The following is a 51,276-nucleotide window of genomic DNA, read 5'->3' on the forward strand; positions in this document are numbered from 1 at the left end:
ATCGCATCCCCCTTGGGAAGCCGCTGGCTTCCTCGAAGGCGTTCAAGTGGTCTCACCCGCGTCCACTTGGGCGTGTCTCGCGAGCAGCAGCAGCTTCTCTCGGGGGAACAGCAGCGCTTAAGGCCCATGTGATTACCCAACGTGGGTAATCTGGCGGAGCGTTGATTTTCTGCAACGCTGTGCCAAGCGCCCTCGGAGGGAGGGAAGCCGGCCATGCCCAGCTCAAAGGGGCCACACGAACTACCCGTCGCACTCCTGCGCGATCCAGAGATGGTGCGCGCTTGCCGGGCCCGTGACTTTTCGCTGATCTTCCGCCTGGTCCAGCGGCGTGCGGGGATCTACCCCTCCCGGATTGCCGCACTATGCGGGATGACGCCGAGCCGCGTCGGCGAGATCATCAGTGGTCGGCGCAAGCTGGCGCACATCGAGGTCATCGAGCGGGTCGCCGACGGTCTGAGGATCCCGGGCGCCATGCTCGGCCTCGCCCACCGCGCCTGGGAAATCCCACCCCGTGCCGTGGTCGCTGAGCCGGAGCGATCCGCCATCGCACCAGCAAACCGGGCGCAGCCGTCAAGCCAGTCTGAACGTCCCCGGCAGGACGACGTGCTGGCCCTTGTCGACGAAGGCCGCGTCACCCGATCAACCTTGGCCGCGCTCCAGTCATCCATCGAGGACTACTGGAAGCGCGATGACCAACACGGCGGTGCCGGCCTTCGCCCGGCCGTCGTTGGTCAGTTCCGGCACGCCCAGCTACTCATCGGCACCACCACAGAGGGCAGTCTCAAGCGTGGCCTGCAGTCCCTGGCTGCCGAACTGGCCCGGCTCGCGGGCTGGGCCTACTTCGACGCCCGCCAGTACAGCACCGCCCGCTCCTACTTCTCCCAAGCCCTCCGCCTGGCCAAAGACGTCAGCGACCGGCAGTTCATCGCCAACGTCCTGTCCTGCATGAGCCTGCAAGCCACCTACGACGGCGACCCGAACGACGCCGCTGCCCTCGCCTGCGCCGCCCAGGACACTGCCCGCGACACCGCGCCCTCTGCCCTGGTCATGTCGATGCTCCACATGCGCGAGGCGTTCGCACATGCGTCGTTGCGCGACCCGGCCGCCTGCCACAAGGCCATCGCCAAGGCCCACAGCAAGTTTGAACAGGCCGCCGGAGAAGGCCCAGCGCCTCAGTGGGTGCGCTACTTCGACGAGACCAAACTCATCGTCGACACCGGCATCGCCCTCGCCCAGCTCGGCGAAGCCCAGCGGGCCGAACCCCTCATCGCCGAAGGCCTCCGGCGAGAGAAGGGCACCCAGCGGCGCGGCCGTGCCTTCCACGCGCTGTGGCTCGCCACCACCCAACTCCAGCAAGGCGCCCTGGACCAGGCCTGCGACACCGCCAGCATCGCCCTGGACCTGGCCACCCACGTCGACTCGCCCCGCGTCGCAGGCCACGTCCGCGAATTCCACACCCGGCTCCAACCGCATGCCCGCGAAACACCCGTCATCGCCTTCGAAGCCCGCATGCGCGAAGCCTTCGCCTAAACCGCTGTGGCCTCGTCCAATAGCAGGTACAGAAGCCCGATCAGCGACCCGCTGCTAACGATCTCCCGCCGGTCGATCATGCCCCGGATGTCAGCGAGCGGGATCCACTCGATCCGGTCCGACTCGTTCTTCTCCGTCGGCGGCCCCGCGTACGTGGCCGCGTCCGCACGAAAAACGTAGTGCTCGGAGTCAGTAATGCCGTTGGCCGGCTGCCCGTAGATCAACGGCTTAACGCCCTCGACCCGCCAACCGGTCTCCTCCTCGACCTCACGGCCCGCTGCCTGCTCAGGCGTCTCGTCGGCCTCGATCAGACCCATGGGCAGCTCCCACGCCCAGGTGTCCGTGATGAACCGGTGCCGCCACATCATCAGCACCCGCTTCTGCTCATCCACCACCGCCGTGACCGCCAGGTGCCGCATCCGTACGACATGGTGCTCCCAGCGCCGCCCATCGGGCTGCTGGACATCTACCAGCCACAGGTTGACCCAGGGATTGCTGTAGATCTGCCGCTCACCGTGGATCTCCCACTGCATGTGTCCAGCCCCTCTCAGCCCGAGGACTCCAGCATCTCAGCTCCGCCGCTCGCATAAGCTCCCGAAACCGCGCCCATCACCCGCCGCAGTCACGAAGGGCTGATCGTGCGAGGCACTCATGCCGCAAGCGACCAGTTCTCGCGGCCCAAGACCACGATCTGCGGTTGGCGTCGCCTGCTGGAAAACAGCCGCCCGCTCCGTCCAGCGCCGGTTCCACCCCCCCCGCACCGGATTGGTCACCTCTCCGTAATTCCTGACACGATGTCACCCCTCCGGGCTAACATCACATCCGTAGCTAATCGGCTCATCTACCCCACCCTTCTCAGGCATCACTGGACTCTCAGGACACTCCGACTCATGAAGATCAAGCGCGTACGCATCGAGAACTTCCGCTGCCTGCACAAGGTGGACATCGGCCTGGAAGTCATCACGTCTTTCCTGGGACCTACCGGGGCCGGAAAGTCCACCGTGCTGCGCGCCCTCGATTGGTTCTTCAACGGCGAGAAGTCGGTTGGCCTGAGCGACGAAGACTTGCACTCGGCACGGGATGGCCGCCGCATCACCGTGGAAGTGGAGTTCGACGACTTGACGGACCACGACCGTGAGACGCTCGGCCACTACGCGCCTCCAGGGGCCGACAGCGTGATCGTCTGGCGCACGTGGGAGGAAGGCGAAGACAAGATCACCGGCAAGGGCCTCGCCTACCCGCCCTTCGAGACGGTCCGCCAGGAGACGTCGGCGATGGACAAACGTCGGGCTTACGCCCGGCTCCGGGAGGAACAAACTGACCTTGGCCTGCCGTCGGCCGGTTCTGCTGCGGCCGTCGAGGATGCAATGCGCACCTGGGAGCTGGACAACCGGGACCAGCTCACCGAGACGGAGATCGCGGGAACGCACTTCTTCGGCTTCACGGGGCAGAACAAGCTGGCCGAGCTGATCGACTTCGTGTTCGTCTCCGCCGATCTGCGCGCTTATGAGGAGGCCGACGACAACAAAGCCACGTTGCTCGGCCGGATCCTCGACCACGCAGTCGACCGCAGCAAGGCAGCCGAGCAGCTCAGGTCGGTCGAGGAGGGCCTGGCGCAGGAGCGGGAGGAGATTCACTCCAAGGTCTACGGGGAGGTACTGGACAACGTCTCGGCGGAGCTGTCGCGGGAGGTCGCCCAACTCACCACCGGGCGGACCGTGCGCGTCTCGCCCAAGGTACAGATGCCGAAGCCTGTGAGGACCCTCTTCCGGGTTCGCATTCAGGACGGTGCGGCCGATACGTCTGTATACCGTCAAGGGCACGGCTTCCAGAGGGCCCTGATCGTCGCGGCGCTGAAACTTCTCGCCGAGCGCAGGGACCCAGAGGGCGGAACCCGGACGCTATGTCTCGCCATCGAGGAGCCCGAACTGTTCCAGCACCCGGCCCGAGCACGGACCTTCGCCGAGGTGCTGCGCGGGCTGGTGACGACCTCGAACGGCCGCACGCAGGTAATGTACGCGACCCACAACCCCGTGTTCATCGACCACCGCAGTTATCACGAGGTTCGCCGCCTCAGTCATGACCTCACCGATGGTCACCCGACCACGAGGGTGAATCAGGTCTTCGAGGCGGAGCTATGCCGGGCGCTGGAACCGTACGGGGTGAAGGCCGACTCCGTCAGGAAGCATGCCGGCCTCAGGTGCGTGGACACCCTGGCGGAGGCATTCTTCTCTGATGTCGCCGTGCTGGTTGAGGGGGACACCGACGCCGCCATCGTCCTCGGCTGCGCCGAGCGGCAAAACATCGGTCTCGGCTCCCGCGGAATTACCGTCGTCAGCGCCGGAAGCAAGAGCAAGCTAATGCTCTGCCACGCAATTCTGCGTGCGCTGAACGTGCGCTGCTACGCCGTCTTCGACGGTGACGCCGGGATGGGGGAGCGCAGGCGACAAGGGCTGCAGCCCTCCATGGCAGAGGGGGACCGGATCGAGGCACTGCGGAAGATCGACGACGCCGTGCGGAAAAACGTGCAGGACAACACCAATCTGCTTGGCTACCTCGGCGGCCCGCGCAGGGGGGAGCCCGCCGCCGAGTCCACCCCCGAGTACACGGTCTTCCACGACAATTTGGAGGAGCACCTGACGTCCCACTGGCCGGCGTGGGACGCGCGGAAGCGGGAGCTGATCAGAGACGGGGAGGGCTTTGCTGGCAAGAACGCCGCGACGTACCGTGAAGCGGCGCGCACCGCCGATGCCGAGCCGCCGTATTTGCTCCAGGCTCTGTTGGAGAACACGGGAGCGCTCGCTAGGCGTTAGAGCGGCACTGCGAAGCCGGGGCTCACCAGTTCCGCCAGCGTTGGAGGACGGCCCAGGGCACATCCAGGGCACATGAGGGCCGAAAACGCCGGTGACCAGCGTCAACTACTGAAGGTAGTTTTGGCTGGTCACCGGGCAGATCGCGGCAAATCCACAGGTCAGCGCCCCGCCCACACCACTTGCTGGTGGAATGGCAGGGCTTCGCCCAGCGGTGCCAGGAGGCAGGACACCAGCTGTACTGCTTGGTGTGGCCGTGAGCCGGTGCCCGGACGTCCGTGGATGAGCGGGTCGAGCGGGTCGACGAACAGGACCGGGTCCTGGGCATCGTCGACCGTACCGAGGCCATCCAGCGCGGCTGGCTCCACCGCATAGCCACCACGGTCTGCCACGACCCCGCCGGCCGCGTCCTGGTCCACCAGCGACCCGCCGGCGCCTCCCGCTTCCCCGGCCAATACAACATGTTGCTCGGCGGCGCGGTGAACGTGGGCGAGTCCTACGAGGCGGCTGCGGCTCGCGAACTCGCCGAAGAGACCGGGGTGCACGCATCTGTGCGCTTCCGAGTCAAATACCTCTTGCCATGGCGCGATCAGCCCGTACTGGCTCGTCGTGCACGAAGCCGTCATCACGGCTGACATCCACCCCGACCCGGCAGAGATCGCCCGGCACCGCTGGATGACCGAGACCGAACTACGAAACGCCGTCCAGCACTGGCCCTTCGTCCCGGACGGCCTCGACGCGTACGCCCGTTACCTCGCCGCACCCTGCTGAGCGCCGGGTTCAGCGGGTCAGCGGCCCGCCGGTGAACGTAGTGCTTCGAGTCGGTGCTGCCGTTGGCCGGCTGCCCCCGTCTCGTCAACCTCGATCAACCCATCAGGCCCATCAGGCCCATCAGGCCCATCAGGCCCACGGTTGACCCTCGACATGGTCGAGGCCTCACAGTTCTGGGTGTGGAGAGCGAGATGCGCAGTATCGGTGAGGTGGCCCGCGACAGCGGTCTGAGTGTGAGCGCCCTGCGGTTCTACGACCGTGCCGGCGTGCTCATTCCGGCGTGGGTCGACCCGGTGAGCGGCTACCGCTGGTACAGCCCCGAACAGCTTGCGGAGTCGCGGCTACTGGCCCGACTGCGGCGGGTCGGAATGCCGTTGGCGGACATCCGGCTGGTGCTGGCCAGCTGGTCCAGTGCGGACGCCGACCTGGTGCGGAAGCTGCTGGAGGCGCATCTGCGCCGTCTCGAACTCGGGCTGTCCGACGCCCGCCATGAGCTCTCCACGGTCCGAGCGCTACTCGAACGCAGGGAGAACCCCATGACTTTGGTCCGCACCGCCACCGCCCAACTGACCGTCTCCGCCGCTGAGCTGGCCGCCGCGCTGGACGCGGTCCGCTTCGCCGCCAGTACCGACCCTGAGCTGCCGATGCTCGGCGGCGTGCTCTTCGACCTGGAGAGCGAGGCGCTCCACGTCGTGGCCACAGACCGATACCGGATGGCCGTCGCACAAGCCGGTACCACCGGTCACGACGGGACCCGTGTCCAGGTCATCGTGCCCGCTCCGCTCGCGGACGCGATGCGGGCACTGCTCACTGACGACGCGTCCGCCCAGCTCACGGTGGACGGTGACCGCGTGGTTCTGGAGACGGGGGACCGTCAGACGGCCGGCCGGCGCCTCCGCCACGAGTTCCCCGACTACCGTCGCCTCGTCCGCCTACCGGCGGGGCGACGCGTCCTCGTCGATGTGCCGGTCCTCCGCGAGGCGGTGGGAACGGGCCCAGTCCGCGCAAGCAAGGTGCGCGAGCAGGACGGCGTGTCCGTCAGCATCAGCGTGCTCACAGTGACTGCGGACGGTGCGGTGACGGTTTCCGAAGACTTCGAGGAGGGCCAGGACCACGTCGCGGTCAACCGCGACTTTCTGTTGCACGCCCTCGCCGCGGGAGCCCGGGACCAACTCATTGTGGAGTTCGGTGGCCCTACGGCACCCCTGGCGATCCGTCGGCCCGACGCCGAGGACACCTTCTCGATGCTGATGCCGGTTCGCCTGGAAGACCAGCCAGGCGGAAGGGGGTAAAGGACCCACCCTGCCGGCTCGTTGCGCCGGGCTCAGCGGAAGGCGGTGGCGTTCTCCGAAGCCCACTGCTGGAACGATCTCGCCGGGGAGCCGGTGACCCGCGATACCGTATCGCGCACCTGCAGCAGCTCGTCGTTGACATCCCCGCCCATGAGGTCGAGCACCGCGTCCGCGCTCTGGTCTCCCATGAAGGAAGCCATCTGCCGCCGGGCCTCGTCCCGGCTGATCTCGACGAAGGGCACTTCTTGCCCCAGAACAGCCGCGATGGCCTCGACCTGCTGCCGGGGCGGGATCCGTTCCGGCCCGGTCAGTGCGTACGTCCGGCTTTGGTGGCCCGGCTCGGTCAGCGCCACTCGGGCCTGAGCGGCGGATCCGGCAGCCGGCACCTCACCAGCAGACAGCTCCAGCCTTCAAAAGCGCCTGTTTCCCGGGCCTCGTCCCACGGGAAGGAAGCGTCCGAGCGCGCCACTGCGCTGGCGTGCGACCCCGCTCCGCCGACGAATGGATCACTGTGATTCAGCCGCACTCCGGCGTCCGACCGCACGCCTTGGAACCCGCGAACGAGTCGATGACCCTGCTCGTCGCCGCCGTGATCGTCCACGACCAGGACAACCACCGCGTCGTTCTCCTCCAACGCGGCCCCAAGGCCAAATTCGCCCAAGGCCTGTGGGACCTGCCCACCGGCAAGAACGACCCCGGCGAACCCATCACCGAAACGGCGGTCCGCGAACTCCGCGAGGAGACCGGCCTCCTGGTGGACCCGACGTCCCTGCATCTCGCTCACGTCATCCATGGCGCCTGGGGCGTCGAATCCCCCAACGGCTTCCTCACCGTCGTCTTCGCCACCCATGAATGGACCGGCGAGCTCATCAACCCGGAGCCCGACAAGCACTCCGAAGTCCGCTGGGTCGACACCACCGCGATCCCGCAGGAATTCGTACCGTCCACTCGCAACGCGCTCGCCCACTATTTGAACGGCGATGTGCAGGTGACCCTGCGCGGCTGGAATGAGACCGACGGTAGGCGAACGTAGCCGGTCTCCGTTCTCAGACGGCTTGGCCCCGGGGCGGGGGAAGTGGGCGGGGGCCCGGTGGCTGCCCTCCCGGCCAGTGGGTGGGGGGCTTGGGTCAGGTCGGCGACCTCCGCCTCGAACGGGCGTACGCAGGCATGTGTGGGAACATGGAAAGTGCGCTACGAGGGCGTCTGCGCAGGGCTTGGACGGGGGCCAAGCACATCCGGTTCGACTGAGCGGCGGCCGTTGGTTTCGGTGGCGGCACTGGTTCTTCCGTGCCCGGCCGCCTCCGGTACTTCCGTGCCCAGCCTGTCCGGAATTGCCAGGTGCATGTACAAAATATCAAGCGTTTCCTCGCAACCCCGGACGGCTGATCCTCCGCGCAAGGCAACCTCGGACGCGTCACTTCCCTCCTACAGCGCGTAGGAGCTTGGCGCGTCGCCCCGCCACCTGCGGCCCGACCATCAGCGCAGATAGGACGCACTGGACATGTCGATCCGGGAGATGACCACAATCAAGACGGTCGACACTCCGAGAGTCCCACTACCCTCGCAGCGAGTGCGTGCGGCGCTGCGAGACGCGGCACCCGCTCTGCTGGGCTACGCCGCCGTACGCGCCGTCGGCGTGGTGGTGCTCATCTACTGGGGTCACGCGCGAGGCCAGTCGTGGCTCCGCAAGCTATCGACGATATGGGACGCGAACTGGTACGCGAACGTCGCCGTTCACGGCTACGGCCACTCGCTGCCCGCGATGAGCAACGGCCACGGCCCCACCGTGCACAGCAACATGGCGTTCTTCCCGCTGTACCCGGCGGCCATCCGGGTGGTGCGGGCGATCACGCCATTCGACACGCACTCCTCCGCGCTGGCGATCGCCTGGGTGGCCTCGCTGGCGGCGGCGTGGGGCATCTTCGCCGTCGGCTCCTGGTGCTACGGCCGTCAAGTGGGAATCGCGGCCACGTTGCTCTGGGGCGTGCTGCCGCAGGCAGTGATAGAGAGCCTGGCGTACACCGAGCCGCTGTTCACCGCGCTGGCCGCCTGGTCGCTGTACGCCGTACTGACCCGCCGGTGGCTGTGGGCGGGGGTGCTGTGCGCCCTGGCCGGACTGACCCGGCCGAGCGGTGCCGCGGTGTTGGCGGCAGTCGGCTTCGCAGTGGGCGCGGAACTGCTGCGACTCCGGCGGCTCGGGCAGCCGGCCAAGGCGTGGCGCCCCTGCCTCGGATTGCTCATCGGCGCGGCCGGCCTGTTCGGATACGTCGGCTGGGTCGACCTCCGGCTCGGCCGTTGGGACGGCTATCTGGCCGTCCAGCACCAGTGGAACTCGAACTTCGACTTTGGGCACTCCACAGCACGCCACATCGCCGCGCTCCTGCTGCACTCCACGCCGTCGCCGCTCGGCGGGATCGTCGTGACGCTGATCCTGTGCGCGGCAGCGGTACTTTTCGCCCTGTCGTCCGCGAACCGCCAGCCGCTGCCGCTGCTCGTCTACAGCGCGATGCTCATGGTGATGGCCGTGGGGGACACGGGATTCTTCAATTCCCGCTCGCGCTTCCTGCTCCCCGCCTTCCCGCTGCTGCTGCCCCTGGCGACGGGCCTGACCCGGGTGCGCTCCCGGGCCAGCCGAGTCGTCCTGCTGTCTTCGGCGACCATCGCGTCCGCGCTCTACGGCGGCTTCCTGGTCTACGTCTACAACCACGCCCTCTAGGGGGCCGCTGGGCCGCCCAGGTATCTGCCGCTGGGGCTGTACGGCCAGGCGTTGGCCACGCAGCCGTGGAGTCCGTCGATCTGCTGCATCATCGCCGGTGCGGGCTTGCCCTTTCCGGGGCAGCCCTCGTGGCCGTGGCCGATGCGGTGGCCGACCTCATGGTTGATGATCAGCGCCCGGTACTCGTGGATCGGCCCTAGGAACTGCGGTGGGCCGGTGTTCCAGCGCTTCAGGTTGACCATCACCTGACTGCCGACGGAGCAGTTGACCTCGCTGATTGGAACCGGTCGGGGCGCCCTCCGCGTTGCCCCATCTTTCGTAGGTCACTGGTTATACGTCTTATACGTCGCTGCGGGCCGCAGAACTCACGGGCGGTTCACTGGGGCGCCGGCGGAGCGACCACGGGGAAGGGGATCTGGTCGGTGTCGAATCCGCCCTCGATGATCTGGCGGGCGAAGTCCGAGAGGCGCAGGTGCTGCGAGCGGGCGTATTTACGGAAGGCGACAAAGGCCTCGTCGACGGTGGTCTGCCAGCGTTCGGCCAGGACGCCCTTCGCCTGTTCGACCAGGATGCGGCTGGTCAGCGCGGCTTGGAGCTGGCCCTTTTCGACGTATGTCTGTTCAAGGGTCCGCTGTTGCAGGATCGCGATGGTGGCGACGTCGCCCAGTGCCTGGGCCAGCGCGACGCCCTCGATGCCGAGTGGGGGCGCGGGTGCGGCCTGGAAAAGGCTGAGGGCCCCTACGATCCGCGTGCGCAGCCGCAGGGGCAGGGCGTGGGTGACGGTGAAGCCGGATGCCCGGGCGCGGGAGGCGAACTGGGGCCATGCTGCGGTGGCGGTCAGATCGGTGAGGTTGATGTTGGTCCTGGCGGAACCGGAGCGGTAGCACTCCACGCAGGGGCCCTGGGCGTGCTGGAGGGCGAAGAGTTCGAGCAGCCGGGTGTGCTCGTCCGAGGCGGCGATGATCTGCAGGTCTCCGTACTGGTCGGCGAGCAGGATCCCTGCGGCGGACACGCCCAGCAACTCCACACAGCGCGTGGAGAGATTCTGGAGGAAGTCGATGACGTCGAACTCGTCGATCAGTGAGTCGGCCACCTCCACGAAGATCTCTGCCAGACGTTGTTCACGGGCCACTCTGATCATCCCCTTGGGTTTCCGGGCGGATTCGGCCCGTTCATTGCGACGTGAAAACGCAATCGCCTGGCCACCACATCGTGGGCAACATCGTTGATGGGACGTCCGCTGCTGTACGCCGAGGCCCGCAGGCGCAGCAACGCTTCGGGGAAGGGAACATCGAGCTGGACAGTTATCATGCCGGTCGCCTGGTGCACCACAGCTCGTTGAAGCACCCGGGTGGACTCCGCGGGCGCCCAGGAATCCAGCAGGCGTCCGTCGCCGCCGAGGAAGAGCGCGGTCAACACCGCGGACAGCGCGAGGGCGTCCGTGGCCTGCTGCTCGGACATCGGCCCGGAGGAGCGGCGCAGCGCCGTCAGGACACCCACCCGGATGGCCCCGAGCCCCAGGGGAAAGCAGAAGACCGCGCGTACGGGCAGGCCTTCGAGCGTCTGGGCCAGGACCGGCCACCGATCAGGGCGGATCCTGGCCAGGTCAGGCGCCGCCACCAGTTCGCCCGAACGGAGCGCGTCGGGGCCGGGCCCCTCACCGAGCGTGAATTGCGCGTCCTCGAAGCGAACGCTGAGATCTCCGGAACACCAGACCAGCTCCGAGGCGCTTCCCGAGACCGCCAGGGATGCCGCGATGCTGTCCACGCCGAGGGCGGCGGCGCTCGCCACGGCGGTATGTGAGCGGTCCCGCCGGTGCAGCAGGGCCAGGATCTCGGCCATGCGGTCGCTGATCACTTGAGTCCGCCCCGCAGACGCAGGAAAGTGCGGAAAAGCCTTTCGACGGTGTGCCTTCCACTCGCGTGCGTACTCTACCGCCGTGACGGGCCGGGCCCGCGTGTCCGACCGTTCGCGTCACAGAGGCGCCATGTAGGCCCGACCACACTGGGCTTCGTGAACGCTGATGTAACGCGGGAACAGTGCGTTGAGGCGGGCCGCGCGGAAGAGCAGCTCGATGCTGGGGTGCGTGTAGACCACCCGCGTCCATCCCCCGCGCTTCTCGTTCCGGTCCCGCACGGCACACAGCTCGCCCAGAGCGCTGCAGTCCATGAAGGACACCTCGCTGAGGTCAACGACCAGCCAGGGCAACGGGTTTGCGTCTCCCGGGCCTCGCAGGTCGGCGGCGAACGCCGGCGCCGTCATCAGATCGAGTTCTCCGATGGCCCGGACCACCCGACAGGGCTGCATGAGGACCGGGTCCAAGGCACCCATCCGATTCATCTCCTTCTCCTGCTCTTCCTGAATGAGGAATGAGGTTGCGAAGGAAGCCGGGTTCACGGGCGCCGCAATATCCAAATGGTAGCCCATGCACGGCCGTACACGGAGTAAATGTCATATTTCACAATCTAATGACCACTTGTGATCAGTTGCGCTGCCCCGGACCGCGTCGCTCGAGGGCGCGGGAGGCTCGGCGTACGCCATGCGCGGACGTACGCCGAGCAGCTCCACCCGGCCTCTAAGTTGTCGCCGGCCCGACGGCGGCGCAGGGCGAGGAAACCGCCGGCGATGGCCAGCATGCCGGTGGCGGCGACGGCCGCGATGTCGCCGGCGCCGGTCTCGGCCAGGTTGCCACTGGTGCCGCCCTGCGGCTTGGTGCCGTCGGCGCTTGCGGCGGTCGTGGAGGGGGACTCGGTGGCGGTGCCGATCTCGGACGTGGACGCGGACGCAGAGGCGGAAGGGGAAGGGGAAGGGGAAGGGGAAGGGGCGGAGGAAGAGGCCGAGGAGGAGGCGGTAGCGGCCGGGGCCTTCATGGCGGCGGCGGTTGCCGCGGCACGGGTGAAGGCCAGGGTGCCGAAGCCGAGATGGTCGAGGCCGCCGCCGGTTCCGTAGTCCCCGCCGCCGCCCTCGGGCCTGACCTTGGCGGCCATTTCGCTCGCCTTGGCCGGGGCGGCGAACGCGGGAGCGGTACCGGCGCCGATCACAGCGGCCCCGATCCCGGTCGCTCCGGCGATCCGCAGCAGGCTGCGGCGGCTCATCATGCCCCGGCTGATGTCCTGACCCACTGACTGACCCACTGATTGGCTCCTGTGTCGGATTCGGTCCGTACGTCACAGGAGACGGGCGTGCGGACCGGGGATAACAGAAATCGCTGCGGTTCCGCCGAATCGTGGTTACCGGCCTGGACGTGAGACTGTGGGGCTACGGCTCCATTCGCCTTCCACTTGTTGAGGCATGATGCGTGTCACCATCGCCCGTCGGCACTTCTACCTCCACCCGATCGAGGTGGAGCAGGCGATGAGCGGAGTCAAGCCCGAGTCCGCCTCGGGTGCATCGGTCAAGATCGGTGGCATCGCGTATCCGGTGATGCAGGTGGGCGCGGCCATCACACACCAGGACCGGCGGGACTTCAGCGCCCGTGAGGTGTACCTGGCGATGAAGACCCTGGGTTTCTCCTGCCGCACGGCGCCCTCCTGAGCCCTTCCAGGCGCTGCTGCCGGGTGCCGGGCCGCCGCCCGCGGCCTCTTGGCGCCCAGGCGTAGCGCTTACGTCGGTACGTTCCACACCCGCACCGTGCGGTCGTCGCTGGCGGTGGCGAGCAGACGGCCGGTCGCGTCGAACGCCATGGCGTTGACCCGGCCGGTGTGCCCGGTGAGCGTAATGAATCCGTCGTGGGCGTCGGTACGCCACAGCCGCACGGCGCCGCCCGCGCCTGCCAGGGCGACGGTGGGATCGGCGGGGCTGAACGCGAGGGGGCCGTCCCAGCGCAGCCGGGAGGCCAGGGTTTCCTGAGCGGTGCCGGTGTCCCACCACCGCACCAGGCCGTTTCCGCTGACGGCGGCGAGAAGGCCGCCGTGCCTGCTGAACGCGACGGCGCCGTTGAGCCCGGGTGTCGAGCTCTTTTCGGAGGGCAGGGCGGCGAAGGCGGCTCCTTTGCGGAGGGGACTCACCGTGTACAGCTGGACGCCGCCGGCGCTGTTGACCGCGGCCAGGGTGCCGTCGGAGGGGTTGAACGCCACACTCCTGACGGATTCCCCGACAACGTACTGGATCTGTTGGTAGGAGTCCCCGGCCCACAGATAGATGCCGCCCTGGCTGTCGAGGACGGCGAGGATACGGCCTCCGGGATGGAAGGCCAGCGTCCGGATGAAGGCCGACTTCGCAATGGTGAGGCTTTTCAGCCGCCGCCGGCCCTTGACGTCCCACAGTTCAACAGCGCCGTAACCGGTGGCGATGGCGAGTCCGCGGCCGTCCGGCCGGAAGGCGAGCACGGGGGCAGCCACGAATCCGGTGCCGCTCACGGGCCATCGCTGGAGGATGCTGTTCGCCCGGTTGCCCCAAAGCCGTACGGTGCCGTCCGCACCCGCGCTGGCGAGCAGTTGGCCGCCCGGCTGGAACGCCACCGCGAGCACCGCGGATTCGTGTCCGGCCAGGGCGGTCCGGGACATGTCCTTGGGCCAGGGGCCGGTGAAGGCGGTCACCGCGGCGACGGAGGAGGCGGCCCCGGCGGTGAGGACCAGGCGTCGTCCGACGGGACGGCCCGCCGGCCCGGCCGGCGGCCCGGCGACTGCGGGCCCGGCGCCCCATTGGGCGGCCAGCGTCTCCTGGAGGCGGATGTGCCGGAACTGATACATCCCGCCGGACTGCCGCAGCAGCTCCCGTTCCCGGGCGTCGGCGAGAAAACTCATCAGCCGCCAGGGCAGCCGGCCACGTACCGCCAGAAGCAGCCGGACCAGGACGAAGCGGGGCCACGCCCGGGTCAGCAGCACCAGGAGAGCGAAGACGGTGGCGGGGAGCAGCACGGCAAGCCCGAGGACCAGCGGGAGGCGGTGCCCGAAGTGCCCCAGCATGAGGTCCCAGTGGTACTCCGCGAGGAGGCTGAGGTCGGGGTCGCCGGGCCAGCCGGGCCAGTCGGTGAGCGCCCCGCTGATCAGGCTTCCGGAGAGGGTCCCGGCGGTCCATCCCAGCAGCCCGGTGGCGGCGATGACGGTCCCGGCCACCAGCGCTCCCACAAGGGAGGAGCGTCGGTCCTGGATGACGGACCACCCCGGGCCGGCCTGGCCCGCGCGGGTCGGTGGGGCGTCGAGCCAGTTGTGGGCCGCGAGGGCGAGGCCGACCACGGCGGCCATGGCGGCGGAGACCATGAGCATCTCGCAGTAGAGCTCGATGGAGGAGAAGGACCAGAGGCCGCCGACCGCGGAGAAGGAGTAGATGACGGCGAAGCCGATCAGCACGGGTACGACGGAGACCGAGGTCAGCGCCAGGCCGGTCCTGAATCCGCGCCGCAGCCTGCGCCAGGAGCCGCGGGCCGCCAGGGACACCCGGCCGGGGGCGGGGTCCGCGGAGCCGTAGCAGACGACCGTGGCGAGGACCGCGAAGCCGCCGCCCACCAGGGAGGGCCAGCACATTCTGGAATTGGTAGTCGCCGGTCGCGCCGTTGACGAACACCGCCCAGACCGCCGAGACGATCATCAGGACCAGCCCCACACCGATGCCGATGCACGGGGCGACCCACAGGGACAGCAGCCGCTGGCTCATCCGCCACCACGCCAGTTCGCGCTCGCGGTGATCGTGGAGGTATACGGCCAGAAAGGTGAGCCACTGCCGGGCCTGCACGGCCGTCCATCTCCCCCGGAAGGCCCAGAGCCCGTCGTCGGGCTGGCCCGGGAAGAGCGGCACCGGGGCGTAGGCCGCGTCGACCAGCCGGTCGGTGAGGTGGTCCTCCACCGCGTACCGGCAGTCGAACCTGGCGGTGTCCAGCAGCTCCGCCGGCTCGGCCCCGCTGCGCTGGTAGACGATCTGGGCCGCCGACATCATCAGGGGGGTGGACAGCGCGGTGGCCACCGGGCTGCCGGGCTCGGACCGCAGATGGTCGAAGACGGCGTCCCAGCCGATGCCCGCCGGCCATTCCATGTCCCCGAGATACGCGATGACGTCCTCCGGCAGCACCGGCGAGACCTCGATGACCGGCGCCCGGCGCAGCACCGGTGCGCCGCCCCGGATGAGGTCCTCGTATTCCGCGGCCCGGCAGGTGACCGCGATGGGGCGTTCGGCGCCGATCACGTGGTTGATGGCCCGGACCGCGCTGCGGCGCGCCGGCTCGGGGATCTCGTCGAGCCCGTCGAGTACGGGCAGCAGCAGCCCGTGTCCCATCAGCGTACGTGGGATCTCCTCGCGGCCGTTGTAGTACGGGACGGCCAGCGTCCTGACGATCCAGTCGTCCAGCGACTCACGCACCGGGTCCCAGGACGACACCGGCAGCAGCACCGGCACAGGGCCGCCCGCCTCGCGCACCGCCAGCATGCCGAGGGTGAGCAGGATCGCGAGCGCGGTCTTGCCGGCCCCAGGTTCGCCGAGGACCACCAGCCGCCGGTTCGGCAACTGCTCGTACCCCTGGGCCAGTTGCCGGATCACTGTCTCGAACCTGCCCTCGAGCCGGCCGTTCAGGCGCATCCGCAGCACCCTGGCGGCCGTCCCCGGCGGTCCGGCGGAGTCCGGATCCGGCAGGTCGGTGACATTCCGGGTGGTCGCCGACCAGGCCAGGGGCAACACCCGGGGGCTGCGCAGCCTGAGGATCTTCGCCTCGTCCAGCCACTGCTCGTTGAGCGTCAGCGCCAGGTCGTCGGCGAGCGCGGCCGGATCGGGCGGGGTCCGCTCCTGCCGCAAGGGGCCACCCAGGACGGGGGCCAGCGACAGAAATCCCAGAAAAAGACTCGCCACGCTGGCAATTGAGTTGTTGGTGTCCGCATTACCGGTCGTCATCATCCATACGGCAAGGCCGGTAAACGAGGACGCCGCGGCGGCAAAAACGCAGCGGCGGATGAGCCGATACCGTCGTTGTCGCGAAGAGTCCCAGGTCACGGCACCATGGTGGGCGTTGTCAGGCCTCCGGCGAAGCCCCTTGGCAAAAAGGTCACTCCAAAGCCTGAATGCCCCGCTCCGGATTCCGCTGCCGCCCGGGGCGTACGTCAGCGGTAGGCGGCCGGGCCGTGTCCGGCCGATATCGGGCGGCCCTTTCGCCGCCGCCGTGCCCATGATCGTCCGGGGCCGGCCCGGGGGCCGGCGGCGGCCCGCACCTACCAGCGCCCTACCGGCTGTTGTCAAGAGGGAGGGGGTCGGGCTGTTCGCGACGGGATTCATATGGCAGTCTCACTTTCCACCGTCTTTCGCTTGCTTTCCCGTCGTCCTTCCCGTCGCCCCCCTACGGCCTTCGGCCGTACGACCGAAGAGTTGACCGCCATGCGTTCTCTGCCCGTGGTCCTGGCCGCCCGCCTGCTGCCGGTAGTGGTGCTGGCCGTGGCCGGCTGGTCGATGACATCCCCCGCCGGGTCCGTACCGGTGGCGGCCCCGCAGACCGGGGCGTCCTCGTCGCCGCCCCCCTCCTCCAGCGCCGCTTCGGGCGGTGCCTCGGCCGGGACCGGGGCCTCGACAGGCACCGCAACAGGGAGCAGCGCCGTCTCCTTCAGCAAGCCGCCCGCTCCCTGCACGACGGTCCCGGTCGCGACGGTGAAGTCCCTGGTGCCGAGTGCGAAGACCGCCGGGACCGAACTCAAGGTCAGCGATCCGACCCGTCGTTCGGGCTGCTCGTGGAACGCGCTGAAGGGCTTCGCCTACCGCTGGCTCGACGTCTCGTTCGAGATATCGGGCACGACGCAGGAGGCCCACTCCTTGTACGGCAAGCAGGCGCAGAGCACGGCAGCCGTACTGGGCCTGGGAGCGGACGAGGCCTCGGTCGGCGAGAGCCTCACCACCCAGGACAGCCAGCAGACCCGCGAGTCGGTGGTCGTCGTCCGAAAGGGCAACGCGCTGATCACGGTGACGTACAACGGCAGCGACTTCGACACGAAGAAGGCCCCCGCCGCCGACGTGATCCGCCAAGGTACGATCACCGCCGCAAAGGCCGTACTGACGAAGCTAACCTGACGCCTCGCTCGACACCTGCTCACGCGGCCACGGCCGGCCGTCCATCTTCTCGACGCTCACATTGAACCGGGTGAGCAGCCGCACCAGATCGCGGACATCGTCCTCCGGCCAGTCCTCCACGGCCCGTCCCATGCTCTGCCGGCCCCACTCGCGGTCGGCCGCCACCCGCTCCGCGCCCTCCCGCGTGACGCTGAACTTCCGGGCGATGCCGCCGTCGGGGTCGGGAATGCGCTCGGCCAGGCCGTGCTGGAGTACGGCGGCGGTCTGCCGGTTGACGGTCGAGGCGTCCAGGCCGAGCGCGTCGGCAAGCTGGCCGATCGACATCGGGCCCTCGGTCTGGAGCCGGCTGAGCAGCAGATAGGCGGAACGTTCCAGCAGCTTCGGATTCTGCTTGCGCGCATTCGCCAGGTGATGGCGCAAGAGCAGGATGAGTTCACGTTCGAGATCACACAGTTCCTCGCCCATCACCGGCCTCCTCCTGCCTTCCTCCGTCGTCACCCCCCTGATGGCGAGGCTACCCGCCAAAAAGGAAATGTGCATGATACACACTGCATGTACAGTGCACATCATGTCCACCGCACACCAGCCGCGAACCGGCCCCGTGGTCGGCGTACTCGCCTTCGCCGGCATCGTCGTCGCCCTCATGCAGACCCTCGTCGTGCCGCTGATACCCCAGCTGCCGACGCTCCTCCACGCCTCCGCCTCAAACGCCTCCTGGGCCATCACCGCGACCCTCCTCGCCGGCGCCATCGCCACCCCGGTCCTCGGCCGCCTCGGCGACATGTACGGCAAGCGCCGCATGCTTCTGGTCAGCCTCGCACTGCTGGTCGCCGGCTCGGTGGTCTGCGCCCTCGCCGACTCCCTCACCCCGATGGTCATCGGCCGCGTCCTCCAGGGCTGCGCCATGGGCGTCATCCCGCTCGGCATCAGCATCATGCGCGACGAGCTCCCGCCGGAGAAGCTCGGCTCCTCCATGGCCCTCATGAGTTCCTCCCTCGGCGTCGGCGGCGCGTTCGGCCTGCCCGGCGCCGCCGCCATCGCCGAACACGCCAGCTGGCACGTCCTGTTCTGGGTCTCGGGCGGCGTGGGCGCCGTCGCGATCGGGCTCGTCCTGCTCGTCGTACCCGAGTCCCCGCTGCGCGGCGGCGGCCACTTCGACCTCCCCGGTGCCGCCGGGCTCTCGGCCGGGCTGCTCTCCCTCCTCCTCGCCATCTCCAAGGGCGCCGACTGGGGCTGGGGCAGCGGCACGACCCTCGGCTTCTTCGGCGCGGCAGTGGTCATCCTGCTGGTCTGGGGACGCTGGGAGCTGAGTACGGCGGAGCCGCTGGTCGACCTGCGCACCACCGCCAAGCGGCCGGTCCTGCTGACCAACCTCGCCTCGATCGTCGTCGGCTTCGCCCTGTACTCGATGTCGCTGGTGCTGCCGCAGCTGCTGGAGCTTCCGAAAGCCACCGGTTACGGACTCGGCCAGTCGATGCTCGCCGCCGGCCTGGTGATGGGCCCGTCCGGGCTGGTGATGATGGCCGTCTCGCCGATCTCGGCACGCGTCTCGGCGGCGCGCGGCCCCAAGGTCTCGCTCATGATCGGCGCCGTCATCATGGGCGCCGGATACGGCTTCGGCGTCCTCCTGATGGACGCCGTCTGGCAGCTGCTCGTCGTCTCATCGGTCATCGGCGCCGGAATCGCCTTCGCCTACGCCTCCATGCCCGCCCTCATCATGTCCTCGGTGCCCCCCTCCGAGACCGCCGCCGCGAACGGGCTCAACGCCCTCATGCGCTCCATCGGCACGTCCTCGTCGAGCGCGGTGGTCGGTGTCGTACTGGCCCACATGACCACCACCTTCGGCACCACCACCCTCCCCTCGGAGAGCGGCTTCCGTACGGCACTCATCATCGGCGGCGCCGCGGCGGTCATGGCCCTCGCCATCACCGCCTTCATCCCCGGGCGCCGGCAGCCCACCCTCTCGGCGGCCGGCGACCCCGCGGCCACCGCCCAGGTCCCGGACCACACCCCGGCGACGTAACCAGCCCCCGCCTATGCTGCTGGTGGAACCTCTAAACCGCCGAACCCGTACGCGAAAGGCGCCACCGCCATGACCACCCGTACCGCCGTCGTCACCGGTGCCAGCAGCGGCATCGGCGCCGCCACCGCCCGCAAGCTCGCCGCCGCCGGCTACCACGTCGTCCTCACCGCCCGCCGCGCCGACCGGCTGGATGTCCTGGAGAAGGAGATCGCGGCGGCGGGCGGCTCGGCAGCGGCATACGCCCTCGATGTGACGGACCGCGACGCCGTGGACGCCTTCGCCCAATCGCTGGACGGCGTCGACGTCCTCTTCGCCAACGCGGGCGCCGCGTTCGGCGCGGACCCGGTCGCCACCGCCGACCCGGCCGACTGGCGGGCGATGTACGAGGTCAATGTGCTGGGCGTGCTGAATTCCGTCCAGGCCCTGCTGCCCAAGCTCATCGCCAGCGGGGACGGGACGATCGCCATCCTGTCCTCCACGGCGGGCCTCGTGGTGTACGAGGGCGGCGGCGGCTACGCCGCCGCCAAGCACGGCACACACGCCATCGCCGGGACGCTGCGCCTGGAGCTCTCCGGCCAGCCCGTCCGGGTCATCGAGATCGCGCCGGGGATGGTGAAGACGGACGAGTTCGCCGTCAACCGCTTCCGGGGCGACCAGGACGCCGCCGCCTCCGTGTACGAGGGCGTCGCGGAGCCGCTGACGGCGGACGACGTGGCGGACACGGTGGCCTGGGCGATCACCCGCCCTTCGCATGTGAACGTCGACCTTCTGGTGCTGCGCCCGCGTGCGCAGGCGGCGCAGCACAAGGTGCACCGGGAGGGATGAGCTAGCGCTCCGCGTTGTGGCGGCCTGGGCTGCTTCGGCGGTGGCCCCGGCCTGGGTGGCGGTGTCGGCGGCCTGGGCCCAGGCCGCCGACGCCCACACCCGAGCCGGCGCCCCCGGCAAAGCCGCCGCCCGCAGCCACCTGCCGTAGCACCCCTCACCGCACCAGCGCCATCCGCCAGAACCGGTGAATCACCTCCCGGTACCCGCGATGCGACGGGTTCCGCCCCACGTGCGCGAAGGCCCACCCCCGCGCCGCCTCGAAGTCCTCGTCCGGCGGCCCGGCCGCACCGCACGCCGTGCAACGGAACGCGAACACGATCGGGGGCGCCTCCTCCCCCGCGTCCGGGCGGATCGTCCAGTCGGCGAAGCGGATGACGGTGTGGGGCCCTTGCCCGCTCAACGCCCCCACCCCCGCACAGCGTTGGCGTTGACCTCCGCCACTTTCGCGCTGAGCTGTTCCGCCGCCGTGGCGGGGCGGACGTCCTCGGGCCGGGCGTCCCATTCCCGGCCGCCGCCCAGTGGCCGGAGCTGTACGTACGGGCCCTCCCGGCCCATGACGACGCAGACCCGGCCCAGCGCGACATCCATCGCCAGCTCCCCGACAATCACGCCGCCCACTCCCTCAGCGGGTCGATCAGCCGGGCCGCCACATCCGCGCGCACCGGCGCGATGGACACGTACGCCCGCCCGCCCATCGGGGCGGCGCCGCTCGCGGCGATCCAGAACCCGGCCCCGGCAAAGCCGAGTTGAAGCTCCGCCGCGACCTGATCGCCGATGCGCCGGGCGTCGGCGTCCTGTGTTGCCCTGTCCATTACGATTGCACCTCTCCGTGAGCGAGTAATGACGTTCCGTATGCTCAGCCTGCCCATCCGGACTTACGCTGACGAGGGTTTACGGCTCCACAGCCGCCCTGTGGAAATGGGTGCGCCAAGGTGCGACAAGGGAGTTGCCAGGTGAGCGAGCCACACGGAGGACCGGAGTACTTCGGGTCGGAGGTACGCCACGCCCGCCTGCACGCCAGCCTGAAGCAGAAGGATCTGGCGACCAGCACCTGCTACGCATCGTCGTACGTCGGCATGGTGGAGAACGGCGAACGACTCGGCAGCGCCGAGTTCGCGCGCGGCTGCGACGAGGTGTTCAACACCAGCGGGTTCTTCGCCCGCCTGCGGGAGCGGCTGAGCCAGCGCGGCCACCCGGAGTGGTTCGTGCCGTACGTGCGGCTCGAGGCGACCGCGACCTCGATCCTGGACTACAGCGCGACCCTCATCATGGGCATGCTGCAGACCCCGGAGTACGCGGATGCGCTGTTCCGCGCCGTGAATCCACGGGACGACGTGGAAGTGACCAAGGAAAAGATCCAGGCGCGCATGGAACGCCATGCCGTGATGGCTGGCGAAAGTCCCCCACTGCTCTGGGTGATCCTCAACGAGGCCTGCCTTCGGCGCGTGGTCGGCGGCCCCGAGATCCTGCGCGAGCAGCTCGGGCATCTGCTGCAGGAGGCGGAGTCACCGCACATCACCTTGCAGGTGCTGCCCTTCAGTACCGGCGCGCCGCCGTCCACGAGCAGCTTCACGCTGCTGACGTTCGAAGACGACCCGACTGTCGTGTACGCGGAGACCACGCTTGGAGGCCAGGTGGTCGACTCCCCCAAGGACGTGGCGAGCACCGTGGAAAAGTATGACCGCTTGCGCGCGGATGCTCTGTCGCCGGAGGATTCAATCGCTCTTGTCCGCAAGGCGATTGAGGAGCTGTCCAGATGAGCCATATCACCTTCGAACGCTCCCGTGCACGGTGGGAAAGGTCCAGCTACAGCGGCGGCGAAGGCGGCCAGTGCGTCGAGTTCGCTCGTGACTTCGCCGCCTCCGGCATCGTCCCCGTCCGGGACAGCAAGGACCCGGAAGGTCCGGCGATCGTCACCTCCCCCGGCAGCTGGACATCATTCGTCTCCGCCGTCCGGAGCGGCGGGTTGGCCGACCTCTAATCCCGGCTCAGCCAGCCCGTCCACGTACGGATCTCGGCGGGCTCGTTGGCGAATTCCACAGCCGGCACCCGGATCAATTGGTGGAGCAGCGCTGCCGCGCGGTGATGAGGTTCCGCATCCCTTTCGGACGACCTACGGCTGTTCGTGCCGGCGGCCGAGCGTGGACTGGCCGGACGGCCGCCCGGTGATCACCCGTGATCCGGGGGACTACAAGGGCATGGCCGGGGTCCGCACCATCCCGCTGCGCTGACACGCGAGGGGGCGGCGCCCCGCGGACACCGCCCTCCAGCATGTCTCTCAACCCTTGACGCAGACGACCTGCTTGAGCTTCGCGACGACCTCGACCAGATCCTGCTGCTGGTGGATGACCTTCTCGATCGACTTGTACGCACCCGGAATCTCATCCACCACGCCCGAGTCCTTCCGGCATTCCACGCCCCGGGTCTGCTCCTCCAGATCACGCGTCGAGAACCGCTTCTTCGCCGCGTTGCGGCTCATCTTCCGTCCCGCGCCGTGCGAGGCGGAATTGAAGGCGTCCGCATTGCCGAGGCCCTTCACGATGTATGAACCGGTGCCCATCGAGCCCGGGATGATGCCGTAGTCACCGCTGCCGGCCCGGATCGCACCCTTTCTGGTGACGAGCAGGTCCATACCGTCGTAGCGCTCCTCGGCCACGTAATTGTGGTGGCAGGAAATGACGGGCTCGAAGGCCACCTTGGCCTTCTTGAATTCCTTGCGTACGACATCCTGGAACAGCGCCATCATGATGGCCCGGTTCCGCTTCGCGTAATCCTGGGCCCAGAACAGATCGCGCCGGTACGCCGCCATCTGCGGGGTGTCCGAGATGAAGACGGCGAGGTCGCGGTCGACGAGGCCCTGATTGTGCGGGAGCTTCTGTGCCTGGCCGATGTGATACTCGGCGAGTTCCTTGCCGATGTTCCGGGAGCCGGAGTGCAGCATCAGCCAGACGATTCCGTCCGAATCGAGCGTGACTTCGCAGAAGTGGTTGCCTCCGCCAAGCGTTCCCATCTGCTTGACGGCCCGCTCCTCACGGAATTTGACCGCTTCCGCCAGCCCGTCGAACCCCGCCCAGAACCCGTCCCAGTCCCCCGTCGGGAAGCCGTGCAGCCGGCGCGGGTCGACCGCCTCGGCGTGCATCCCCCGGCCCACCGGAATCGCCTCCTCGATCTTCGACCGGAGCCGCGACAGATCTTCCGGAAGGTCATCGGCGGTGAGCGAGGTCTTGACGGCGCTCATGCCGCAGCCGATGTCGACCCCGACGGCCGCCGGGCAGACAGCGCCCTGCATGGCGATGACGGAGCCGACTGTCGCGCCCTTGCCGTAGTGGACGTCGGGCATGACGGCAAGCCCCTTGATCCACGGGAGTGACGAGACGTTACGGAGCTGCTGCATGGCGACGCTCTCGACCGTGGCCGGGTCGGCCCACATGCGGATGGGTACCCGGACGCCAGGCACTTCGGTGTAGGACATCTCGGTCCCCCTGTAGCAGTGAGCAAAGCGGTACGACAAAGCAATTATCGGCGAAAACGGAAATCAAGCACGAAGACGGAGATACCGCCATCCGGACCGGCGAGCGCATCAGCGCGTGCGGTAGACATTGTCTCCACTGGCCGCGCACGCGCGCCAAGGATTAAACGGGTTCGCCTGCGGAAGGGGCCAGGTCAGTGCAGCGATCGGGAGGTAGCACCGCAAGGGGGCTGCTGGCCGCGGCGTGCTCCGCAGTGCTCGCGGTAGCGGCGCTCGCGGGATGCAGCGGCGGCAGCGGGACGAACAACGCCGGGGCGGACTCGAAGCAGGCGGGGAGCACGGCTTCGGTGTCGGCGGCGCCGCCGGGAAAGTACCGGGTGCTGCCGGAGCCGTGCGGGTCGGTCGGGCAGAACACCCTCAAGGCGCTGTTGCCCGAGTCGAGCGACTACGCGGGGCAGGCGACGCTGACGTACGACACGGACCGCCGGGTGGGCTGCAACTGGTCCGGGAAGACGGACCGGGGCACCCGGAATCTGAGCATCGACATCGAGCGGGCAGTGTCGTACGACCCGACCGTGAGCGACGAGGACGAGGCGCGGCAGCTATACGACAAGGAGGCGGTCGCGGCAGGCCTTCCTGCGTCCTCACCCTCTGCCTCGTCGTCCGCCACTGCGTCCCCCACGGCATCGGCATCGGCGTCCGCGTCGCTGTCCGCCGCCGCCACCGCATCCACCTCCGCATCCACCTCCGCATCCGATTCCGCATCCGATTCCGCATCCGATTCCGCAGCGCCGGCGCCCCGGGTGCTCAGCGGGCTCGGGAACAGCGCGTTTCTGAACGACGTGCTGACGACCAAGGACTCGGGGGTGCACCGGGACGTGACGGTCGTGTTCCGGAAGGCGAATGTGCTGGTCACGCTGGTGTTCTCACAGTGGTCGACGGACAACTCGGTGACGCCGGGAAGCCAGGAGTTGCAGGACGGAGCACGGAAGGCCGCGGGCGAAATCGCCGGGCAATTCAGCTAGCAGGGACATACCACGGACGCAGGCAGAATTGGGGTGCCCGCGAGGCCGCCGCGTAGTCTGTGTGGCTATGCAACGATCAGCGCCCCGTCTCGCCCGTCTGCTCGCGAGCGCAGCCGTGCCGGTGATGCTCATCGCCGGCTGCTCCTCGGGATCGGATTCCAGCTCGTCGAAGAAGGCCTCGGACGGCAATCCGTCCGTCTCCGGTTCCGCCTCCCCGTCGCCGTCCCCGACACTCGCGGCAGCCAAGTACGCGAAGCTGCCGGACCCCTGCAAGTCGGTGACGCAGAAGACGGTCAAGCAGCTGGTGCCGAAGGTGAAGGACACCAGCGGCCTGGCCGCGAAGTCCTCCGACGCCACCGCCCGGGGCGGCTGCTCCTGGAACGGCCTGGACGGCTTCCAGTACCGGTGGCTGGACGTGGCGCTGCAGCGCTTCGAGACGGTCCCCGGGATCGGCTCCGCCGAGGAGCAGGCGGTGAAGCGGTACGGGGAGCAGGTCGCCGCGGCGACCGCGACGAAGGGCGCGAAGTCGGGCGCCGTTGCCGGACTCGGCGGCGATACGGCGACGATGGTGACCGCCGAGGTGACGAAGGACAAGGAGCAGTACCAGCAGGTGACAGTGGTCACCCGGACCGGGAATGTCGTGGCGGTCCTGTCCTACAACGGCGCGGGCATGGAGAGCGCGAAGACGCCGAAGGCGGCGGACCTGCAGAAAGGCGCCAAGGCGGCGGCCAAGGAAGCCATGGCGTCGGTCGCTACAACGAACACGTAACGGACAGGCCCCACTCCGCTGCACGTAACAACTGCCACACAACTTCCGCCCTATATGCACCAATTTCGCACGATTGTGCGAGACCTTCCCCGGTTCATGTGGCAGGCTGAGCCTGCCAGTTGCCGAGTCGCGAGTCGGGGAGGGTCGCGGTTGTCCGCGATACAGATGAACCGGACGCACCGCATTTTGGTCGGTGTGGTCATCGCCGGTGCGGTCGTCATCGCCGCGATCGGCTTCGCAGGTTCCTACGCGGCGGTGCGGGAGCTGGCGCTGCACAAAGGCTTCGGCTGGTTCTCGAACGTCTTCCCGGTCGGCATCGACGCCGGGATCGTGGTGCTTCTCGCCCTGGACCTGCTCCTGACCTGGCTGCGCATACCCTTCCCCCTGCTTCGGCAGACCGCGTGGCTGTTGACGGCCGCCACGATCGCCTTCAACGGCGCCACCGCCTGGCCCGACCCGCTCGGCGTCGGGATGCACGGCATCATCCCGATCCTCTTCGTCGTCTGCGTCGAGGCCGCCCGGCACGCGATCGGGCGCGTCGCGGACATCACCGCCGACAAGCACATGGAGTCGGTGCGCATCACGCGCTGGGTCCTCGCGCCCGTGCCGACCTTCCGGCTGTGGCGCCGCATGAAGCTGTGGGAGCTCCGCTCGTACGACGAGGTCATCAAGCTCGAGCAGGACCGCCTCGTCTACCGCGCCCGCCTCCGGGCCCGCTACGGCCGCGCCTGGCGCCGCAGAGCCCCCGTCGAGGCCCTGATGCCGCTGCGCCTCGCCCGCTTCGGCGTGCCCCTCGCCGAGACCGGCCCTGTCGGCCTCGCCGCAGCCGGCATCGTCGTCCAGACCCCCGCCATGCTCGCCCCGGCCCCGGAGCCGGTACCCGTGCCGGAACGAACCCCGGAACCGGCCGCCGCGGCGGGGCCGGCCCCCGCACCGCCGCCAGCGCCGGAGCCCGTGTACGAACCGGTGATCGAATCAGAACCGCAGACCGCGTACGTACCCGAGCCGGCTCCCGCGATCCTGGTCCCGACCGGCAACGGCAGCCACCGCACCCTGGCCAACGGCAGCGGCGGGGTCCGCTCGGTCTCCGCCGCCTACCTCGGCCCCGATCCGGAGCCGGAGCCCGATCCGGAGCCCGAACTCGAGTACTCGCCCGAGTTCACGGTCGAGGTCCCGATCCCGGTCCTGCCCGAATACGCGTCCGAGCCGGAGCCCCCGGCGGACGAGTCGTCCCGCCAGGAGATCTACGCCCGGGCCTTCCTGGCGTACCGCGCCCAGTACGGCGACTTCCCGAACGCCCGCCAGTTCGGCCTCATGCTGCAGGACCGCTACGGCATCGAGGGCCCGAACGGCGGCCCCCTCAGCGAGAGCACCCTCCGGCCGCACCTGCGCGGCCTGCGGCGCTCGGTCGAGGCCGCGCCCTCCGCGCGGTAACTCGCCGCCCACCCGCCGCAGCGCCGCAGGCGAGCCCGGCAGGACCCCTCAGGGGGCCAGAAGCTTCCGCACCCGCTCGGCCCCGACCGCCAGCAGCAACGTCGGCAGCCTCGGCCCGGTGTCCCGCCCGACAAGCAGCCGGTACAGCAGCGCGAAGAAAGTCCGCTGCGCGACCTTCAGCTCGGGCGTCGGCTTCGCGTCCAACGGAAGCCCCGCCTGGATCTTCGGCACCGCGTACACATGCGCGGTGAGCCCGTCCAGCGACCAGTGGTCGTCCAGCCCCTCCAGCAGCAGGCGCAGCGACTCCCGCTCGGCCTCGCCGAGCGAGCCCAGCAGCTCGGTATCCGGCTCGTCCCGGACCCGGGTGCGCTGGTCGGCCGGAACATGGGTGGTGATCCAGGCCTGGGCGCGGTCGAGCCGGGGCCGGGTCTCGTCGAGTGAGGTGACCGGATTCCCCGGGTCGAGGTCGCGCAGAATCCGCAGCGTCTGCTGCTCGTCGCCCGTCGTGATGTCGACGACGGAGGCAAGCGTGCGGTACGACAGCGGCCGGGGCGTCCTCGGCAGCTCGCGGTCGGCGGTGCGCGTAGCGCGGCTGTACGCGGCGGCGTCAGCGGCCTGCGCCGAGCCGTCCGCGATCTTGCGCTCCAGCGCGTCCCACTCGTCGTAGAGCCGCTGGATCTCCTGGTCGAAGGCGATCTTGAACGACTGGTTGGGCCTGCGCCGCGCGTACAGCCAGCGCAGCAGCGGCGCCTCCATGATCTCGAGGGCGTCCGCAGGGATCGGAACCCCGCCCTTCGAGCTCGACATCTTGGCCATGCCGCTGATGCCGACGAAGGCGTACATCGGCCCGATGGGCTGCTCGCCGCCGAAGATCTCGCGCACGATCTGGCCGCCGACCACGAAGGACGACCCGGGCGACGAATGATCAACGCCCGAGGGTTCGAAGATCACGCCCTCGTAAGCCCAGCGCATCGGCCAGTCGACCTTCCAGACCAGCTTGCCGCGGTTGTGCTCGGAGAGCTTGACGGTCTCCTCGTGCCCGCACACACAGCTGTATGTGAGCTCGGTCGTCTCGTCGTCGTACGCGGTGACCGTGGTCAGGTCGCGGTCGCAGACCGAGCAGTAGGGCTTGTACGGGAAGTACCCCGCGCCGCCGGTGCTGCCGTCGTCCTCGTCCGCGGCGCCGGAGCCCTCGGCGGCCTCGATCTCGGCCTCGTCGACAGGCTTCTGCTGCTGCTTGGGAGCGGCCTTCGCCCCGGGCTTGGCCTTTGTGCGGTACCGGTCCAGCACCGCGTCGATCTGCGCGCGCTCGCGCATCGCGAAGAGGATCTGCTCGCGGTACGCACCCGCCGTGTACTGCTCGGTCTGGCTGATCCCGCGGTACTCGATGCCCAGCTCGGCGAGCGCGGCGATCATCGGGGCCTTGAAGTGCTCGGCCCAGGAGGAGTACTCACTCCCCGCAGGCGCGGGCACCGCGGTCAGCGGCTTGCCGATGTGCTCGGCCCACGACGGATCGATGCCGGCCGGGACCTTGCGGAACCGGTCGTAGTCGTCCCAGGACAGGATGTGCACGACCTCGCGGCCCCGGCGCCTGATCTCGTCGGCGACGAGGTGCGGGGTCATGACCTCGCGCAGATTGCCGAGGTGGATGGGGCCGGAGGGGCTGAGTCCTGACGCGACGACGACGGGTTTGCCGGGGGCTCGACGATCCGCCTCGGCGATGACCTCGTCCGCGAAACGGGAGACCCAGTCGGCCTCGGTGGTGCTCTGAGCCACGATCGGCACACATCCCTCTCGTACTCGCCGTACACAAGTCCGGCGGGGTCAATTAATGCAAGTCTGGCAGGGTCAATTGTCTGGGATACTGGGTTGCTCGCCAAACCACTTAGCAGCCCCCTATCGAAACGGCTCGGCCCATGGCTTCGGTTCCGTCCCTCTCCGCCACGATCCAGCAGCGCATCGCCGACGTCCTCGGCGCCGATCCGCTGCTGCGACGTAGCGACCGGGCCGACTTCCAGGCCAACGGGGTGCTGGGCCTGGCCAAGCGGAACAAGGCCAACCCGCGCGAGCTCGCCGCCAAGGTCGTCACCGCTCTCCCCGCCGACGGCGAGCTGATCGCGGACATCGAGGTGTCCGGCCCCGGCTTCCTCAACATCACGGTCTCCGACGCCGCCATCACCAACATCCTCGCCGCCCGCGCGGCGGACGGTCGCCTCGGCGTTCCGTCGGCCGAGAAGCCGGGGATCACGGTCATCGACTACGCCCAGCCCAATGTGGCGAAGGAGATGCACGTCGGCCACCTCCGCTCCTCGGTGATCGGCGACGCGATCGCCAAGATCCTCGAATTCGAGGGCGAGACGGTGATCCGCCGCCACCACATCGGCGACTGGGGCACCCAGTTCGGCATGCTCGTCCAGTATCTGATCGAGCACCCGCACGAGCTGGACGCCTCTCCCGAGGGCAGCGACGGCGAGGAGTCGATGTCCCGGCTGGACCGGGTCTACAAGGCGGGGCGGGCGCTCTTCGACACCGACGAGGAGTTCAAGACCCGCAGCCGCAAGCGGCTGGTCGAGCTACAGGCCGGCGACCCGGAGACGCTCGCGATCTGGCAGCAGTTCGTGGACGAGTCGAAGATCTACTTCTACTCGGTCTACGACAAGCTCGACATCGCCATCCGCGACGAGGACATCGTCGGCGAGAGCGGCTACAACGACATGCTGGTCGAGACCTGCAAGCTGCTTGAGGACACCGGCGTCGCCGTGCGGTCCAACGGTGCGCTGTGCGTGTTCTTCGACGACATCAAGGGCAAGGACGGCGAGCCGGTACCGCTGATCGTGCAGAAGGCGGACGGCGGCTTCGGCTACGCCGCCACCGACCTGTCCGCGATCCGCAACCGGGTGCGGGATCTGCACGCCGACACCCTGCTGTATGTCGTCGATGTCCGGCAGGCGCTGCATTTCAAGATGGTCTTCGCCACCGCCCGCCGGGCGGGCTGGCTGACCGAGGAGATCACCGTCAAGCACATCCCCTTCGGCACGGTCCTGGGCAAGGACGGCAAGCCGTTCAAGACCCGTGCGGGCGAATCCTTCCGGCTGGTCGACCTGCTGGACGAGGCGGTGGACCGGGCAAAGTCCGTCGTCCGGGAGAAGAACGAAGAACTGTCGGAGCAGGAGATCGAGGAACGCGGCGCCGAGGTCGGCATCGGCGCGATCAAGTACGCGGACCTGTCCACCTCCCTGGGCCGCGATTATGTCTTCGACCTCGACCGGATGGTGTCGCTGACCGGTGACACGAGTGTCTACCTGCAGTACGCCTTCGCCCGCATCCAGTCGATCCTCCGCAAGGCCGGAGATGCCCGGCCCTCCCCCCACCCGGAGCTTCCGCTGGCCCCGGCGGAGCGTGCTCTCGGGCTGCTGCTGGACGAATTCGGCAACACGCTGGAAAGCGTCAGCGAGACCTACGAGCCCCACAAGCTGGCCTCGTACCTCTACTCGGTGGCCTCGGCCTTCGCGACGTTCTACGAGCAGTGCCCAGTCCTCAAGGCCGAGAATTCGGTCGAGCTCCGGGAGAACCGCCTGTTCCTGTGCGAGCTGACCGGCCGCACCCTGCACCAGGGCATGGTACTGCTGGGCATCCGGACGCCCGAGCGCCTCTGAGCGCTCCAATGCGCCCCCCATATGGCGGCCCCGGTGCACACTGCCAGGGCCGCCATAGGGCTGCTTTGGCCCGTTTTGACCGGCAGAATCGTTACTGGACGCGTCCTACGATCGAGATGAGGTCCCGTGACCGACAAGGACGAGGCAGACAGGAGGAGCGACATGACGGTTGCCCCGGAGCGCCCCTGCCGGCCGGTGCCGGAAGAGACACCGGTGAGCCTCATCGACATCGCCGAGTATGCGGCCCGATCCCTCCCCCATCACAGGGTGGAGATCCTTGAAGGACAACTCCTGGTGACTCCAGCAGCCGACGGCCCTCACGGGCTGGCCCTCACTGATCTGACGCTGGCGTTCGCTGCGCTCCACCGCAAAGACGCCTACGTCATCCAAGGGATCGGACTCTGGCTGCCCAGCGGGGACGACCACGCCGTACCCGATCTCGCCGTAGTGGACAAGGAATTCCGCGATCACGAGATCAAGTACAAGTGCTACGACCCTGCGATTTTCAGGCTGGTCCTGGAGATCACCTCCACCAACTGGCGCGACGACGTAGAACGCAAACCCGATGCCTATGCAGGCGCAGGGGTGCCCGTCTACGTCATCTGCGATCGCGAGCATGGCGAGGTCATCGTCTGCACCGACCCCCGCGGCGGGGAATACCGCACGCGTTCGGTGTATCGGAAGGGCGAAACCTTCGTCCTGCCCGAGTCCATCGGCGCAAAGGTGGAGCTTGAGGTCGACGGCCTCCTCCTCAAGTGAGCCATGCCGCCCCGGCGGCACCCCGTGCAGCAACGCGTTCATGGCCAACTCACTGACGCAGAGCAACACATCATCCGTGCGCTTCGCAACACCCCGCGCGCCGGCGGCTCGTAGCCGCCCAACTGGCCCCGTTCCGCAGGGCAGTCCGGCTCACGCAGCGCGAACTGGCCGAGCGGTTTGACGACCTGTTGGACACGAAAAGCGAACGTGCCGGAGATGGACCGGACCCGGCGTGGGCGGCGGAGTTCATCGGCCGGGACCCCGGCCTGCTTCGGACTGAGGTCTACGCACGTACACCGGTGGGGCCATTCCTGACCGGCCGAGAGCCGGCAGCCGGGCCTGAGCGGTGCTTGCTGGTGGGCGTTGCCGGCCTGCCGGGACCCCTGGGCGAGGCCGGCCGCCGTCCAGGCTCGGCCCCACTTGATCAAGAACGGATGTCACGCATTTTTCGAGACCCTGCCGAGGTCCTACCGAGGCGTTGACCTGCGGCTTTGCGCTGAGCAGTCGGACAACCGGAGGGAATCACAGCACATGTCCGTTTATGCGCCTTTTTGGCCCATCTGAGAGGTGTAGGCTGCGAACGTAGTAGGAGGTACAAGCGCGGCGCGCAGGTGGCCAGCGGGAACTAGCCAAGAGCCGTCCGCCGTTACCCCGCACCTCCGGGTTCCGCCAGAGGCGGTTAACCAATCCGCGGGCGCGTGCCACACAGTCTCTATGTTAAGAGGTGTGGATCATGTCCACCAAGCGATTCACGAAAGTCATCGCAGTGAGCGCGGGCACCATTCTGCTGTTCGGCGGCGCCTCGGTCGCTGCCGCCGGAGCGGCGTCCGCAGCCCCGGCCCAGACTGTCGCCAGCACAACCTACGGCGGCGGCCACGGCGGCGGCGGCCACGGCGGCGGTTATGGCGGCCACGGCGGCTACGGTCATGGCGGCTACGGCGGCTACGGCGGCTACGGCGGCTACGGCGGCTACGGCCACGGCGGCTACGGCCACGGCGGCTACGGCTGGGGATGGTGACTGCCTGAGTGCGTCGGCATGTGACGTACCGTCCATGCAGCGCGCTGCACGATGCCTTGGCTTGGTCGACCAGGCCAAGGCATTCCTATGCCCCCAGGCGAAAGCGCTCCACGCGAGGGTGATCAGGCGCCGGCGTCAGAGCTGGCGCGCGACCTCGGTGGCCCAGTAGGTCAAGATCATGCTGGCGCCCGCCCGCCGCACGCTCGTCAAGGTTTCCATGATCGCCCGCTCACGGTCGATCCACCCGTTCGCAGCGGCGGCTTCGACCATCGCGTACTCGCCGCTGATCTGGTAGGCGGCCACCGGGACGTCCACGGACTCGGCGACCTTGCTCAGCACGTCCAGGTAAGGCAGGGCGGGCTTGACCATGACCATGTCCGCGCCCTCGGCGAGGTCGAGGGCGAGCTCGCGCATCGACTCGCGGAAATTGGCCGGGTCCTGCTGGTACGTCTTGCGGTCGCCCTTGAGGGATGAGCCGACGGCCTCGCGGAAGGGGCCGTAGAAGGCCGAGGCGTACTTGGCCGTGTAGGCGAGGATGGAGACGTCCTGATACCCGGCGCCGTCCAGAGCCTGGCGGCTACGGGCGACCTGGCCGTCCATCATGCCGCTGGCGCCCACCACATGGACGCCGGCGGCAGCCTGCACGCGGGCCATCTCGGCGTAGCGCTCCAGGGTGGCGTCGTTGTCCACGCGGCCGTCGGCGTCCAGGACGCCGCAGTGGCCGTGGTCGGTGTGCTCGTCCAGGCAGAGGTCGGACATGACGACGAGCTCGTCTCCGACCTCGCTGATGACATCGCGGATGGCGACCTGCAGGATGCCGTCCGGGTCTGTGCCGGGCGAGCCGATCGCGTCCTTCTTCTCCTCCTCCGGCACGCCGAAGAGCATGATGCCGCCGACGCCCGCCCGGGCCGCCTCGACGGCGGCTTTGCGGAGCGAGTCGCGGGTGTGCTGGACGACGCCGGGCATGGCGGAGATCGGCACCGGGGTGGTGGCGCCTTCGCGTACGAAGGCGGGGAGGATCAGCTCGGCCGGGTGCAGCCGGGTTTCGGCGACGAGGCGCCGCATGGCCGGAGTCGTACGCAGGCGGCGGGGGCGCGCCGCTGGGAACTCGCCGTACGTGTTGCTCATGTCCGTGCCTTTCTCCGTTACCGGGGTCGTCCAGGAACCACGGTACGCCCGTCCGGAGCCAGGTTTTCCCGACAACCTGCCGGGGTTGGTCGGGCCGCCTGCCTGCGGCGCTTCCCCCACCCCGCCCCTTCCCGGCTGCGTCCGATTTGCGGCTGGCGCCGCGTGGGGGGCTCCGCCCCGGACCCGCCCCCTACACCCTGGCGGGCATGGGAGGTACCCCAGTCCTCAAACGCCGGACGGGCTGAATAGACCCACGTTGTGGGCAGGCGGGCCGCAGGGCCGAGCGAAGCGAGATGGGGGCACCTCCTGGGGGCACCTCCCGGCCGAAGGCTGGGGGAGGCAGCTGGGGGAGGGGTGGGCACAACGCCGACCACCGGCCCGGGCAGGGTCAGACGCGCGCCCTCCGCCGCGCGCCGGGGCGGCGTTCGCTGGGCCGCGTGACCGGGTCACCCGCCTCGAGCGCGGCCTCACGCCGGGCCGTGCCGAAGTCGGCCAGCGCCTGCGCCAACGCGTGTACCGACGGCTCCGGCGACATGACGTCGACCCGCAGCCCGTGCTCCTCGGCGGTCTTGGCCGTCGCCGGGCCGATACAGGCGATAACGGTGACGTTATGAGGCTTGCCGGCGATGCCGACAAGATTCCGTACCGTACTCGACGAAGTGAAAAGCACCGCGTCGAAGCCGCCGCCCTTGATCGCCTCGCGGGTGTCGGCAGGCGGGGGCGAGGCCCGCACGGTCCGGTAGGCCGTGACGTCGTCGACCTCCCAGCCGAGCTCGACCAGCCCCGCGACCAGCGTCTCCGTGGCGATGTCGGCGCGGGGCAGGAAAACCCGGTCGATGGGGTCGAAAACGGGGTCGTAGGGCGGCCAGTCCTCCAACAGGCCCGCAGCGGACTGCTCACCGCTCGGGACGAGGTCCGGCTTGACGCCGAATTCGACGAGCGACTTCGCGGTCTGCTCGCCGACGGCCGCGACCTTGATGCCGGCGAAGGCCCTGGCGTCGAGCCCGTACTCCTCGAACTTCTCGCGTACCGCCTTGACGGCGTTCACCGAGGTGAAGGCGATCCATTCGTAACGGCCGGTGACCAGGCCCTTTACCGCGCGCTCCATCTGCTGGGGGGTGCGCGGGGGTTCGACGGCGATGGTCGGCACCTCGTGCGGCACCGCGCCGTAGGAGCACAGCTGCTCCGAGAGCGAGCCGGCCTGCTCCTTGGTGCGCGGTACGAGGATCTTCCAGCCGAAGAGGGGCTTGGTCTCGAACCAGGAGAGTTGCTCGCGCCGGCCGGTCTGGCCGCCGACAACGGCTATCGCCGGGATCGGGCCCTCCGGCGTGGGCAGCGCCTTCGCTGCCTTCAGCTCGGCGGCGATGGTGGCGAGGGTGGCGGTCCAGGTGCGCTGGCGGGTGGTGGTGCCGGCGACGGTGACCGTGAGGAGGGTCTCGGGCTTGCGGCCGGAGGACACCAGTTCAGCGGCGGTGGCGGCGACGGTCTGGAGGGTGGTGGAGACCACGAGGGTGGCGTCGCTGGCGCCGACCTCGGTCCAGCAGCGATCGGAGGCGGTGGCGGCGTCGACAAACCGTACGTCACCGCTCAGCGGCACGCCCGCGTAGGCGGGGACGCCGACCGCGTGGGCGACGCCCGGCACGACCTCGAAGGGGATGCCGGCCTGGGCGCAGGCGAGCATCTCGTCGGCGGCGCCGGCGTCGAGGCCGGGGTCGCCGGCGACGGCACGGACGACCCGCTTGCCGGTGCGCGCGGACGCCATGACAAGCTGGACGACAGCGGAAACGGCAGCGGGAGCGCCCAATGGGCCGTCCCCGGTGGCTGGTTCGGCGGTGTCCACGGATGCGCGGGCGTGCGTGCGCACGACGTCGAGCACCTGCGGCTCGGCCACCAGCAGGTCGGCGCGGGCCAGCGCCTCGACGGCGCGCAGGGTCAGCAGTCCGGGGTCTCCCGGTCCGGCACCGAGGAAGGTGACGTACCCGGATACCGGGACGGCGGTGGTCGTTGCGACGGCGGCGATGGGGCTCACAGGTCTCGCTCCCCCATAAGACCGGCGGCACCCTTGGCGAGCATCTCGTCGGCGAGTTCGCGGCCGAGGGCCGCGGCTTCCGTACGAGTGGCGGGGGTGGGACCGGTGATGGACATCTGCACCAGCTCGACGCCGTCGGTCGTGCCGACGACGCCGCGCAGGCGCAGCTCGGTTACCCGCTCGGCGGCCCCTTGGAAGTGAGGTTCGGCGAGCGCGCCCACAGGGGCGGAGCAGCCGGCCTCGAGGGCGGCGAGCAGGCTTCGCTCGGCGGTCACGGCGGCCCGGGTGAACGGGTCGTCGAGCTCGGCGAGCGCATCGGCCAGCACCACATTGTGCGCGGCACATTCGATGGCCAGGGCCCCCTGGCCAGGGGCAGGCAGTAGAGCGTCGGTGGGGATCAGCTGGGTGGCCTCACCGAGGCGGCCGAGGCGGTTCAGCCCGGCGGCGGCCAGCACGACGGCGTGGAGGTCGCCCGAGGCAACATATCCGATACGGGTGTCCACATTGCCGCGGATGGGCACGGTCTCGATCGCCCGGCCCATTGAGCGGGCCCAGTGGTTGAGCTGCGCCATCCGGCGTGGCGAGCCGGTACCGATCCGAGCACCGTCAGGGAGCTGCTCGAAGCTGAGCCCGTCGCGGGCGACCAGCGCGTCGCGCGGGTCCTCGCGGACCGGGATGGCGGCCAGCGTCAGCCCTTCGGCGTCGGCCGTCGGCAGGTCCTTCAGCGAGTGGACCGCCAGATCGATCTTCCCGGCCAGCAACGCGTCACGCAGCGCGGAGACGAAGACGCCGGTGCCGCCGATCTGCGCGAGGTGCTCGCGCGAGGTGTCACCGTATGTCGTGATCTCGACCAGTTCCACGGACCGTCCGATCAGCTGCCGGACCTGCTCCGCGACCTGGCCGGACTGCGCCATGGCGAGGGCACTGCGCCGAGTGCCCAGTTTAAGTGCGGTGGGGAGTGCGGTTGGGCTTGTCATGCCCGCCCTCGATTCGGTTCATCTGTGCTCGGGGAGTCAGCCCTGCTGACGGCGGCGACCGCCTGCGGGTCGAGGTCGAACAGTTCCCGCAGCGCGTCGGCGTACCCGGCGCCGCCGGGTTCGCCCGCGAGCTGCTTGACCCGCACGGTGGGCGCGTGCAGGAGCTTGTCGACGACGCGGCGCACGGTCTGGGTGACCTCCGCGCGGCTCTTGTCGTCCAGGTCTGGGAGGCGGCCGTGGAGCCGGGCCAGTTCGCCGGCCACGAGGTCGGCGGCCATGGAGCGCAGCGCCACCACGGTGGGGGTGATGTGCGCGGCTCGCTGGGCCGCGCCGAAGGCTGCGACCTCGGAGGAGACGATTTTTCGCACCTCGTCGACGTCGGCGGCCATCGGGGCGTCCTGGGCGGCGTTGCCGATGGTCTCCAGGTCCACGAGGTGCGCGCCGTCCAGGGTGTGGACGACGGGGTCGATGTCGCGCGGCATGGCCAGGTCGAGCAGGCCGATGGGCGAGGTGGCGGTACGGGAGAGCAGCGCGCGGAAGACCGTCTCGGCCGCGACGACCTGCCCGGTGGCCCCCGTACAGGACACGACGATGTCGGCGGACGGCAGCTCGGCGGCGACCTCGTCCATACGCACGGCGCGGCCGCCGATGGCCTGGGCCAGGCGCTTGGCGCGCTCCTCCGTGCGGTTGGCGACGACGATCTCGGAGACGCCCGCGCGGGCGAGCGTGGTGGCGGCGAGCGAGCTCATGGAGCCGGCGCCGACGACGAGGGCGCGCTTGCCGTCGGCCCACTCGCCGAAGGAGTCGGTTCCGCCGATGGCGCGGGCGAGCTGGTCGAGGCCGAAGGTGACCAGTGACTGGCCGGCCTTGTCGATGCCGGTCTCGGAGTGGGCACGCTTGCCGACCCGCAGCGACTGCTGGAAGACGTCGTTGAGCAGCCGTCCGGCGGTGTGCAGCTCCTGGCCGAGCCCGAGGGTGTCCTTGATCTGGCCGAGGATCTGGCCCTCGCCGACGACCATGGAGTCCAGCCCGCAGGCCACGGAGAAGAGGTGGTGGACGGCCCGGTCCTCGTAGTGGACGTAGAGGTACGGGGTGAGCTCCTCCAGCGTGACCCCGCTGTGCTGGGCCAGCAGGGTGGACAGCCCGGCGACGCCCGCGTGGAACTTCTCCACGTCCGCGTAGAGCTCGATGCGGTTGCAGGTGGACAGGACGGCCGCCTCGGCGGCGGGCTCGGCGGCGACCGCGTCGAGCAGCAGCTTCGCCTTGGTGTCCTCGGCGAGCGCCGCCCGCTCCAGGACGCTGACCGGGGCGCTGCGGTGGCTCAGACCTACGACGAGGAGGCTCATGCCGGCATCACGGCGGGGAGGTCCCCGTCAGGTCCGGTGCTGGTCGGCTGTCGTTTGGGGGGCGCGGTGACGGTGTCGTCGAACTCCTCGCCGGCCTTGCGCTGCTCGTGGAAGGCGAGGATCTGGAGTTCGATGGAGAGGTCGACCTTTCGGACGTCGACTCCGTCGGGCACCGTGAGGACAGTCGGCGCGAAGTTGAGGATCGAGGTGACTCCGGCGCCGACCAGCCGGTCGCAGACCTCCTGCGCCGCGCCGGCCGGGGTGGTGATCACGCCGATGGACACCTGGTTGTCGTCGACGATCTCCTCCAGCTCCTCGGCGTGTCGCACCGGGAGCCCGGCGATCAGCTTTCCGGCCAGGCTCGCGTCGGCGTCTATGAGGGCGGCGATCCGGAAACCCCGGGAGGCGAAGCCGCCGTAGTTGGCGAGCGCGGCGCCGAGATTACCCATGCCGACGATCACAACCGGCCAGTCCTGGGTCAGTCCGAGTTCGCGGGAGATCTGGTACACGAGGTACTCGACGTCATAGCCGACGCCACGGGTTCCGTAGGAACCGAGATACGAGAAGTCCTTGCGGAGCTTGGCGGAGTTCACTCCGGCGGCGGCCGCGAGTTCCTCGGACGACACCGTGGGCACCGAACGCTCGGAGAGCGAGGTCAGCGCCCGCAGGTACAGCGGAAGCCGGGCGACGGTGGCCTCGGGGATCCCTCGGCTGCGGGTCGCCGGTCGGTGATTTCGGCCAGTTGCCACGATGCTCCTGCCGGTACAGCTCGGCTGCGGACGGCCACAGTCACTATGGCCGCCCCGTGCGTGCCAGGCTATGTCTTTGTGAACGCGTGCACAAAGATGATGTCCGGTTTGTCCAGGCGAAGTGACCGGCATCACGCGCTCCTATTACGGACATAAGGAACGATTTTCCGCCCCGGAACGTTCCCTTTTCGCCGCACCCACAGCGCACCGGAACCGGTCACCACTGGCAACTTGGGCCACTCCAGCACCGCCGCCCCCGCCAGCGCAGCCTCCTCGCGCTCCACATAGGCCCGGCCCCCCTGCGGACGTTCCCGCGTGTAATGGGCGAACAGCCGCGCCGTCGCCCGAGCGTCTCCCAGTGCCATGTGCGCCGGCCAGCCCGCCACCCCGGCCGCCTCCGCACACGCCCGCAGGCTCAGCCGGGCCGGCGCCGGGTCGCGCAACGCGGCCAGCCGCATCGTGCACACCTCGGGCACGGCGGGGAATTCCACGCCGATACGGGCATACTCCGCGGCCAGGAACGCCCGGTCGCACCCCACGTTGTGCCCCACCATCACCCTGCCCCGCAGCAACCTCAACAGCCCCGGCGCGATCTCCGCGAACCGCGGCGCCCTGGCGCGCTTGAGCTGACGGTCCTCGATCCCGTGAATATGCGTCGCTCCGACCGGTCCCTGAGGGTCGACCAGCGTCGAGAACTCACCCTGCGGCGAGCAGTCCCCGCCAAGCAGGACCACGGCCAGCTCGACCACCCGGTGCCGCCGGGAGCTCGACCCGGTCGCCTCCAGATCCACGACGGCGAACCCACCGCCGCCCACCTGCTGCGCCCCCTGAAGCCTGCCCGGGAGCACGCCGTCACCTTCCTCACCTACGCGCCCCCGCTACACAAAACGAACTCGATACTATTCGAATACGCGGGTGCAAAGGAACTACGTGGGTGCAAAAGAACGGTGCAATTCACCTGGCACCCAGCGCCCGCCGCAGCCGATTTTCGTCCACCCGCCAGAAATCGTGCTGTTCGCCGTCAACCAGGACCACCGGGATCTGCTCCCAGTACTTGCGGTACAGCTCATCATCCTGGGTGATGTCCAGCTCCTCCACGGAGGAGCCCAGCTCGCCCGTGACCTTCTCGATCACGACGCGCGCGTCGTCACAGAGATGGCAGCCCGGCTTGCCGATCAGCGTCACCGTACGATCGGCCGGATCCTTGCCATCCACGCGTGCTTTGAACAGAGGGCTCATCCCAGCCATTGTGCCCCCGCGCGCGCCGGGCGGCTCGTGGACAGGAGTTCCGGGCGGCGACGGGCCCGGGAGCAACCGATCGTTGTTCCAAACCCTTCTGATGCGAAAAGTTCATCCACCCGCACCAACCGTGAACCCGGACCGCGGAACTGACTGGATATGCTCACCACATGGCCACTCCCCGATGGCTCACCCGTGGTAGCCGCCCCGCCACTGCCCGCAACGTCCTGGCCGGCGAAGCCGCCGCCGAGGCCGCCGAGGCCGCGCTCGCCGAGAAAACGCTCGCAGACTCCGAGAAGACGCCCCCGGAGTTCCCCGTCGCCGGTGATGCGCACGCCGCCGCCTTCTTCGACCTGGACAACACCGTGATGCAGGGCGCCGCGGTCTTCCACCTCGGCAGGGGCCTGTACAAACGGAAGTTCTTCCACAAGCGCGACCTGCTCCGCTTCGCCTGGCAGCAGGCGTACTTCCGGCTCGCCGGGTTCGAGGACCCGGAGCACATGCAGGAGGCGCGGGACAGCGGGCTCTCCATCATCAAGGGGCACCGCGTCGAGGAGCTCAGAACGATCGGCGAGGAGATCTACGACGAGTACATGGCCGGCAAGATCTGGCCCGGCACCCGCGCCCTCGCCCAGGCCCACCTCGACGCCGGCCAGCGCGTCTGGCTCGTCACCGCCGCCCCCGTGGAGACCGCCACCATCATCGCCCGCCGCCTCGGCCTCACCGGCGCACTCGGCACCGTCGTGGAGTCCGTCGGCGGCGTCTACACCGGACGCCTGGTCGGCGGACTCCTGCACGGCCCCGCCAAGGCCGAGGCGGTGCGCGCCCTGGCCGCCGCCGAGGGCCTGAATCTCTCGCGTTGCGCGGCGTACAGCGACTCCTCCAACGACATCCCGATGCTCTCGCTCGTCGGACACCCGTACGCCATCAACCCCGACGCCCGGCTGCGCAAACACGCCCGCATCCAGGGCTGGCGGCTGCGCGACTACCGCACGGGACGCAAGGCCGCCAAGATCGGCATTCCGGCCGCCGCCGGAGTCGGCGCGATCGCGGGCGGCACGGCCGCGGCCGTGGCGATCCAGCGCCGGCGCCGCTGAGCGCGGACGCGGCGCGACTGGGCATCCGGCAGTCCTACCCCGTCTCCCTGCCCGCCAGTCCCCGGGTTACCACACAGCCACAACACGCACTCCACCCGAGCATTTCACGACCAAATATGGTCAAGAATGCCTCCGTGTTCGATAATTGATCGATCGTCAAAACGCACTGGAGTGGGCGGAACCGACGTTTTCAGCAACTCGGTGTAGCGTTGTCTGCACGAAGCGTTATTCTCCTCAGATGCAAGCCGGTACCCACGCGTCGCTACGACGAGTGAATGGTCCCGTACTGCACGTGATGGAAGTTCTGCCTCTGGGAGTCCCGTGTACCCACACACCGGGGTTGACGCCTCTGGCCTGGCTACGTTGCGCGCGCTGGTCATTGACCACCTGCGCGTTGTCCCCGCGTACGCCATGCCCGCTCTCGCCTTCGCCGCACCCGTGTCCACCGCAGATCCCGCCTATGCGATGGCCGAGGTCGGCACCGCCGTCGGCCGACGCGCCCGGGCCGGCAAGGCCCCGAGCCAGGGCGCCGTGTCCCGCCGCCCTGCCGCTGACAGCGACAGCGGACGGATGATGGATCTGGTCGAACGCGCGCAGGCGGGTGAAACCGAAGCGTTCGGCCGGCTCTACGACCACTACTCCGACACGGTGTACCGCTATATCTATTACCGCGTCGGCGGCAAAGCGACCGCCGAGGACCTGACGAGCGAGACGTTTCTGCGCGCCCTTCGCCGGATCGGCACGTTCACCTGGCAGGGTCGCGACTTCGGCGCCTGGCTGGTCACGATCGCCCGCAACCTGGTCGCGGACCACTTCAAGTCGAGCCGTTTCCGACTCGAAGTGACCACCGGCGAGATGCTCGACGCCAACGAGGTCGCGCGCAGCCCCGAGGACGATGTCCTGGAGGTGCTCTCCAACGAGACCCTGCTCAAGGCAGTGCGCAAGCTCAACCCGCAGCAGCAGGAGTGCGTCACCCTCCGATTCCTCCAGGGCCTCTCGGTCGCCGAGACCGCCCGCATCATGGGGAAGAACGAGGGCGCGATCAAGACCCTGCAGTACCGCGCGGTACGGACCCTCGCCCGGCTGCTCCCCGAAGACGCACGGTGAGACGTACTCGTGAGCCGTGGTTGCGCGGGTCGTCTCGGTCCGATCATCATGACTGCGTAACCCAACTCGTACGGCGCTCGTTGCATCAAATGCAGACTCCCCACTGTCGTGGCCTGCTCGCTTCCGATCACTCGATCGGGTGATCAGGCTCAAGGAAAGCAACCTTCCGGGCACTTCGGGGAGTCGAGTGTGAATGACGAGAGGAGGTGCCGTCCGTGATCGCGAATCCAACGGCGCACCGGCGGGCGAACGCCTTCGCCGAGGCCCTGGGCGACGACGAACGTCCCCAGGAGCCCGCCGCCGAACAGCATGGCGCCCACCACGCCGCGAACCGGCATGCCGACGCCGGGCAAAACCGGCTCCTGTCCCTGGCGAACGCCCTTGAGGAGGTGCCCAGGCCGAAGCTGGACGCCCAGACCAAGACCGTGCAACGCGCCCAGCTGATCGCCGCCATGGAGGCCGCGCTCGCCGACGGCACCCTGCGGGTCCCCGTACAGCGCGTCGGCAGCGCCGGTGCCACCGGCGGCAGCACCGGCGGGACCCACCGCGCGGGCAAACGCCGCCGCTGGTCCCGCAGGCTCGCCGCAAGCGGCCTCTCGGTGGGCGTCGCCGCCGGCGCGTTCGGCGGCGTCGCCGCCGCCAGCACCGACGCGCTGCCCGGCGACACCCTCTACGGCCTCAAGCGCGGCATGGAGGACATGCGGCTCGGCCTCACCAACGGCGACACCGACCGGGGCAAGGTCTACCTCGACCTCGCCTCGACCCGCCTGCAGGAAGCCCGCCGCCTCATGGAGCGCAGCCGCAGCGGCAATCTCGACGCCGAGTCGGTCGGCGAGATCGCCCGCGCCCTCTCCGGCATGCAGCAGGAAGCCGCCGAGGGCCACCGGCTGCTCAGCGCCGCGTACAAGAAGGACGGCTCACTGAAGCCCATCGCCGCGCTGTCCAACTTCTCCACCGCCCACCGCAAGGGCTGGAGCGATCTGCGCGACCGCCTGCCCTCCCAGCTCACCGACGTCGGCAACAAGGTCAACTCGGTCTTCGACGCCATAGAGCATGAAGTCGCCCCGCTGCAGAAGCTCCTTCCCCCGGCCGACCGCACCGGCAGCACCACCGACGGGCGGGGCGGCTCGCCCGGCTCCAGCACCCGCTCCGGTGGCACCGACCGTCCCGCGCCCTCGTCCTCCATGGCCACCGGCAGCGGCAAGAACAAGGCCGTGCCCTCCGCCTCCGGCAGTCCCGACAGCGGCCTGCTCGGCGGCGCCGACGGGCTCCTCGGCGGCACCGGCTCCTCCTCAACCAGCTCCGCCAGCCCCTCCGCGTCCACGACGCCGCCCTCGGTCACCCTCCCGCCCGTACTCCCGGGCCTCCTGCCCGGCCTGGGACTGACCTCGGACGACAACTAGCCGTTGCCGGGCGGGCGGGTCGGGGTTGCCTGCGGCGCTGCTCCGACCCGCCGTGCGGGCCGGTGGCCTGGTTGTGCCCGCCCTCCCCCGGCTACCTTCCCCAGCCTTCGGCCGGGAGGTGCCCCCAGGAGGTGCCCCCATCTCGCTTCGCTCGGCCCTGCGCACGCCTGCCCACAACCAGGTGGCATTTGCAGCCCGTCCGGCGTTTGAGGACTGGGGGTCCCTCCCACGCCCGCCAGGGCGTAGGAGGCGGGCCCGGGGCGGATCCCCCCACGCGGCGCCAGCCGCGAATCGGACGCAGCCGGGGAGGGGCGGGGAGGGGCGGGGAGGGGGAAGCCCGCCGCAGGCGACGACCCCCGGCGACCGCGCGCCGGTCAGAAGAAGACCGACCGCCGCTGCACCAGCAATTTGTACAGGGTGTGCTGAATCGTCTCCCGCACCTGATCCGTCAGATTGAAGACCAGCATCGGATCCTCCGCCGCTTCCGGCGTGTAATGATCCGTCGCAATCGGCTCCCCGAACTGAATCGTCCACTTCGTCGGCAGCGGCACCAACCCCAGCGGCCCCAGCCAGGGAAACGTCGGGGTCACCGGGAAGTACGGGAAGCCCAGCAACCGCGCGACGGTCTTGGAGTTGCCGACCATGGGGTAGATCTCCTCGGCGCCCACGATCGAGCAGGGAATGATCGGCACCCCGGTCTTCAGCGCGGTGGCCACAAAGCCGCCCCGCCCGAAGCGCTGGAGCTTGTACCGGTCGGAGAAGGGCTTGCCGAGCCCCTTGAATCCTTCGGGCATCACACCGACGACCTCGCCGCGCTCCAGCAGCAGTTGGGCGTCCTCGGCACAGGCGAGGGTGTGCCCGGCCTTGCGGGCCAGCTCGTTCACCAGAGGCAGTACGAAGACAAGATCAGCGGCGAGCAGCCGCAGATGCCGGCCGGCGGGATGGTGGTCGTGCACGGCGACCTGGGTCATGAGCCCATCGAGGGGAAGCGTGCCGGAGTGGTTGGAGACGACCAGGGCGCCGCCGGTGTCGGGGATGTTCTCGATGCCCCTGACCTCGACGCGGAAGTACTTGTCGAAGAACGGCCGCAGGACCGACATGAGCACCTGGTCGGTGAGCTCCTCGTCGTAGCCGAAGTCGTCGACCTCGTAATCCCCAGTCACCCGCCGCCGCAGAAACGCGAGCCCATGGGCGACCTTACGGTCCCAGTGGCCACCGAGGAGCCGGTCGGCGGCTCCGCCGAGCGCATCGCTGAGCGCGTCGGTGAGCGCGCTCACGGGCGCGGGCAGCGGGGCCGTGAGCGTAGGCGTGGCTGCCGGCAAGCTCCCGCCGGAATCACCGGAGCCGTCCGGGCCCTCGGACCCTTCCGCCGGAACGGCGGTGAGCGGTGACGCGGAGGCGCCCCCAGGGGCCGCGCCGGGGCCCGTCTCGCCCTTCTTGCGGGCGGCGGCCCGTCCCCGCGGCCGCGAAGTCCCACGACGGGCACGGGTGTCCTCGTCGAACGGGATGACCTTGGCGTCCGCCATGGGTTCGGCTCCTCCTCGTTGCGGCACTCACGTCTGGTTGCTGCCCGCAGGTTCAGGGGCCACGGCGTCCGCCAGCCAGTCGACGACGTAGGCGATCCGCTCGGGCGGGAGCAGGCCGGGGCCGCGGCTGCGAGCGAAGTCGCAGAAGGCTTCCGCGGTGGTGAACTTCGGGACGAAGCCGAGCGTCTCACGCATCTGCGTGGTGTCCACCACCCGGCCGTGTGTAAGCAGCCGGATCTGCTCCGGCGAGAAGTCGGTGACCCCCGCTGTTCGCAGCATCTGGTTCATCCAGGTCACGGCCGGCAGCAGCACCGGCACGGTGGGCCTGCCCAGCCTGCGGGCGGTCTGTGAGAGCAACAGCACTCCGTCGCCCGCGATGTTGAAGGTGCCGCTGTTCAGCGTGGACCGGCGTGGCTCCTGGATGGCGAGCAGAAGTACGTCCATCACATCGTCCTCGTGGACGAACTGCAGCCGCGGGTCGTAGCCGAAGACGGTCGGCAGGACCGGCATCGAGAAGTACTCCGCGAGCGGGGTGTCCGCCCTGGGGCCGAGGATGTTGGCGAAGCGCAGCACCGCCACCGCCACATCGGGGCGGCGCCGGGCGAAGCCGCGGACATATCCCTCGACCTCGACCGCGTCCTTGGCGAAGCCGCCGCTGGGCAGCGACTTGGGGGGCATCGTCTCGGTGAAGACCGCCGGGTCTCGGGGCGCGGAGCCGTAGACGCTGGTCGTCGACTTCACCACCAGCCGCCGCACCGTCGGTGCCTGCTGGCAGGCGCCGAGCAGCTGCATCGTGCCGATGACGTTGGTCTCCTTGAGCGCCGCCCGGTTGCTCTTGCCGGGCAGGGTGCCGCTGACATCCATGTGCACGACGGTGTCCACGGCCTGCTCGGCCAGTATTTTGGCGATCATCGGATGGCGGATGTCGGCCCGGACGAACTCGGTGCCACCCAGATCGTGCCCGGGAGCCACCGCATCGACTCCGACCACCCGGTCGACGCCGGGCTCGCGGCTGATCCGCCGTGCGATCCGGCCGCCGAGCTGCCGGGCGACTCCGGTGACGAGCACGACCTTGCCCAAGGTTCAGCGCCTTCCTTCCGCCCGGCGGAACCGGGCTTCCTGTGCACGCACCGTACCCGCTACGTGTTGCGATGGGTGTCTCTAAACGCGGCTGCCCTCCTCCCACCACTGAAAACATGGTGGGAGGAGGGCAGGAAGCACAGCAGGTAGCTCGCTTTACTTCTTGTTGCGACGCTGCACACGCGTCCGCTTCAGCAGCTTGCGGTGCTTCTTCTTCGCCATACGCTTGCGCCGCTTCTTGATGACTGAGCCCACGACAACCCTCGCTTCGTTTTCACTCGGTGCGGGGCGTCCGAGCCCACACGACCTACGTCGGCCAAGCCTACCCGCCCAGAAGCTGCGGACATAAACCGAGGTGGCCGCGGCAGCCGTTAAGCAGTCTCCACCCCCACGAAGGACTCCCGAAGATATTCCTGGACGGCCTGCTCCGGCACCCGGAAGGACCTGCCCACCCGGATTGCCGGCAGATGACCGCTGTGCACCAGCCGGTACACGGTCATCTTGGATACTCGCATTACCGCGGCGACCTCGGCCACGGTCAGGAACACGACCTCGTTGAGAGGCCTATCGCTAGAAGCCATGACACACACCTGAACCTTCCGCACATGACACGCCACCGGCTTCCCCTCCGGTGACTCCTGCTCGCATGTGCGCTCCTCCCCAGAGTAGGTGCGGGTGATGCAAGTGGGGAAGAGGAGTAGCCATCCGTTGACTACTGTGACAGACACGCTCGATTGAGTACATAGCGCGTAAGCGGTCGGTAGTAATCAGACCGCACAGCGTCATCAAGCGGAACCACGACGGACGCCCTCCCCTCCGCCTCGGCGACAAACACCGCCGGGTCGTCGGAATCCGCCAGTCCGATTGCCTCGACCCCCAGTTGACCTGCCCCGCAGATCCACCCATGGTCCCCCACCACCAGTTCCGGCAACCGGCCCCCGCGCGCCGCCGCGCCGTCCAGCGCGACCCGAACAGGGAGGGGGGAGTGCGTGTGTGCCGCCGGTGTGCTTCCGGGCGCCGAGGGATGGGACAGCCTTACGATCCCGACTCCACCTACGTACCAAAGGTTGTGCTGGCGTACGCCGATTTGGGTCGGAATGTCGACACATCGACCATGCGATGGGATGAGAACAGGGCATCCTGCCGCCGACAAGGCCATGGCCAATTCGGCGTAGAAGCCATGCAACCAGCGCGGGTGACCTGTACCGAGAAGGATCGGTTCGCGGCACACCGCAGCCCTTTTGAGACGTTTGGCGAAGGCGTCAAGCGCGGCAATTGTACGATCAGGATCAATCACATCTTGACCGGAAGTATGCCCCGGGTCAGGTGATACGCCACACCGGGCCGCCATCAGCCGCAGCAACTCCGGCTGCGTCCAGGAGCGTTCGGGCTCCAGTCCGAGTGTGGTGCGGGGGTCGCCCGCAGCGAAGAGACGATAGCTGCGCAGGCTCTTCTCCCTCAGGGTCGCCACAGGACCGGCCAGCCGGGCCGCCAGCAGATGCGCGCGAAGTACGCCGACACTCAGCACGGTCCGATCGTGACGCCGTACGCAGCCGCGCGGCACCCGAATCCGCAAAGCCCACCCCTTCGGGCGGCTGGACCGGCCGGGCCGCACGCCTGGGCGACTGCGAGAATCGCCCTCATGACTCACACGATCCTGGTCCTCAACGGCCCCAACCTCAACCTCCTCGGCCAGCGCCAGCCCGAGATCTACGGCTCGGAGACCCTCGCCGACGTCGAGACACTCGTCACCAAGGCCGCCACGGGCCACGGCATCGCCGTCGACTGCCGCCAGTCCAATCACGAGGGCCTGCTCATCGACTGGATCCACGAAGCCCGCGCCACCCACTCGGCCATCATCATCAACCCCGGCGGGCTCTCGCACACCTCCGTCGCCCTCCTCGACGCCCTCAGCGCCTGCGACGGGCTCCCGGTGATCGAGGTGCACATCTCCAACATCCACCAGCGCGAGCCCTTCCGGCATCACTCCTACGTGTCCGAGCGCGCCAACGGTGTCATCGCCGGCTGCGGCACCCAGGGCTACGTCTTCGCGGTGGACCGGGCAGCAGCGCTGCTCGCGGCGGGCTGACCGTAACCGGGAACCGACCGCCGTTCGGGGCGGGCGGCCGGGGCCCCGCCCGTTACGCCAGCAGACCGTGCGACGGGAACACCGCCCGCCGGGTCGCGAGCACCGCCTGGTCCAAGCGATCAGCGGGGTCGTAACCACCGTCGTCAAAGCTCTGCCACCGCGGCTCGCGCCCATCCGTCATCCGCAACGGCGCCACCTCCCGCGTCCGCCGGTACACCTCGCCCCGCCACACCTCCGGCACGGGCGTTGTCGCCGCGATCGGCGCACCCGCCGCGATCGCGACCAGGTGCGTCCAGCTGCGCGGCACGACCTCCGCCACCGCATACCCCCCGCCGCCCAGCGCCAGCCAGCGCCCCTCCGCGTGTTCGTGCGCCAGCCCGTGACAGGCCTCCATCACCATCCGCTGCGCATCCAGGCTCACCGCCAGGTGCGCCAACGGGTCCTCGAAATGCGTATCCGCCCCGTGCTGGGTGACGAGCACCTGCGGACGGAACGCCGCGACCAGCTCCGGCACCACCGCGTGAAACGCCCGCAGCCACCCCTCGTCCCCCGTGCCGGCCGGCAGCGCCACATTCACCGCGCTTCCCTCCGCCGCCGGACCGCCCGTCTCCTCCGGCCACCCCGTCTGCGGGAACAGCGTCCGGGGATGCTCATGCAACGAGATCGTCAGAACCCGGGGGTCGTCCCAGAAAACCGCCTGCACCCCGTCCCCGTGATGCACATCCACATCGACATACGCGACCCGCTCCGCGCCCAGCTCCAGCAGCCGCGCGATCGCCAGCGCCGCGTCGTTGTACACACAGAACCCTGACGCCGCCCCTGGCATCGCGTGATGCAGCCCGCCCGCGAAATTCACCGCGTGCTCCGTCTCACCCCGCCACACCGCCTCCGCCCCGCCGACCGACTGCCCGGCGATCAACGCGGACGCCTCGTGCATGCCCTCGAACGCCGGGTTGTCCGCCGTACCGAGCCCGTAGTCGAGCTCCGCCCTCTTCGGATCCACCGACGCCCGGCGCACCGCGGCCACGTAATCCGCCCGGTGCACCAGCCCCAGCGTCGAATCCCCGGCCGCCGGCGCCGCCACCACCGCCAGCTCCCGGTCCAGCCCGAACTCGCTGACCAGACTTCTGGTCAGCGAGAGCCGTACCGGGTCCATGGGGTGCCCGGGACCAAAGTCATAGCTCGTTACCTGCTCGTCCCACATCAGCTGTGCGCGGCCGCTCATGGCCGACACCGTACCGGGCCGGCTCCGCCGCGAACGAGCGGGCGTAGCGCAGTGTGACGAGCACCAGCAGCATCGGCACGACCATCGCCCCGCGATAACTCCACGCATCGCCCAGGCCGCCCACCAGCGGCGACCCGACCAGGAAGCCGACGTAATTGAAAATGTTCAGCCGCGCGATCGCCGTGTCGGACGCCCCCGGGAAGAGCCGCCCCGCCGCCGCGAACGTCTGCGGCACGATCACGCACAGCCCGAAGCCCAGCATCGTGAAGCCCAGCATCCCCACCCACGCCCCCGGCGCCACCGCCACCACCGCGAAGCCGCCCGCCGCCAGCACCGTCCCCACCCGTACCACGGCCACCGCGCCGAACCGCCGGACCCCGAAGTCACCGAGCGACCGGCCGATGAGGGTCGTGACCATGTAGACGTTGTACGGGACCGTCGACAGCTGCTCGGAGCTGTGCAGGGTGTCCTTGAGATACTTCGCGCCCCAGTTGGAGACGGTCGAGTCGCCGATGTACGCGAAGGCCATCACCAGGCAGAGCGGCATCAGCAGCTTCATCACGACAGGCGGCGCCTCAGCGGCCTCGGCGGCCGGCACCGCCTCCTGGTCGACGTACCAACGGCTCGCCACCAGCACCAGCGGGATCACCACCACGATCACCGGCGAGTACAGCACCAGCAGCGACAGATGCCAGTGCGCCCCCACCCACGCCAGCGACGCCCCGAGTATCCCGCCCAGGCTGTACGCCGCGTGAAAGCCGAGCATGATGCTCCGCCCGTACGTCCGCTGCAGGCTCACCCCCAGCATGTTCATCGACGCGTCCAGCCCGCCGACACACACCCCGAACACCGCCAGCGCCGCCGCCAACTGCCACAGCGCGTTCCCGGCCCCCGCCGCCAGCAGCGCCAAATACAGCACCGGCTGCACCCAGCGCAGCACCACGCTCGGCCGAACCCGGCGTACTAAGTGCTCCGTCGCCAGACTGCCCGCGCCGGCCAGCACCGGCACGGCCGCGAGAAAAGCCGGCAGCAGCGCGTCACTGACGCCGTAGCGGTCCTGCAGAGCGGGAATCCTCGTTACAAGCAGAGCGAACGCTGTGCCCTGAGCAAAGAAACTGACGGCCAGCGAGGCCCGTCCGTGCCGCAGGCGGGTGTCGGATTGGGCAGATATGGCAGCGTCCATCCCAGCTCCTTGCTCGCCTGAGGATCTGCCTTCGGGCAGCGGTCAGGGCTTGGCCGTCATGAGGTTCTTCCGAGCCGGGTGAGAAGCCCCTTCGGGGAGGAGTCACGAGCGAGCAGCGTAGGGGCTTGCATACGCAGTTGGGTAGGGCGCTGAGATCAATCTTCGGTCTCAACGCAGAAGCAGGCCCGGCAGTTCGGACATCTCACCGAACAGACCATTCGCCGGGCCCAGCTTCGCCTCCGGTGTCATCGCCGTGAAGCCGTACACATCCATCCCGGCCGCGCGCGCCGCCTGCGCGCCCAGCGGGCTGTCCTCCACCACCGCACAGCGGTGCGCCTCGAAGCCCATCGCCCCGGCCGCGTGCAGAAATAGGTCCGGTGCCGGCTTCCCACGGCCGACATCCTGGGAACTGAAGATCCGCTCCTCCCCGAAGCGTTCGTACAGCCCGGTCGTGCGGAGCGCGACCCGGATCCGCTCATGGCTCCCCGAGGACGCGACGCAGTACGGGATGCCGTCGGCATCCAACTTCTCCAGCGCCTCGGCGACTCCGGCGACAGGCCGAAGGTCACGGCGGAACGCCTCGAAGACCCGTTGGTGGAGCGTTTCGTCGAAGTCATCCGGCAGCCGCAGGCCGGAGCGCTCCAGCACCGTGTCGTGGACGCGGTGGAGGGCGGCGCCCATGTAGTCGCGAATGGAGTCCTCGTACGTGGTCGGGTGGCCGAGTTCGGTCAGATAATCCGCCAGGATCCGGTTGGAGATCGGCTCGCTGTCCACGAGGACGCCGTCGTTGTCGAAGATGATCAGGTCGTACCGCATCAGACCACTCTAAGCCGCAGGTATGACAGACGCGTCGGCGGACGCAGAAAAGCCCCCAGGCTCAGCCTGGGGGCTTTTCTATAAAGGTTGTTCGGCGGCGTCCTACTCTCCCACAGGGTCCCCCCTGCAGTACCATCGGCGCTGAAAGGCTTAGCTTCCGGGTTCGGAATGTAACCGGGCGTTTCCCTAACGCAATAACCACCGA

The 51,276-nt window shown here is 69.2% G+C and carries 50 protein-coding genes, 1 rRNA gene and 3 pseudogenes (1 of these 54 only partly in view); 23 read left to right on the forward strand and 31 right to left on the reverse strand.

The genetic code is table 11. The features are described 5' to 3' along the window. A protein-coding gene (locus tag FCI23_RS03680; RefSeq protein ID WP_246143272.1) for an ATP-binding protein crosses the window boundary here: on the reverse strand, positions 1 to 2 show a 2-nt sliver of it. The gene continues 460 nt to the left of window position 1, outside the view; only 2 of the gene's 462 nt are visible here; only part of the start codon is in view: it crosses the left edge, with 2 bases visible at positions 1 to 2; the stop codon falls past the left edge of the window. Positions 3 to 213: 211 nt separating this feature from the next. Here FCI23_RS03680 and FCI23_RS03685 point away from each other — a divergent pair, with 211 nt between their 5' ends. Continuing rightward, on the forward strand, positions 214 to 1,530 hold the full coding sequence (locus FCI23_RS03685) for a hypothetical protein (protein ID WP_169316668.1): 1,317 nt from the start codon (positions 214 to 216) through the stop codon (positions 1,528 to 1,530). Here FCI23_RS03685 and FCI23_RS03690 read toward each other — a convergent pair. Next, positions 1,527 to 2,063 (reverse strand): NUDIX hydrolase, encoded by a 537-nt coding sequence (locus tag FCI23_RS03690; protein ID WP_136721962.1) that lies wholly within the window; start codon positions 2,061 to 2,063, stop codon positions 1,527 to 1,529. The two genes, FCI23_RS03685 and FCI23_RS03690, sit on opposite strands and share 4 nt — an antisense overlap. 357 nt (positions 2,064 to 2,420) lie before the next feature. On the opposite strand from FCI23_RS03690, the gene FCI23_RS03695 reads away from it, so the two are divergent. From FCI23_RS03695 to FCI23_RS03705, 3 genes and pseudogenes are all read left to right on the forward strand, one after another. Next, complete coding sequence (locus tag FCI23_RS03695) at positions 2,421 to 4,343, forward strand: AAA family ATPase (protein WP_136721963.1); 1,923 nt, start codon at positions 2,421 to 2,423, stop codon at positions 4,341 to 4,343. 275 nt (positions 4,344 to 4,618) lie between these two features. After that, positions 4,619 to 5,111, forward strand: a pseudogene (locus FCI23_RS03700) (NUDIX domain-containing protein). Positions 5,112 to 5,302: 191 nt separating this feature from the next. After that, entirely contained in the window at positions 5,303 to 6,403 is a 1,101-nt protein-coding gene (locus FCI23_RS03705; protein ID WP_136721964.1) for a DNA polymerase III subunit beta family protein, read from the forward strand. A gap of 32 nt (positions 6,404 to 6,435) precedes the next feature. Here FCI23_RS03705 and FCI23_RS03710 read toward each other — a convergent pair. Further along, positions 6,436 to 6,780, reverse strand: a pseudogene (locus FCI23_RS03710) (capsule biosynthesis protein CapD); the annotation flags it as partial. A 191-nt stretch (positions 6,781 to 6,971) separates the two neighbouring features. On the opposite strand from FCI23_RS03710, the gene FCI23_RS03715 reads away from it, so the two are divergent. Then, entirely contained in the window at positions 6,972 to 7,436 is a 465-nt protein-coding gene (locus tag FCI23_RS03715; RefSeq protein ID WP_136722028.1) for an NUDIX domain-containing protein, read from the forward strand. A gap of 483 nt (positions 7,437 to 7,919) precedes the next feature. Then, on the forward strand, positions 7,920 to 9,119 hold the full coding sequence (locus FCI23_RS03720) for a glycosyltransferase family 39 protein (protein WP_136721965.1): 1,200 nt from the start codon (positions 7,920 to 7,922) through the stop codon (positions 9,117 to 9,119). On the opposite strand, the pseudogene FCI23_RS03725 reads toward FCI23_RS03720, so the two are convergent. The 5 genes and pseudogenes from FCI23_RS03725 to FCI23_RS03745 form a co-directional block, all read right to left on the reverse strand. Beyond that, positions 9,116 to 9,391: pseudogene (locus FCI23_RS03725) on the reverse strand (DUF3152 domain-containing protein); the annotation flags it as partial. The gene FCI23_RS03720 and the pseudogene FCI23_RS03725 overlap by 4 nt on opposite strands. Before the next feature lie 104 nt (positions 9,392 to 9,495). After that, positions 9,496 to 10,260, reverse strand: a complete 765-nt coding sequence (locus FCI23_RS03730; RefSeq protein ID WP_136721966.1) for an ANTAR domain-containing protein — start codon at positions 10,258 to 10,260, stop codon at positions 9,496 to 9,498. Further along, positions 10,257 to 10,961 (reverse strand): ANTAR domain-containing protein, encoded by a 705-nt coding sequence (locus FCI23_RS03735; protein WP_136721967.1) that lies wholly within the window; start codon positions 10,959 to 10,961, stop codon positions 10,257 to 10,259. Before FCI23_RS03735 ends, FCI23_RS03730 begins: the two co-directional genes overlap by 4 nt. A gap of 132 nt (positions 10,962 to 11,093) precedes the next feature. Then, positions 11,094 to 11,450 (reverse strand): STAS domain-containing protein, encoded by a 357-nt coding sequence (locus FCI23_RS03740; RefSeq protein WP_136721968.1) that lies wholly within the window; start codon positions 11,448 to 11,450, stop codon positions 11,094 to 11,096. A 134-nt stretch (positions 11,451 to 11,584) separates the two neighbouring features. Then, positions 11,585 to 12,253 carry an LPXTG cell wall anchor domain-containing protein gene (locus FCI23_RS03745; protein ID WP_169316669.1) on the reverse strand — a complete coding sequence of 223 codons (669 nt, stop codon included), beginning with the start codon at positions 12,251 to 12,253 and terminating at the stop codon, positions 11,585 to 11,587. Between the two features lie 157 nt (positions 12,254 to 12,410). Here FCI23_RS03745 and FCI23_RS03750 point away from each other — a divergent pair, with 157 nt between their 5' ends. Continuing rightward, positions 12,411 to 12,653, forward strand: a complete 243-nt coding sequence (locus FCI23_RS03750) for an SCO5918 family protein (RefSeq protein ID WP_246143275.1) — start codon at positions 12,411 to 12,413, stop codon at positions 12,651 to 12,653. 68 nt (positions 12,654 to 12,721) lie between these two features. Here the strand turns inward: FCI23_RS03750 and FCI23_RS03755 are convergent, their stop codons facing one another. Continuing rightward, on the reverse strand, positions 12,722 to 14,584 hold the full coding sequence (locus tag FCI23_RS03755; RefSeq protein WP_136721969.1) for a WD40 repeat domain-containing protein: 1,863 nt from the start codon (positions 14,582 to 14,584) through the stop codon (positions 12,722 to 12,724). Between the two features lie 1,831 nt (positions 14,585 to 16,415). On the opposite strand from FCI23_RS03755, the gene FCI23_RS03760 reads away from it, so the two are divergent. Further along, positions 16,416 to 17,099 carry a hypothetical protein gene (locus tag FCI23_RS03760; RefSeq protein WP_136721970.1) on the forward strand — a complete coding sequence of 228 codons (684 nt, stop codon included), beginning with the start codon at positions 16,416 to 16,418 and terminating at the stop codon, positions 17,097 to 17,099. Here the strand turns inward: FCI23_RS03760 and FCI23_RS03765 are convergent. Next, the gene (locus FCI23_RS03765) at positions 17,091 to 17,564 is read right to left on the reverse strand and encodes a MarR family winged helix-turn-helix transcriptional regulator (RefSeq protein WP_136721971.1); all 474 of its coding nucleotides are present in this window, start codon (positions 17,562 to 17,564) and stop codon (positions 17,091 to 17,093) included. The two genes, FCI23_RS03760 and FCI23_RS03765, sit on opposite strands and share 9 nt — an antisense overlap. Before the next feature lie 103 nt (positions 17,565 to 17,667). Here FCI23_RS03765 and FCI23_RS03770 point away from each other — a divergent pair, with 103 nt between their 5' ends. From FCI23_RS03770 to FCI23_RS62270, 3 genes are all read left to right on the forward strand, one after another. After that, positions 17,668 to 19,122: an MFS transporter gene (locus FCI23_RS03770; RefSeq protein ID WP_136721972.1), complete on the forward strand. Its 1,455-nt coding sequence runs from the start codon at positions 17,668 to 17,670 to the stop codon at positions 19,120 to 19,122. A gap of 69 nt (positions 19,123 to 19,191) precedes the next feature. Continuing rightward, on the forward strand, positions 19,192 to 19,947 hold the full coding sequence (locus tag FCI23_RS03775) for an SDR family NAD(P)-dependent oxidoreductase (protein WP_136721973.1): 756 nt from the start codon (positions 19,192 to 19,194) through the stop codon (positions 19,945 to 19,947). Positions 19,948 to 19,963: 16 nt separating this feature from the next. Further along, positions 19,964 to 20,095 carry a hypothetical protein gene (locus FCI23_RS62270; RefSeq protein WP_265737717.1) on the forward strand — a complete coding sequence of 44 codons (132 nt, stop codon included), beginning with the start codon at positions 19,964 to 19,966 and terminating at the stop codon, positions 20,093 to 20,095. A gap of 6 nt (positions 20,096 to 20,101) precedes the next feature. Here the strand turns inward: FCI23_RS62270 and FCI23_RS03780 are convergent, their stop codons facing one another. From FCI23_RS03780 to FCI23_RS03790, 3 genes are read right to left on the reverse strand one after another with little or no spacing between them, the layout of a single operon-like run. Next, positions 20,102 to 20,347 (reverse strand): DUF7848 domain-containing protein, encoded by a 246-nt coding sequence (locus FCI23_RS03780; protein WP_136721974.1) that lies wholly within the window; start codon positions 20,345 to 20,347, stop codon positions 20,102 to 20,104. Next, positions 20,344 to 20,535 carry a hypothetical protein gene (locus FCI23_RS03785; RefSeq protein ID WP_136722031.1) on the reverse strand — a complete coding sequence of 64 codons (192 nt, stop codon included), beginning with the start codon at positions 20,533 to 20,535 and terminating at the stop codon, positions 20,344 to 20,346. Before FCI23_RS03785 ends, FCI23_RS03780 begins: the two co-directional genes overlap by 4 nt. A gap of 17 nt (positions 20,536 to 20,552) precedes the next feature. Beyond that, positions 20,553 to 20,759 (reverse strand): hypothetical protein, encoded by a 207-nt coding sequence (locus tag FCI23_RS03790; protein ID WP_136721975.1) that lies wholly within the window; start codon positions 20,757 to 20,759, stop codon positions 20,553 to 20,555. Between the two features lie 264 nt (positions 20,760 to 21,023). On the opposite strand from FCI23_RS03790, the gene FCI23_RS03795 reads away from it, so the two are divergent. Both FCI23_RS03795 and FCI23_RS03800 read left to right on the forward strand, forming a co-directional pair. Beyond that, positions 21,024 to 21,707, forward strand: coding sequence for a DUF5753 domain-containing protein (locus tag FCI23_RS03795; protein WP_246143285.1), 684 nt, complete (start codon positions 21,024 to 21,026; stop codon positions 21,705 to 21,707). Then, positions 21,704 to 21,928, forward strand: coding sequence for a DUF397 domain-containing protein (locus FCI23_RS03800; protein ID WP_136721977.1), 225 nt, complete (start codon positions 21,704 to 21,706; stop codon positions 21,926 to 21,928). The genes FCI23_RS03795 and FCI23_RS03800 overlap by 4 nt, the downstream gene beginning before the upstream one ends. A 297-nt stretch (positions 21,929 to 22,225) precedes the next feature. Here the strand turns inward: FCI23_RS03800 and FCI23_RS03805 are convergent, their stop codons facing one another. Continuing rightward, positions 22,226 to 23,419, reverse strand: a complete 1,194-nt coding sequence (locus tag FCI23_RS03805; RefSeq protein ID WP_136721978.1) for an RtcB family protein — start codon at positions 23,417 to 23,419, stop codon at positions 22,226 to 22,228. Positions 23,420 to 23,613: 194 nt separating this feature from the next. Between FCI23_RS03805 and FCI23_RS56130 the strand changes: the two genes are divergently transcribed. The 3 genes from FCI23_RS56130 to FCI23_RS03825 all read left to right on the forward strand — a co-directional run bounded on the left by FCI23_RS56130 (position 23,614) and on the right by FCI23_RS03825 (position 26,644). Further along, on the forward strand, positions 23,614 to 24,441 hold the full coding sequence (locus FCI23_RS56130) for a hypothetical protein (protein WP_169316670.1): 828 nt from the start codon (positions 23,614 to 23,616) through the stop codon (positions 24,439 to 24,441). 67 nt (positions 24,442 to 24,508) lie between these two features. Then, positions 24,509 to 25,210, forward strand: coding sequence for a DUF3558 domain-containing protein (locus FCI23_RS03820; RefSeq protein ID WP_136721981.1), 702 nt, complete (start codon positions 24,509 to 24,511; stop codon positions 25,208 to 25,210). Between the two features lie 165 nt (positions 25,211 to 25,375). Beyond that, positions 25,376 to 26,644: a DUF2637 domain-containing protein gene (locus tag FCI23_RS03825; protein ID WP_136722032.1), complete on the forward strand. Its 1,269-nt coding sequence runs from the start codon at positions 25,376 to 25,378 to the stop codon at positions 26,642 to 26,644. Between the two features lie 48 nt (positions 26,645 to 26,692). Here FCI23_RS03825 and lysS read toward each other — a convergent pair whose 3' ends face one another. Further along, complete coding sequence (gene lysS, locus FCI23_RS03830) at positions 26,693 to 28,429, reverse strand: lysine--tRNA ligase (RefSeq protein WP_136721982.1); 1,737 nt, start codon at positions 28,427 to 28,429, stop codon at positions 26,693 to 26,695. 131 nt (positions 28,430 to 28,560) lie between these two features. On the opposite strand from lysS, the gene argS reads away from it, so the two are divergent. The 3 genes from argS to FCI23_RS58130 all read left to right on the forward strand — a co-directional run bounded on the left by argS (position 28,561) and on the right by FCI23_RS58130 (position 32,077). Further along, complete coding sequence (gene argS / locus FCI23_RS03835) at positions 28,561 to 30,300, forward strand: arginine--tRNA ligase (RefSeq protein WP_136721983.1); 1,740 nt, start codon at positions 28,561 to 28,563, stop codon at positions 30,298 to 30,300. A gap of 126 nt (positions 30,301 to 30,426) precedes the next feature. Next, on the forward strand, positions 30,427 to 31,059 hold the full coding sequence (locus FCI23_RS03840; protein WP_322973793.1) for a Uma2 family endonuclease: 633 nt from the start codon (positions 30,427 to 30,429) through the stop codon (positions 31,057 to 31,059). Positions 31,060 to 31,792: 733 nt separating this feature from the next. Further along, positions 31,793 to 32,077, forward strand: coding sequence for a hypothetical protein (locus FCI23_RS58130; protein WP_211265191.1), 285 nt, complete (start codon positions 31,793 to 31,795; stop codon positions 32,075 to 32,077). A 135-nt stretch (positions 32,078 to 32,212) separates the two neighbouring features. On the opposite strand, the gene hemB is transcribed toward FCI23_RS58130, so the two are convergent. The 7 genes from hemB to FCI23_RS03880 form a co-directional block, all read right to left on the reverse strand. After that, entirely contained in the window at positions 32,213 to 33,205 is a 993-nt protein-coding gene (gene hemB / locus FCI23_RS03850; RefSeq protein ID WP_136721984.1) for a porphobilinogen synthase, read from the reverse strand. A gap of 388 nt (positions 33,206 to 33,593) precedes the next feature. Beyond that, on the reverse strand, positions 33,594 to 35,234 hold the full coding sequence (locus FCI23_RS03855) for a bifunctional uroporphyrinogen-III C-methyltransferase/uroporphyrinogen-III synthase (protein ID WP_246143287.1): 1,641 nt from the start codon (positions 35,232 to 35,234) through the stop codon (positions 33,594 to 33,596). Next, a complete protein-coding gene (gene hemC, locus FCI23_RS03860) occupies positions 35,231 to 36,211 on the reverse strand; it encodes a hydroxymethylbilane synthase (RefSeq protein WP_136721985.1) in 981 nt (326 codons plus the stop codon). Before hemC ends, FCI23_RS03855 begins: the two co-directional genes overlap by 4 nt. Next, positions 36,208 to 37,557, reverse strand: coding sequence for a glutamyl-tRNA reductase (locus FCI23_RS03865; RefSeq protein WP_136721986.1), 1,350 nt, complete (start codon positions 37,555 to 37,557; stop codon positions 36,208 to 36,210). The genes hemC and FCI23_RS03865 overlap by 4 nt, the downstream gene beginning before the upstream one ends. Further along, positions 37,554 to 38,306, reverse strand: coding sequence for a redox-sensing transcriptional repressor Rex (locus FCI23_RS03870; protein ID WP_136721987.1), 753 nt, complete (start codon positions 38,304 to 38,306; stop codon positions 37,554 to 37,556). Before FCI23_RS03870 ends, FCI23_RS03865 begins: the two co-directional genes overlap by 4 nt. A 131-nt stretch (positions 38,307 to 38,437) precedes the next feature. Further along, positions 38,438 to 39,154 (reverse strand): 3'-5' exonuclease, encoded by a 717-nt coding sequence (locus FCI23_RS03875; RefSeq protein WP_136721988.1) that lies wholly within the window; start codon positions 39,152 to 39,154, stop codon positions 38,438 to 38,440. Positions 39,155 to 39,260: 106 nt separating this feature from the next. Then, positions 39,261 to 39,554 (reverse strand): glutaredoxin family protein, encoded by a 294-nt coding sequence (locus tag FCI23_RS03880; RefSeq protein WP_169316671.1) that lies wholly within the window; start codon positions 39,552 to 39,554, stop codon positions 39,261 to 39,263. 161 nt (positions 39,555 to 39,715) lie between these two features. Here FCI23_RS03880 and FCI23_RS03885 point away from each other — a divergent pair, with 161 nt between their 5' ends. From FCI23_RS03885 to FCI23_RS03895, 3 genes are all read left to right on the forward strand, one after another. Continuing rightward, positions 39,716 to 40,642: an HAD family hydrolase gene (locus FCI23_RS03885; RefSeq protein ID WP_136721990.1), complete on the forward strand. Its 927-nt coding sequence runs from the start codon at positions 39,716 to 39,718 to the stop codon at positions 40,640 to 40,642. A 321-nt stretch (positions 40,643 to 40,963) separates the two neighbouring features. Next, the gene (locus tag FCI23_RS03890) at positions 40,964 to 41,749 is read left to right on the forward strand and encodes an ECF subfamily RNA polymerase sigma factor, BldN family (protein ID WP_136721991.1); all 786 of its coding nucleotides are present in this window, start codon (positions 40,964 to 40,966) and stop codon (positions 41,747 to 41,749) included. A gap of 215 nt (positions 41,750 to 41,964) precedes the next feature. Further along, complete coding sequence (locus FCI23_RS03895) at positions 41,965 to 43,152, forward strand: DUF5667 domain-containing protein (RefSeq protein WP_136721992.1); 1,188 nt, start codon at positions 41,965 to 41,967, stop codon at positions 43,150 to 43,152. Positions 43,153 to 43,526: 374 nt separating this feature from the next. On the opposite strand, the gene FCI23_RS03900 is transcribed toward FCI23_RS03895, so the two are convergent. The 5 genes from FCI23_RS03900 to FCI23_RS03920 all read right to left on the reverse strand — a co-directional run bounded on the left by FCI23_RS03900 (position 43,527) and on the right by FCI23_RS03920 (position 47,286). Beyond that, positions 43,527 to 44,678: a lysophospholipid acyltransferase family protein gene (locus tag FCI23_RS03900; protein WP_136721993.1), complete on the reverse strand. Its 1,152-nt coding sequence runs from the start codon at positions 44,676 to 44,678 to the stop codon at positions 43,527 to 43,529. A gap of 27 nt (positions 44,679 to 44,705) precedes the next feature. Next, positions 44,706 to 45,758, reverse strand: coding sequence for an NAD-dependent epimerase/dehydratase family protein (locus tag FCI23_RS03905; protein ID WP_136721994.1), 1,053 nt, complete (start codon positions 45,756 to 45,758; stop codon positions 44,706 to 44,708). Positions 45,759 to 45,914: 156 nt separating this feature from the next. After that, positions 45,915 to 46,013, reverse strand: a complete 99-nt coding sequence (locus FCI23_RS03910) for a 30S ribosomal protein bS22 (RefSeq protein ID WP_003948845.1) — start codon at positions 46,011 to 46,013, stop codon at positions 45,915 to 45,917. A gap of 116 nt (positions 46,014 to 46,129) precedes the next feature. Beyond that, positions 46,130 to 46,339, reverse strand: a complete 210-nt coding sequence (locus FCI23_RS03915; protein ID WP_136721995.1) for a helix-turn-helix domain-containing protein — start codon at positions 46,337 to 46,339, stop codon at positions 46,130 to 46,132. Between the two features lie 131 nt (positions 46,340 to 46,470). Then, positions 46,471 to 47,286 (reverse strand): phosphatase, encoded by an 816-nt coding sequence (locus tag FCI23_RS03920; protein ID WP_136721996.1) that lies wholly within the window; start codon positions 47,284 to 47,286, stop codon positions 46,471 to 46,473. 114 nt (positions 47,287 to 47,400) lie between these two features. Between FCI23_RS03920 and aroQ the strand changes: the two genes are divergently transcribed. Beyond that, positions 47,401 to 47,847, forward strand: coding sequence for a type II 3-dehydroquinate dehydratase (gene aroQ / locus FCI23_RS03925; RefSeq protein ID WP_136721997.1), 447 nt, complete (start codon positions 47,401 to 47,403; stop codon positions 47,845 to 47,847). A 52-nt stretch (positions 47,848 to 47,899) separates the two neighbouring features. Here the strand turns inward: aroQ and FCI23_RS03930 are convergent, their stop codons facing one another. The 4 genes from FCI23_RS03930 to rrf all read right to left on the reverse strand — a co-directional run bounded on the left by FCI23_RS03930 (position 47,900) and on the right by rrf (position 51,276). Beyond that, entirely contained in the window at positions 47,900 to 49,072 is a 1,173-nt protein-coding gene (locus FCI23_RS03930; protein WP_136721998.1) for an acetoin utilization protein AcuC, read from the reverse strand. Continuing rightward, the gene (locus tag FCI23_RS03935) at positions 49,023 to 50,255 is read right to left on the reverse strand and encodes an MFS transporter (RefSeq protein ID WP_136721999.1); all 1,233 of its coding nucleotides are present in this window, start codon (positions 50,253 to 50,255) and stop codon (positions 49,023 to 49,025) included. Before FCI23_RS03935 ends, FCI23_RS03930 begins: the two co-directional genes overlap by 50 nt. Before the next feature lie 168 nt (positions 50,256 to 50,423). Then, entirely contained in the window at positions 50,424 to 51,071 is a 648-nt protein-coding gene (locus tag FCI23_RS03940) for an HAD family hydrolase (RefSeq protein WP_136722000.1), read from the reverse strand. Between the two features lie 89 nt (positions 51,072 to 51,160). Beyond that, a 5S ribosomal RNA gene (gene rrf, locus FCI23_RS03945) occupies positions 51,161 to 51,276 on the reverse strand.

The sequence above is a fragment of the Actinacidiphila oryziradicis genome, assembly GCF_005047355.1.
Taxonomy (GTDB): domain Bacteria; phylum Actinomycetota; class Actinomycetes; order Streptomycetales; family Streptomycetaceae; genus Actinacidiphila; species Actinacidiphila oryziradicis.

Coding starts and splice junctions, on each gene's coding strand:
- argS (WP_136721983.1), top strand. CDS start 28,561: ATGGCTTCGGTTCCGTCCCTCTCCGCCACGATCCAGCAGCGCATCGCC.
- FCI23_RS03730 (WP_136721966.1), bottom strand. CDS start 10,260: ATGATCAGAGTGGCCCGTGAACAACGTCTGGCAGAGATCTTCGTGGAG.
- FCI23_RS03935 (WP_136721999.1), bottom strand. CDS start 50,255: ATGGACGCTGCCATATCTGCCCAATCCGACACCCGCCTGCGGCACGGA.
- FCI23_RS03900 (WP_136721993.1), bottom strand. CDS start 44,678: ATGGCGGACGCCAAGGTCATCCCGTTCGACGAGGACACCCGTGCCCGT.
- FCI23_RS03750 (WP_246143275.1), top strand. CDS start 12,411: ATGATGCGTGTCACCATCGCCCGTCGGCACTTCTACCTCCACCCGATC.
- FCI23_RS03930 (WP_136721998.1), bottom strand. CDS start 49,072: ATGAGCGGCCGCGCACAGCTGATGTGGGACGAGCAGGTAACGAGCTAT.
- FCI23_RS03735 (WP_136721967.1), bottom strand. CDS start 10,961: ATGGCCGAGATCCTGGCCCTGCTGCACCGGCGGGACCGCTCACATACC.
- FCI23_RS03940 (WP_136722000.1), bottom strand. CDS start 51,071: ATGCGGTACGACCTGATCATCTTCGACAACGACGGCGTCCTCGTGGAC.
- FCI23_RS03690 (WP_136721962.1), bottom strand. CDS start 2,063: ATGCAGTGGGAGATCCACGGTGAGCGGCAGATCTACAGCAATCCCTGG.
- FCI23_RS03785 (WP_136722031.1), bottom strand. CDS start 20,535: ATGGATGTCGCGCTGGGCCGGGTCTGCGTCGTCATGGGCCGGGAGGGC.
- aroQ (WP_136721997.1), top strand. CDS start 47,401: ATGACTCACACGATCCTGGTCCTCAACGGCCCCAACCTCAACCTCCTC.
- hemC (WP_136721985.1), bottom strand. CDS start 36,211: ATGACAAGCCCAACCGCACTCCCCACCGCACTTAAACTGGGCACTCGG.
- FCI23_RS03885 (WP_136721990.1), top strand. CDS start 39,716: ATGGCCACTCCCCGATGGCTCACCCGTGGTAGCCGCCCCGCCACTGCC.
- FCI23_RS03820 (WP_136721981.1), top strand. CDS start 24,509: ATGCAACGATCAGCGCCCCGTCTCGCCCGTCTGCTCGCGAGCGCAGCC.
- FCI23_RS03865 (WP_136721986.1), bottom strand. CDS start 37,557: ATGAGCCTCCTCGTCGTAGGTCTGAGCCACCGCAGCGCCCCGGTCAGC.
- FCI23_RS03880 (WP_169316671.1), bottom strand. CDS start 39,554: ATGGCTGGGATGAGCCCTCTGTTCAAAGCACGCGTGGATGGCAAGGAT.
- FCI23_RS03800 (WP_136721977.1), top strand. CDS start 21,704: ATGAGCCATATCACCTTCGAACGCTCCCGTGCACGGTGGGAAAGGTCC.
- FCI23_RS03740 (WP_136721968.1), bottom strand. CDS start 11,450: ATGGGTGCCTTGGACCCGGTCCTCATGCAGCCCTGTCGGGTGGTCCGG.
- FCI23_RS03765 (WP_136721971.1), bottom strand. CDS start 17,564: ATGGGCGAGGAACTGTGTGATCTCGAACGTGAACTCATCCTGCTCTTG.
- FCI23_RS03775 (WP_136721973.1), top strand. CDS start 19,192: ATGACCACCCGTACCGCCGTCGTCACCGGTGCCAGCAGCGGCATCGGC.
- FCI23_RS03705 (WP_136721964.1), top strand. CDS start 5,303: ATGCGCAGTATCGGTGAGGTGGCCCGCGACAGCGGTCTGAGTGTGAGC.
- FCI23_RS03915 (WP_136721995.1), bottom strand. CDS start 46,339: ATGGCTTCTAGCGATAGGCCTCTCAACGAGGTCGTGTTCCTGACCGTG.
- FCI23_RS03770 (WP_136721972.1), top strand. CDS start 17,668: ATGTCCACCGCACACCAGCCGCGAACCGGCCCCGTGGTCGGCGTACTC.
- FCI23_RS03720 (WP_136721965.1), top strand. CDS start 7,920: ATGACCACAATCAAGACGGTCGACACTCCGAGAGTCCCACTACCCTCG.
- FCI23_RS03795 (WP_246143285.1), top strand. CDS start 21,024: ATGGTGGAGAACGGCGAACGACTCGGCAGCGCCGAGTTCGCGCGCGGC.
- hemB (WP_136721984.1), bottom strand. CDS start 33,205: ATGAGCAACACGTACGGCGAGTTCCCAGCGGCGCGCCCCCGCCGCCTG.
- FCI23_RS03790 (WP_136721975.1), bottom strand. CDS start 20,759: ATGGACAGGGCAACACAGGACGCCGACGCCCGGCGCATCGGCGATCAG.
- FCI23_RS03805 (WP_136721978.1), bottom strand. CDS start 23,419: ATGTCCTACACCGAAGTGCCTGGCGTCCGGGTACCCATCCGCATGTGG.
- FCI23_RS03825 (WP_136722032.1), top strand. CDS start 25,376: ATGAACCGGACGCACCGCATTTTGGTCGGTGTGGTCATCGCCGGTGCG.
- FCI23_RS03685 (WP_169316668.1), top strand. CDS start 214: ATGCCCAGCTCAAAGGGGCCACACGAACTACCCGTCGCACTCCTGCGC.
- FCI23_RS03695 (WP_136721963.1), top strand. CDS start 2,421: ATGAAGATCAAGCGCGTACGCATCGAGAACTTCCGCTGCCTGCACAAG.
- FCI23_RS58130 (WP_211265191.1), top strand. CDS start 31,793: ATGTCCACCAAGCGATTCACGAAAGTCATCGCAGTGAGCGCGGGCACC.
- FCI23_RS03755 (WP_136721969.1), bottom strand. CDS start 14,584: ATGTGCTGGCCCTCCCTGGTGGGCGGCGGCTTCGCGGTCCTCGCCACG.
- FCI23_RS03715 (WP_136722028.1), top strand. CDS start 6,972: ATGACCCTGCTCGTCGCCGCCGTGATCGTCCACGACCAGGACAACCAC.
- FCI23_RS03760 (WP_136721970.1), top strand. CDS start 16,416: ATGCGTTCTCTGCCCGTGGTCCTGGCCGCCCGCCTGCTGCCGGTAGTG.